This window comes from Pseudomonas gingeri, assembly GCF_013386165.1.
In the GTDB taxonomy this organism is placed as follows: Bacteria; Pseudomonadota; Gammaproteobacteria; order Pseudomonadales; family Pseudomonadaceae; genus Aquipseudomonas; species Aquipseudomonas gingeri_C.
The window spans coordinates 226180-282299 of the sequence record NZ_JACAOS010000016.1; the positions used below are offsets into that span (position 1 = coordinate 226180).

A 56120-nucleotide genomic window follows, 5' to 3' on the forward strand; every position below is an offset into this window, starting at 1 on the left:
GGTCCTGACCTGCCTGGGCCGCGGCGGTTTCCGCGCTCTGGAGGTAGGTCATGGCATTACGCAGCCGCCCGTGCACGATGATCAGCACTCGCTGCACGTCCGGCATCGGTCCCTGCCAGTCGCGGTTGAGCCCGACGCTCAGTTCGCCGGCCGAGAGTTTCAAGTGATTGGGGCTGACTTCCTTGACCCCATGGTCGGCGGCCTGGACCTGGCCGCCGATAACGCACATGCCCAACAACAATGACCCACACAGTATTTTGTTCATTCACAGACTCTTGGCGGCGAAGGTATCGCATTGGTTGAGTTGTCCCTGGGCGAAGCCGGTCTTGAACCAGCGCACCCGCTGGGCGGAGGTGCCGTGGGTGAACGAGTCCGGTACCACTCGCCCCTGGCCTTGCTGCTGGAGGCGATCATCACCGATTGCGCTGGCGGCATTCAAGGCCGCATCGATGTCGCCGGGCTCCAGCCAATTCAAGCGTTTCTGCGCATGATAGGCCCAGACGCCGGCCAGGCAGTCGGCCTGCAGTTCCTGGCGTACCAACAGCCCGCCGTCGCCTTCCATCTTTTGCCCTTGCTGGCGGGCGGCCTGCATCTTGGCCGACACGCCGAGCAAGGTCTGCACGTGATGACCGATCTCGTGGGCGATCACATAGGCCCGGGCAAAGTCCCCGGTGGCCTTGAAGCGCTGGGACATTTCGCGAAAGAAATCCAGGTCCAGGTAGACCCGTTGATCCGCGGGGCAGTAGAACGGTCCGGTGGCGGAAGAGGCCAAGCCGCAAGCAGAGTTGACCCGGCCGTTGAACAGCACCAGGGTCGGGTCCTGATATTGCCGTCCGGCCTGCTGGAAGAGTTGGTGCCAGGTGTCTTCGGTGTCGCCGAGAATGGCCCGGACGAAATCCGCCTGCTCATCGTTGGCCGGTGGCGCCTGGCGGCTTTGCGGGCTGACCGGCAGCGCCTGCTGTTGGCCCATCTGCTCGCTGAGCAGCCCGAGAATCTGCATCGGATCCTGCCCGGTCAGCAGGCCGATGCCGACGATCAGCACCACGGCCGTCAGACTCAAGCCCTTGCCGCCGAAACGCCTTCCGGGGCCGGCACCCGTGTCACTATCGCGCGCGTCTACTACGTTATCGCTGCGTCTACCTTTTCTCCAGAGCATGAGGCAATCCTCTTGTTGCTGTGCAGATCAGTGTTGCTGCTGCTGGGGATGGCCGCCAGTCCGGTCGTCAGGCCGGCGTGGTCCCGGAGGAGGGTGGGCGGCGATCCGCTCGCAAGGTTGACGACGGGCGGGACGCAGAGGCCTGGAGCCAGGCCTCCGGAGCGGACGGCTCAGTCGGCCAGGTTGGGGATCTTGCGCGGGGCCATGAAGTACAACCAGATCAGGGCCAGGAAGTACATCGCCGGGATCAGTGTGAACAACACGGCATAGTTGTTGTGGGTGGTGGTCAGGATATAGCCCACCAACTGGGTCATGAACATGCCGCCGATGGCCGCACACATGCCGCCGAAACCGAACACCGTGCTCATCATGTGCTTGGGGGTGTAGTCCATCACCAGGCTCCAGATGTTCGCGGTCCAGGCCTGATGCGCGCCGATGGCCAGGGAGATTGCGCCCACGGCGACCCAGAGGTGGCTGGAACCGGCCGCCATGACCACACCGATGATGCAGCAGGCGAACAGCAGCATCGAGAGCAAGCGGGCGCGGATCGGGTTGATCCCGCGACCGATCAGGAACGAGGAGAGGATACCGCCGCCGACGCTGCCGAAGTCGGCGGTCAGGTAGATGATGATCAGCGGGATGCCCATCTGCGTCACGCTGATGCCCAGGTTGTATTGCTGGTTGAGGAACGGCGGCAGCCAATACAGGTAGAACCAGAACACCGGGGCGGTTAGCGAGTAGGCCAGGGCAAACGCCCAGGTGCCGCGCATGCGCAGGATTCGCGAAAAGGGCACGGCGGGTTGTGGCGGTTCGACTTCCTTCTGGACATAGGCCAGTTCCGCTGCTTTCACCGAAGGATGGTCTTCCGGATTGAAGTATTTCAGGCCCCAGAACACCAGCCAGATGCCGCCCAGCGCCGACATGCACAGGAACGCCGCCTGCCAGCCCCAGACTTCCAGGATCAATGGCAGCAGCATGGGCGTGAACATCGCGCCGACGTTGGTCCCGGCATTGAAGATCCCGGTGGCCACGGCTCGTTCACCGGCAGGGAACCACAGGCGGGTGGTTTTCACACAGGCCGGGTAATTGGCGGCTTCGGTCAGGCCGAGAATGAACCGACAGACCATGAACCCCACCGCCGAGGTGGCGAGGCCGTGGGCACCGGTCGCCAGGCTCCACAACAGCACGGCGAAGAAGAACACCCGCTTCACGCCGATCTTGTCGATCAAGCGTCCTTGCAGGACGAAGCCGACGGCATAACCGACCTGGAACCAGAAGTTGATGTTGGCGTAGTCCATCGCCGTCCAGTTCATGGCCTTGGCCAGGATGGGCTGCATGACGCCCAGGGCGGCGCGGTCGATGTAGTTCAGGGTGGTGGCGAAAAACACCAGGGCCAGCATGCCCCAGCGGGTCGTGCCGACGGCCATGGCGCCGCGGATCTTGTCGGTGATACCGACGCGGGGGCTGCCCTGGGTGACAGGGGAGCTTTGTGAAGTCGAGAGCATGAGCGATTACCCGTTTTTTGGAATTGTCTGGGTGTGTTTCTGCAGCGTTCAAAGCAACGCCTTGGCCGGGACGATGGTGCGCAGTGGGCAAAAAACCGTCAATTCGTCGCAGGTCATTGTGGTCGATAATCGCACACAAAACTAACCAGTTCGTACACTTTGATTGATGTCTGGCTTTCCCGCCTCGATACTTTGATCGTTCCGTAGGAGCCGGCTTGCTGGCGATCCAGGCGACTCGGTTTGACAGAACCACCGCGTCGATGGCATCGCCAGCAAGCCGGCTCCTACAGGGAGGCTGTGCCGTATCTACAACAAAAAACCTCTGCCGGGAGTCCACGCTATGCAGCGTTCCATTGCCACCGTTTCCCTGAGCGGCACCTTGCCGGAAAAGCTTGAAGCCATTGCCGCCGCCGGGTTTGACGGGGTGGAGATCTTTGAAAACGATCTGCTGTATTACGACGGCAGCCCTCGGGAAATCCGCCAGATGTGCGCGGACCTGGGGATAGCGATCACTCTGTTCCAGCCTTTTCGCGACTTCGAGGGCTGCCGCCGCGACCGTCTGCCACGCAACCTGGAACGTGCCGAACGCAAGTTCGACCTGATGCAGGAACTGGGCACCGACCTGGTGCTGGTGTGCAGCAATGCGGCGGCCGACAGCGTCGGTGACCCACGGATCCTGGTGGATGACCTGCATCTGCTGGCCGAACGCGCGGGCGCCCGTGATCTGCGTATCGGTTATGAAGCCCTGGCCTGGGGCCGGCACGTCAATACCTACCAACAGGTCTGGGACATTGTCCGCGAGGCCGATCATCCGAACCTCGGGGTCTTGCTCGACAGCTTTCATACCCTGTCGCTCAAGGGCGATCCGAGCGCCATTGCACAGATTCCCGGCGACAAGATCTTCTTCGTGCAAATGGCCGACGCGCCGATCCTGGCCATGGATGTCCTGGAGTGGAGCCGGCATTTCCGCTGCTTCCCGGGGCAAGGTGAATTCGATCTGCCGGGGTTTCTCGCGCCCATCATCAAGAGTGGTTACACCGGGCCGCTGTCCCTGGAAATCTTCAACGACGGTTTCCGCGCCGCGCCACCTCGGGCCAATGCCGCCGATGGTTTGCGCTCGTTGCTGTACCTGGAAGAGAAAACCCGCGAGCGCCTGGCCCAGGAGGCTGAGCCTGTGGCTAATCTCGACAGCCTGTTCGCGCCGCCACCGGTCAGCGAAAACGATGGCATCGAGTTTCTCGAGTTCGCGGTGGACGAAAGCCTCGGCGCCAAACTGACCCACTGGCTGGAACGCCTGGGTTTTACCAAGGCCGGGCAGCACCGCTCGAAAAGCGTCAGTCTGTTGCGCCAGGGCGATATCAACCTGATCCTCAACTCCGAACCCTATTCCTTTGCCCACAGTTTCTTCGAGGCCCACGGCCCGTCCCTGTGCGCCACGGCGATCCGGGTCAACGACAGCGCCAGCGCCTTGGCCCGGGCGGTGGCCTACAAGGGCCAGCCCTATCGCGGGCTGGTCGGCCCCAACGAGCTGGAACTGGCGGCGGTGCGGGCGCCGGATGGCAGCCTGATCTACCTGGTGGACAAGGACGCCACGGGCCAGAAACTCTACGACACCGATTTCAACCTGCTACCGGTGACGCCTTCGCGCACCGGGCTCAAGCGCATCGACCACATGGCCATGGCGCTGCCCGCCGACAGCCTCGACAGCTGGGTGCTGTTCTACAAGAGCCTGCTGGATTTCGAAGCGGACGATGAAGTGGTGCTGCCGGACCCTTATGGTCTGGTGAAGAGCCGGGCGCTGCGCAGTCGCTGCAGTTCGATCCGTCTGCCGCTGAATATTTCCGAGAACCGCAATACGGCGATTTCCCATGCATTGTCGAGTTATCGCGGCTCAGGCGTGCATCATATTGCCTTTGACTGTGACGATATTTTTGCCGAGGTCAGCCGGGCGAAAGAGGCGGGCGTGCCGTTGCTGGATATCCCCCTCAACTACTACGACGATCTGGCCGCGCGCTTCGATTTTGACGATGAGTTCCTCAGCGAGCTGGCGTACTACAACGTGTTGTATGACCGTGATGCCCAGGGCGGGGAGTTGTTCCACGTCTATACCGAGCCGTTCGAGGGGCGCTTCTTCTTCGAGATCCTGCAACGCCGCAATGGCTATGCCGGGTATGGTGCCGCGAATGTCGCGGTGCGTCTGGCGGCAATGGCCAAATCCCGCAACGGTGGCGGGCGGCAGGCCCGGCTCTGACTGCCACTCCTGCCTTCCAGCAGGAGACGCTCGATTGCTCGCGAAAAAGTCGTTAACGATCACGCGACTTTGTTGAACGGCCGCCGCTAGGGCGGCGGATCGCGAGCAAGCTCGCTCCTACAGGTAATTGTGCTCATAATCGGTGGCATCTGCTGATAAGGCCGTGAGCCCAGAATAACTATGACTTCAGAACTATCCGCCCCGTCCGACGACACCCCGGTCGTCGTGCCGCGCAAGAGTCGCAAGAACAATCCCGAGAAGACCCGCGAGAACATCCTCCAGGAAGCGATCGTCGAGTTCGTCCAGCAGGGGCTCTCCGGGGCGAGGGTCGACGCGATTGCCGAACGGACCCACACCTCGAAGCGGATGATCTATTACTACTTCGGGAGCAAGGAACGGCTCTACGTCGAGGTGCTGGAGAAGCTCTACGGGGATATTCGCAGCACCGAAAGCCGCCTGCACCTGACGGAGCTGGAGCCACGGGAGGCGATTCGGCGGATGGTGGAATTCACCTTCGACCACCACGACCGCAATGTCGATTTCGTGCGGATCGTCAGCATCGAAAACATCCACAAGGGCGAGTACGTCAAGCAATCCCAGGCGATTCGTTCGCTGAACGTCACGATCCTCACCGCCCTGGGCGAAATCCTTGAGCGCGGCGCGCAGCAAGGGTTGTTCCGCAGCGGCCTGGACCCGCTGGACGTGCACCTGCTGGTGAGTTCGTTCTGCTTCTACCGGGTGTCGAACCGCCACACCATTGGCGAGATCTTCCAGGTCGACTTGCCCGACGAGCAGATCAAGGCACGTCATCGCGAGATGATCTGCGAGTCGGTGTTGCGCTACTTGCAGGCCTGACGGCATCTTCAGGCCCGGAACACTCACAGGGCTGAGCCTTATCCAGGATAAAGCTCAGCTCAATGAGTCTTATAGCCGCTGAAAATGCTCCAGCATCCGCTGCGAGTCCGGCGTGATGCCGCTGAACAGCTCGAACGCCTTCACCGCCTGGAACACCGCCATGGTTCCGCCATCCAGCGTGCGGCAACCCAGGGCCCGGGCGTTGCGCAACAGCTCGGTTTCCAGCGGGAAATAGACGATCTCCGCCACCCATACTTCGGCGCGCAGCAACGCCAGCGGGACCGGCATTCCGGGCAGCTTGGCCATGCCCATCGGGGTGGTGTTCACCAGGCCGTCCGCCTGGGCCATGGACGAGGATAACTCGTTCCCGGCCTTGGCCCGGCCGCCGGCAAAATGCTGATTGAGGTTGTCCGCCAGGCTCTGTGCCCGGGCGCTGTCGACATCAAAGATCGTCAACTGGCCGACGCCTTCACCGAGCAGCGCGTGGGCCACGGCCGCCCCCGCACCGCCGGCGCCCATCTGGACCACGTGCTCGACCGCGACACCCTTGAGGCCACGGCGAAATCCTTCGGCGAAACCCAGGCAATCGGTGTTGTGCCCGACGCGCTTGCCGTCCTTGAGCACCACCGTATTCACGGCGCCGATCCCCCGTGCTTCGGGGGACAGTTCATCGAGCAGTGGAATAATCGCCTGTTTGCACGGAAAGGTGATGTTCAAACCGGTGAACGCCATACGCTCGGCCGCCAGCAACAGCTCGGGCAGGGCGCTGATGTCCAGTTGCAGCGGGTCCAGGTCGATCAACCGGTACAGGTAACGCAGTCCCTGGGCATCCCCTTCGCACTCGTGCAGGGTCGGGGTGCGTGAAGCCTGGATGCCGGCGCCGATCAATCCGGCCAATACGGTTCTGCTGTGATTCTGCGACATCCTGCTTATCCCTTCAGTTTCTGGCTGAAATAGTCCAGCGCCAGGCGGTAACCGTGGCTGCCGAACCCGCACATCACCCCGGTGGCGATGGACGATACAAATGAGTGATGGCGAAACAGTTCGCGGGCGTGGACGTTGGACAGGTGCACTTCGATCACCGGCAACTCACTGGCCACCAGGGCATCGCGGATCGCCACCGAGGTGTGGGTCCAGGCGGCCGGGTTGATGACGATCCCGGCGCAACGGCCACGGGCCGCGTGAATCCAGTCCAGCAGTTCGCCTTCATGGTTGGTCTGGCGAAACTCCACGGTCAGGCCCAGCTCAGTGGCCGCCCGCCCGCACAGGGCAGAGAGGTCAGCCAGGGTCTCATGGCCATAGGTTGCCGGCTCGCGTGTGCCAAGCAGGTTCAGGTTCGGGCCGTTGAGTACCAGAACGATAGGCGGCATCGGGGGAATCTCCATTGTTATTGTTGGCTTGGACCGAGGGCAGTCGGGTCTGCGGAGATAAAATGTACTAACTGGTTAATCCAAGTCAAATGAACAGAACGCCTTGAGAAGAAATCCAGCGCTTTAGTGTTCGATCAGCGAACAGCTCCCGGGAGCTTTTTCGGTTGAATAGGTTTGAGGGCACGGCGTGCGAAGCGTTTCGATATCCCAGGGCAAGCGTCGACCAGTGATCGCCTGGCCCCTTGACGGGTTTCCATTCGAGGAGAATACTCGGGAAAAATTCATATAGATGACTGGATAACTACAAGAATGAATGCCCTTTCCAGCGACGAACGCCTGCCCCTCTATCAACGCCTGCGCGACGAACTGGCCCGACAGATTGCCAACAACCGCTGGCGCCCGGGCGAAGCGATTCCCACCGAGGCAGTGCTGGCTGGTGAGTACCAACTGTCCGTCGGCACGGTGCGCAAGGCCATCGACAAGCTGGTGGGAGAGGGCATCCTCGAACGCCATCAGGGCCGGGGTACCTTTATTCGCCGCCCACAGTTCCAGTCTTCGCTGTTTCGCTTTTTCCGCTTCCAGACTCCGGCCGGTGAGCGCCAGATGCCGGAGAGCCGGATCCTCAATATCGATTCCCTGCCTGCCCCCTCCGCTGTCAGCCAGGCCCTGGGGCTGGCGCCCGAGGCTGCGGTGATTCGCCTGGTGCGCCTGCGGTTGCTGGAAGGCGCGCCGTTGCTGGCCGAGGAAATCTGGCTGCCCAAGGCGCGTTTCCGGGCATTGCTGGATGTCGACCTGGATTGCCAGGGCCCGTTGCTCTATCCCATTTACGAGGAACTCTGCGGTCAGGTAGTGGCGTCGGCCGAGGAGACCCTCACTGCTGAAGCCGTGGGCGAGGTCCATGCCCGCCTGCTGCAGATCGAGACCGACAGTCCGGTAGTGGTGATCGAGCGGCTGGCCCGCAACTACGCCGGCCAGCCGCTGGAGTGGCGGCGCTCCCGTGGCCATGCCCGGCACTTCCGCTACAGCGTCGATATCCGTTGATTTGCCCCTGCACTCCGATCACCTATAAGGATAAGAAATCATGTTCAGCTGGTATCGCGACATCACCTCAAGGGAGCGCAAGACATTCTGGGCCTGCTTTGGCGGCTGGTCCCTGGACGCACTGGAAGTGCAAATGTTCGGCCTGGCGATCCCGGCCCTGATCGCCGCCTTTGCCCTGAGCAAGGGCGATGCCGGGTTGGTCAGTGGCGTGACCCTGATCACCTCGGCCCTCGGCGGCTGGCTCGGCGGTACGCTGTCCGACCGTTATGGCCGGGTGCGCACGCTGCAATGGATGATCCTCTGGTTCTCGTTGTTTACCTTCCTCTCGGCCTTTGTCAGCGACTTCAATCAGTTGCTGATCGTCAAGGCATTGCAAGGCTTCGGCATCGGTGGCGAATGGGCGGCGGGCGCGGTGCTGATGGCCGAGACCATTCAGGCGCGTTATCGCGGCAAGGTCATGGGCGCGGTGCAGAGTGCCTGGGCCATTGGCTGGGGCGTGGCGGTCGGGGTGTTCACCTTGATCTACACCTTCGTGCCCGAAGCCATGGCCTGGCGGGTGATGTTCCTGGTGGGCCTGTTGCCGGCGCTGCTGGTGATTTATGTCCGGCGCAGCGTGGTCGAGCCTGACAGCACACAGCGCCAGGCGAAGGCTGAGGGCCGTGGCCTGCTGGCTTCGATGGCCGCGATCTTTCGTCCCGAGTTGCTGCGAGTGACGCTGTTGGGCGGCATCCTCGGCCTTGGCGCCCATGGCGGTTATCACGCGGTGATGACCTGGTTGCCGACCTTTCTCAAGACCGAGCGCAACCTCTCGGTGTTGAGTTCCGGCGGTTATCTGGCGGTGATCATCGTTGCGTTCTGGTTCGGCTGTATCGTCAGCGGTTTGTTGCTGGACCGAATCGGTCGGCGCAAGAACATCATCCTCTTTGCCTTCTGCTGCGTGGTTACGGTGCAGTGTTATCTGTTCCTGCCGCTGAGCAATACCCAGATGCTGTTCCTTGGCTTTCCCCTGGGCTTCTTTGCCGCCGGTATTCCGGCCAGCCTCGGTTCGTTCTTCAATGAGTTGTACCCGGCGGATGTACGCGGTGCTGGCGTGGGTTTCTGCTACAACTTCGGCCGTGTGCTGTCGGCAGTGTTTCCGTTCATGGTCGGACATATGAGCGAGTCGATGTCCCTCGGCTCGGCCATCGGTATCGATGCGGGGATTGCCTACGGCGTGGCGGTATTGGCCGCGCTGGCCTTGCCGGAAACCAAGGGGCGCAACCTGCAGGATGCCTCGCCGCAGGCGCTGCCCGCCAAACGTCCGGATGCCCACCAATTATCCTGAAACCCCCGCAATCCCTGTAGGAGCCAGCTTGCTGGCGATAGCGATTTTCCAGGCAACGGAGAGGTTGCCCCTTAGATCGCATCGCCAGCAAGCTGGCTCCTACACGGGTTGTATTCAACCTTTTCCATAGATGAGTTCCATGTCCGACACTTGCCCATTGCCGATTCGCGGTATCGATGCCCACGCCCATGTTTTCGAACGTGGCCTGGGGCTTGCGACGGTGCGCCGTTATGCGCCGGACTACGACGCGACCCTGGCGACCTATCTGCAACACTTGCAGGAGAATGGCCTGAGCCACGGTGTGTTGGTGCAGCCGAGCTTCCTCGGCACCGATAACCGCTACCTGCTGGCGGCGTTGCAGCAAGCGCCCGAGCGCTTGCGTGGGGTGGTGGTGGTCGAGCGCGATATCGCCTTCAGCGAGCTTGCGCGGATGGCCGCGCTGGGTGTGGCGGGTGTGCGCCTGAACCTGATGGGGCAGCCGTTGCCGGATTTTGCCGAGGCGCCGTGGCAGGTGTTTTTCCAGCATCTGTGCCGCCTGGGTTGGCATGTCGAACTGCATCGCCAACTGGAAGATCTACCGGCCTTGATCGAACCGCTGCTGGCCTTGGGGTGCAAGGTGGTGGTCGATCATTTTGGTCGCCCTGACGCACGATCGGGCGCCGAGCAGCCGGCTTTTGCCCGTCTGCTCGAACTGGGTGCCAGCGGGCGTTTGTGGATCAAGGTGTCGGGTATTTATCGATTGGGCGGGACGGCGATGGAGAATCTGCATTTTGCCGAAAAGGCCCTGTCGCTGATGCTGCAAAGCCTGGGGCCGGGCCGTTTGCTCTGGGGCAGCGACTGGCCGCATACCCAGCATGAGCAGGAGGTCAGCTTCGGCTCCGAGATCGATCGTCTGCGCCAGCTGGCCTGTGCACCGCCGCTGCGCCAGCATCTGCTGTGCAATACGGCCGCCGAATTGTTCGGCTTCGTCAAAGACTGAGGCAGGCGGCAGATGCCGCCTGCGCCCGGGTTCAACGACGGGTCAGCAACACCCCGGATTCCATGTGATGGGTCCAGGGGAATTGATCGAACAGCGCGCAGCGTTCGATGCGGTGGGTATCGTGCAGTTGCTCGATATTCGCCGCCAGGGTCTCGGGGTTGCAGGAGATGTACAGGATATTGTCGAAACGCCGGGTCAACTCGCACGTGTCCGGGTCCATGCCGGCACGGGGCGGGTCGACGAACACGCTGCCGAACTCATAACTTTTCAGGTCGATGCCGTGCAGGCGACGGAACGGACGAACCTCGTTCAGCGCTGCGGTCAGTTCCTCGGCGGACAGACGTACCAAGGTGACCGTGTCGATCGCGTTCTCATCGAGGTTGCTCAGGGCGGCATTCACCGAGGTCTTGCTGATCTCGGTGGCCAGCACCTTGCGCACCCGGGTCGCCAGCGGCAGGGTGAAGTTGCCGTTGCCGCAATACAACTCCAGCAGGTCGTCCGAACGCTCGCCGAGGGCTTCATAGGCCCAGTTGAGCATCTTCTGGTTCACCGTGCCGTTGGGCTGGGTGAAGGCCCCTTCCGGTTGCCGGTAGCTGAAGGTGCGCCCGGCAATCTCGAATTTCTCCACCACGTAGTCGTGGCCGATCACCACCCGCTTGCCCTTGGAACGGCCGATAATGCTGACGCCCAGGTCGGCAGCCAGTTGCTCGGCGGCGATCTGCCAGTGCTCGTCCAGTGGGCGGTGATAACACAGGGTGATCATCGCGTCGCCCGCCAGGGTGGTCAGGAACTCCACCTGGAACAGCTTGTGGCTCAGGGGCGCGCTGGCTTGCCAGGCCGCCTTGAGCTTGGGCATCAACTCATTGATGCGCAGGCTGGCAATCGGGAAGTCTTCGATCAGGATCGGCGTGCGCTTGTCGTCCTGGGAAAACATCGCGTAGTGGCGTTCACCGGCTTCGCGCCACAGGCGGAACTCCGCCCGCAGGCGAAAGTGCTGCAAGGGCGAGTCGAAGACCCGCGGCTCGGGTGCATCGAACGGCGCCAGCAGGTCGCGCAAGCGCGCGACCTTGTCTTCGAGCTGAGCGGTGTAAGTGTTGGAATCAAAAGTCATGCGTTGAACCAGCCCAGCTTGATCACGAACAGTATCGACAGAATCACCAGCGCCGGGTTCAGTTCGCGGGCGCGACCGGACAGCAACTTGATCGCGGTCCAGGCAATGAAGCCGAACGCGATGCCATTGGCGATGGAATAGGTGAAGGGCATGGCCAGGGCGGTGACCACCACCGGTGCGGCTTCGGTGATGTCATCCCAGTTGATTTCCGCCAGGCCCGAGGCCATCAGCACGGCCACGAACAGCAGCGCCGGTGCGGTGGCGAACGCCGGAACGCTGCCGGCCAGTGGAGCGAAGAACAGCGCCAGCAGGAACAGGATGGCCACGACGACGGCGGTCAAACCGGTACGGCCGCCAGCACTGACGCCCGCCGCCGATTCAATGTAGCTGGTGGTGGTCGAGGTGCCCAGCAGCGAGCCGGCCATCGCGGCGGTGCTGTCGGCGATCAGCGCACGGCCCATTTTCGGCATGTGGCCGTCCTTGCCCATCAGCCCGGCGCGCTTGGCGACGCCGATCAGGGTACCGGAGTTGTCGAACAGGTCGACGAACAGGAAAGCGAAGATCACGCTGACCAGGCCGATGTCCAGGGCGCCCTTGATGTCCAGTTGCATAAAGGTCGGCGCCAGCGACGGCGGTGCCGAGACGATGCCGCCGAACGGGCTGAAGCCCATCAGGATCGAAACGATGGTCACGCCGAGGATGCCGATCAGCACCGCGCCACGGACTTTCAGGGCGTCCAGGGCGACGATGACGGCAAAGCCCAGGGTGGCGAGAATCGGTGCCGGCTGCTTGAGGTCACCGAGGCCGACCATGGTCGCCGGGTTGCTCACCACGATGCCGGCGTTGTGCAGGGCGATCAGTGCCAGGAACAGACCGATACCGGCGGCAATCGCCGAGCGTAGCGGCAGCGGGATACTGTTGATGATCCACTCGCGGATACGGAAGATCGACAGCAGGAAGAAGCACACCGCCGAGATGAACACCGCCCCCAGCGCGACTTGCCAGGTATGGCCCATGTGCAGGACCACGGTGTAGGTGAAGAAGGCGTTCAGGCCCATGCCCGGTGCCAGGGCGATCGGGTAGTTGGCGATCAGGCCCATGACCGTCGAGCCGATGGCCGCGGCCAGGCAGGTGGCGACAAACACCGCGCCCTTGTCCATGCCCGTTTCGCCGAGGATGCTCGGGTTGACGAACAGAATGTAGGCCATGGCCAGGAAGGTGGTAACGCCCGCGAGTATCTCGGTGCGGATATTGGTGTTGTGTGCCTTGAGTTGAAACAGCCTTTCCAGCATCTCTGCTCCCCCGTGGCGCACTCGGCGCCGTGAATGAATCGATCCCCAAACAGCCAAGCACAGACTCTAGCGGCCTGATGAGCTTCTGTCTGTGGAAAAAAAGCCGCGCATCATACCAGTGGTTTGCGTCGGTTGGCTGCGCGTTGCAAGCAGGATGCCAGGACATGGGTAAAAAAACTGTCCCGGCGCGGGGCATCGATGCCGTTGACGGGTGCATCAGGCATACTGCTGGCTCCATTCGGAGGGATTTATGAGCAGTCGAGTGAAGAGTCTGGTCCTGGGCATGGGCCTGGTGATGGCCAGTACGGTGCTGACGGCGTCTGCCGCGCCAGCCCAGGCGCTGATCGGTGTGGCCATCTACACGGTGGTGTCTCGGGGCTGTATCGAGGACGTGTCCGACGGTCGCAGGCAAACCCAATGTGCCCATAATGGGCCGATCACCGTGACGGTGGTGGAGTCGGGTTATGGCCATGGTCCGCTAGCCTTTCTCAACGGCGCACCGCTGCCATACGCCACGCGCAGTTCACTCTGCGAATTCCAACGGCCGTTCCTGGCTTGCACCACCGGCAAGGTGGTGGGTTACAAATTCAGCTATGTGTTTGAGCTGGACAGCCAGGAGGTCGGTACCTTCGTCGTCGCCGATCGTTCGCTGACGGCGCCGGTGCAGACCAAGGGCGCGGAAATTCAGATCGCCGTCCCTTAAGCGACTTTCGCCGGCCCGGCCACTTCCTCCGATTGGCCGGGGACTTCGTGCATGCGATCGCGTCGGGCCAGGGTCGGAAACAGTTTCATCCAGCTCCCGGTGATCACCAGGGTGCCGATGCCACCCATGACCACCGCGGGCACGGTGCCGAACCAGTGGGCCGTCAGCCCCGACTCGAACTCGCCGAGCTGGTTCGAGGCGCCGATAAACAACCCGTTCACGGCGCTGACCCGGCCGCGCATCTCGTCCGGGGTCTCCAGTTGCACGAAAGACGCGCGGATCACCATGCTGATCATGTCCGCCGCGCCCAGCACCACCAGCACCGCCAGGGAGAACCAGAACGAGGTCGACAGGCCGAAGGCTATGGTTGCCACGCCGAACACGCCGACGGCGGTGAACATGATCCGTCCGACCTTGCGCTCCACCGGGAAGCGCGCCAGCCACAGGGACATCAGCAACGCGCCCACCGCCGGGGCCGAGCGCAACAGGCCCAGGCCCCAGGCGCCGGTCAGCAGGATGTCCTTGGCGAACACCGGCAGCAGGGCCGTGGCACCGCCCAGCAGGACGGCGAACAGGTCCAGGGAAATCGCCCCGAGAATGTCCGGGCGACTGCGGATAAACCGAATCCCCGCCAACAGTGAGTGCAGGGTGGCTTTGCCTTTATTCAGGGCGGTCTGCCGCGCCGGCAGGTTGAGCATCAGCAAGCAGGCGATCACATACAGGGCCACGGTGGGCCCATAGACCCAGGTGCTGCCCAGGGCATAGAGCAGGCCACCGAGGGCCGGGGCGACGATGGTCGCCAGTTGCTGGGCCGACTGGGCCGCGGCCACGGCGCGGGGGAACAGCGCCGCCGGCACGATGGACGGCAACAACGCCTGGGTCGTAGGCATTTCGAAAGAGCGTGCCGCCCCCAGCAGGAACGCCAGGATAAAGATCATTTCCCGGGTGACATGGTGAGTCGCGCTGCCGATGGCCAGGCTCAGGGCGATCAAGGCCTGCAACGACTGGCACAGGGCCGCGACCTTGCGTCGGTCGTAGCGGTCGGCGACATGCCCGGTGTGCAGCATGAACAGCACCCGCGGAGCGAATTCCACCAACCCCACCAGACCGAGGTCGAGCACATTGCCGGTCAGTTGGTAGAGGTTCCAGCCGATAGCCACGGTGAGCATCTGGAAGCCGCTGGCGGTAAAGATCCGCGCCAGCCAGAAAGCCAGAAAAGGGCGGTGATGGCGCAACAACAGCGGTGTCTCTGTGGGCATCGGGGGCTCGCCTGGGCGGGGGATAAGGCAGACTATCATTCCCGTGTAACAAAAAGTTGCTGAGCTGCCTATGATTTTCCCGGATCAGTTGTCATCTGCGCCTGAGGCAACCTGTCACGCGGCAAAAGACCACACAACCCGGCCGTCGGAATGGGACTACTCTTTTAACGTTGATTGATTCAGATCACTTCCCTTTCGGGCGCTGATCTGGGTCTGGATCCCTGCGTTGCGATGGCGAGAAGAACGAATTCGAATTCGTCGTACTCCATATCCGTGGGGGCTGTAGGCGCGGACCGCTCGGTCGGCAGCCGGTATTACCTGACAGAGGAAGACTTATGTTCGGTTTGGAGGCGCTAGATCTCGCCCGAATGCAGTTCGCGTTTACCATTTCCTTCCATATCCTGTTCCCGGCCATCACCATCGGCCTGGCGAGTTACCTGGCGGTGCTCGAAGGGCTGTGGTTGAAGACGCGCAACGACACGTACCGCGATCTGTATCATTTCTGGTCGAAGATCTTTGCCGTCAACTTCGGTATGGGCGTGGTGTCCGGGTTGGTCATGGCCTATCAGTTCGGGACCAACTGGAGTCGCTTCTCGGACTTCGCCGGTGCCGTCACCGGGCCCTTGCTGACCTATGAAGTGCTCACCGCCTTCTTCCTCGAAGCGGGTTTCCTCGGGGTCATGCTGTTTGGCTGGAACAAGGTCGGGCGCAAGCTGCACTTCTTCGCCACGGTCATGGTGGCGATCGGCACGCTGATCTCGACCTTCTGGATTCTCTCCTCCAACAGCTGGATGCAGACGCCCCAGGGTTTCGAAATTGTCGATGGCCGGGTGATTCCGGTGGACTGGCTGGCGGTGATCTTCAACCCGTCCTTCCCGTTCCGCCTGATGCACATGGCCGTGGCCGCCTTTGTCGCGACAGCATTCTTCGTCGGCTCCTCGGCGGCCTGGCACCTGTTGCGCGGTCGCGATAACCCGGCGATCCGCACCATGCTGTCGATGGCCATGTGGATGGCGTTGATCGTGGCGCCGATCCAGGCGGTCATCGGCGACTTCCACGGCCTCAACACCCTCGAGCACCAGCCGGCGAAAATTGCCGCCATCGAAGGTCACTGGGAAAACATCGGCAACGAGCCGACCCCGCTGATCCTGTTCGGCTGGCCGGACATGAAGGCCGAGAAGACCCGCTTCGCCGTGGAGATTCCGTACCTGGGCAGCCTGATCCTGACCCACAGCCTGGACAAGCAGGTGCCGGCGCTCAAGGAGTTCCCACCTGAAGACCGGCCGAACTCGACCATTGTGTTCTGGTCGTTCCGGGTCATGGTCGGCCTGGGCTTCCTGATGATCTTCACCGGGTTGTGGAGCCTGTGGCTGCGCAAGCGTGAGCGTCTCTACAGCAATCGGCTGTTCCTGCATCTGGCGCTGTGGATGGGACCTTCGGGGCTGATCGCGATCCTGGCCGGCTGGTTCACCACGGAAATCGGTCGCCAGCCTTGGGTGGTCTACGGCCTGATGCGCACGGCGGATGCCTCGTCCGGACACAGCTTTCTGCAGATGAGCATCACCCTGACGCTGTTTATCGTGGTCTATTTCTCACTGTTCGGCGTGGGCATTGGCTACATGATGCGCCTGGTGCGCAAGGGGCCGAAGATCAACGAGGGCGCGGAAACGAGCCACGGTGGTCCGGGTCAGAAACGCACACCGGCCCGTCCGCTCTCCGCTGCCGATGAAGGCAGCGACGACGGCCACAGCCTGAACAAGGGGAACTGAATCATGGGTATTGATCTTCCGCTGATCTGGGCCGTGATCATCATCTTCGGCATCATGATGTACGTGGTCATGGATGGTTTCGACCTGGGGATTGGCATTCTCTTCCCCTTTATCAAGGGGGACCGTGACCGCGATGTGATGATGAACACCGTGGCCCCGGTCTGGGACGGCAACGAGACCTGGCTGGTGCTGGGCGGTGCGGCGCTGTTCGGCGCCTTCCCGCTGGCCTATTCGGTGGTGCTCTCGGCGTTGTACCTGCCGCTGATCTTCATGCTGGTGGGGTTGATCTTCCGCGGCGTGGCGTTCGAGTTCCGGTTCAAGGCCAAGGACCACAAGCGTCATATCTGGGACAAGTGCTTTATCGGTGGCTCACTGGCGGCGACCTTCTTCCAGGGGGTGGCGCTGGGCGCGTTCATCGACGGCATTCCGGTGGTCAACCGCCAGTTCGCCGGCGGTTCGCTGGACTGGCTGACCCCGTTCACCCTGTTCTGCGGCCTGGCGCTGGTGGTGGCCTATGCCTTGCTCGGCTGCACCTGGCTGATCATGAAGACCGAAGGCAAGTTGCAGGAGCAGATGCATGACCTGGCGCGGCCGTTGGCCTACGTGCTACTGGCCGTGATCGGGATCGTCAGTATCTGGACGCCGCTGGCCCACGGGGAAATCGCGGCGCGCTGGTTCACCCTGCCGAACCTGTTCTGGTTCCTGCCGGTGCCGATCCTGGTGCTGGTCACCTTATACGGGCTGATCCGGGCCGTGGCCCGCAATGCCCACTACACGCCGTTCCTGCTGACCCTGGTGTTGATCTTCCTCGGCTACAGCGGCCTGGGGATCAGCTTGTGGCCGAATATCGTGCCGCCGTCGATCTCGATCTGGGACGCCGCCGCGCCGCCGCAAAGCCAGGGTTTCATGCTGGTGGGGACGTTGTTCATCATCCCGTTCATCCTGGGCTACACCTTCTGGAGCTACTACGTGTTCCGCGGCAAGGTGACCCACGAGGACGGTTATCACTAGTGCGCCGCGCCCGCTCCCGGTGGGAGCGGGCTTGCTCGCGAGGGTCTTCCCGGGAAGGTCATCGCGCTTGAGAGACGAGGACTGGGGACATGACAGGCAAACCTTCTTTGCACGAGATCGAAGCGGCGGAAAAGAAACCGCTCTGGCAACGCCTCGGCTGGCTGGCGATCATCTGGGCCGGTAGCGTGTTGGCGCTGTTCGTGGTGGCCAGCTTGATGCGGATGTTCATGAGTGCGGCCGGGTTGACCACTCACTAGCGCCTGATCGTGTGGGCGCGGTTATTTGCGCGCCTTGAGGATCACGAACTTGGGCGTCGCCGCCACTTGTTCGACGCCACGGAACAACCGCGCCAGTTTGCTGTGATAGCCCAGATGACGGTTGCCGACGATGTATAGCGCGCCACCCACCACCAGGGCTTCACGGGCCTGCTGGAACATCCGCCAGGCGAGGAAATCGCCGACCACCTGTTGCTGGTGGAAGGGCGGGTTGCACAGCACCACGTCCAGCGATTGTGCTTCCTGTCCGGCCAGGCCGTCGCCTGCTCGTATCACCGCCTCGCGTTCACCCAGCGCCGCCTGCCAGTTTTCCCGCGCCGATTGCACGGCCATGAACGATTCGTCCACCAACGTGTACTGGGCCTGGGGATTTTGCAGGGCGCTGGCGATGGCCAGCACACCATTGCCGCAGCCCAGGTCCGCGACCCGGGCGTTGCCCAGGTTGCCGGGCAGATGGGGCAGGAACGCCCGGGTGCCGATATCCAGGCCTTCACGGCAGAACACATTGGCATGGTTGAGCAATTCGATGGCCGGAGCGTCGAGTCGGTAGCGCGTCGGGTAGGGCGATACCGCCGGCTCCCGTGCCTCGGGCGTGGCGATCAGCAGGCGGGCCTTTTTCACCGCAAGCGACGCCTGCACCGGGCCGATATAGCGTTCCAGCAGATCGCCGGCAGCCCGTGGCAGGTGCTTGATCATGGCGCTGGCGATCACCTGGGCGCCCGGGGCCAGTTGGCCTTGCAGGCGAATAAGCTGTTCTTCCAGCAGGGCGAGAGTCTTCGGCACCCGGATCAACACTCGGTCGAACGGCCCGGCCCAAGCCTCACTGGCGGGGACATGGTGCACTGCGTCGAAGGCCTGGCCGTTGCGCACCAGGTTCTTTTCCAGCGCCAGGGCGCCGAGGAACGAGTCGCCGCTGCTGGTCACCCGGACATGCCCGACCAGACTGGCGGCCAGTGCGCCGAAGCTGTCATTGAGCACCAGCACCCGGGTCTCGGCCGACACGTCCTGCTGCGCCAGGTGCGCGAGCAGGTACTCATCCGCGGCATCAAAGGCTTGCAGGGGCTCGTTCTGTTGTTCGGGCTGGCGGATCAGGTCGAGTTGGGCAAACGGGCTTTCTAGCAGGGGCATGAGCGGGCTCTGGAGCGTCGATGTTGCCTCGTCACAGGTTGGGACAGGACAAGCGGGAAAAGAAGATTGAAGGATTTTACGTGGGTTTGTCGCCGATTGCCTGTTTCTTCTGATTGGCAGATCCCTCTGCCGGACGCGGTCCTTGCTCGTTCAGAACAGCAGACCTGATTTGGCGGCACACAAGACGGCGGAGGCTTTGTTGTTGACGCCGAACTTCCTCATGATGGTGCTCATGTGAAAGCCCACGGTGCGTGTGGTCAGGTGCAGAATGTCGGCGATTTCGGAGGCGGTCTTGCCTTCAGCGGTCCACTTCATGATCTCGGCTTCGCGTGGCGACAGCGGGTAGCAGTTGTCCGACCGTTGGGTCGGCAGCAGCTTGTCTGCCAGCGCTGAATGCAGCCAGTTGCACAGCCAGAGCACTTGCCCGGCCTTGCTGTAGAACTCGTCGACGGTGATCGGGACCGAATTGCGCGCCAGACTCAAGGTACTGACGATTCCGCGAACGTCATGGACTGACTGTGAGCATCCTTGTCTCAACCCATGATCCTGCATGTCTCTCCAGAGTAGCGGTGTGGATTGAAAGACCTCCGGGGACCAGAGGATCGGGAATACCGAGCGATGACAGTGGAAAACCAACGGGTCGATCGTTTGGTAGTTGTTGCGTTGGTAACATCTGTTCCATTCGTTTGGATAGTTGTTGAAGTGTGTGCTGTTTGTTTGGTGGCTTCCGATTAGAGTGGTTATTCTAAATGATGCGTAGGTGAAGCCAATTTGCACGGCCAGATTGAAAACTGCGTTGAAGATTGCTTGTTCTTCTTTTTCACTCATGAGCTGATGCAGTTGAATATCCTGCCAGTTCTCCATTGAGGTGCCCTTCCGTGATTACGTGTAACGGTCGAAGGTGACGGAAATAGTGTAGGAAATATCTACATTGGGGGACGACATTTTTAGTCCTCCGGGCGATATTTTTATCGACTTTAAAAAGCCGTAGTTATCGCCTGTTGTACTGTAGTTGAAGGCGTTTTGCTATTGCTGCGACCGTTGCGTTCATGAAACAGGTTGGCGGGGAGAGTTCTTTGCGGGCGATGCAAAATTATTCATTTGGGAAGAGATATTAAATGCAGCGTGTAATTTTATATATAGATTATTGTTTTTAGTGGGCCATGTACGTAAGTCTTGAATATGTACAGTTTTTAGAAAAAACCTATACCACTACAAAGTACCGGTGTTTCTCCTGTGTCCTTTGCGCGACACTGAGGTTCACTGCCTTACGGAGAACGCCATGACAGCCAGCGCCGAGAAGTTCACCCGCCAGACCCTGCTTGGGGTCCAGCCCTTGACGCCCAGCCTGTTCACCTTGCGTGCCAACCGTGATGCCGGCTTCCGTTTCCGTGCCGGTCAGTTCGCCCGCCTTGGTGTGACCAAGTCCGACGGCAATGTGGTGTGGCGCGCTTATTCGATGGTGTCTTCGCCCTATGACGAGTTCCTCGAGTTCTTTTCCATTGTCGTGCCTGAGGGCGAGTTCACCAGCGAGCTGAGCCGCCTGCGCGAGGGCGACACCTTGCTGGTCGAAAAGCAGGCGTTCGGTTTTCTGACCCTGGACCGTTTCGTCGACGGACGTGACCTCTGGCTGCTGGCCACCGGCACCGGTGTCGCGCCGTTCCTGTCGATCCTGCAGGACTTCGAGGTCTGGGAGCGTTTCGAGCGGATTATCCTGGTCTACAGTGCCCGTGAGACGTCGGAGCTGGCCTATCGGGAACTGATCGCCGGCCTGGCCGGGCGCGATTACCTGGCCGAGCACGGTCATAAGCTGCAGTTCATTGCCACAGTGACCCGCGAGCAGTGTCCGGGTCTGTTGCACGGACGCATTACCCACTTGATCGATAGCGGTGAGCTTGAACGTGCGGCGGGTGTGGCGCTGTCACCCGAGCATTCGCGGGTGATGTTGTGCGGCAATCCGCAGATGATCGATGACACCCGGGCACTGCTCAAGCAGCGGGGCTTGCAGCTCAGTCTGAGCCGCCGTCCCGGGCAGGTGGCGGTGGAGAATTACTGGTAGCAGTCGGGCTTGCCGGCGATGGCGTCCGCAAGATTGCCATCGCCGGCAAGCCGGGCTCCTACAAGGGATCGCGTTGTGGCTGTCAGGGTTTGTTGGCCTGGGCCTTGAGCAGGTCGCGGATCTCGCCCAGCAGTTCTTCTTCCTTGGTCGGAACCGGCGGCAGGGTCGGGGCGACCGCTTCTTCGCGCTTGAGCCGGTTGATGGCCTTGACCCCCATGAAAATGGCGAAGGCGACGATCACGAAGTCGATGCAGGTCTGAATGAACTTGCCATAGGCCAGCACCACGGCCGGCACATTGCCGTCGGCGGCTTTCAGGGTGATGGCCAGGGCACCGAAGTCGACCCCGCCGATGAGCAGCCCGATCGGTGGCATCACCACATCGCCGACAAACGACGAAACGATCTTGCCGAAGGCCGCACCGATGATGATACCAACGGCCATGTCGACAACATTGCCCTTGACCGCGAAGGCCTTGAACTCACTGAGCACGCTCATAGGTTATTCCTTGTTACAGATGAGTGGAGTGAACGCAGTGTAATGGAGCCGCGCGCATCTTGCTGTATGCGCGCGGGCGGCTGCGCTTGCTCTAATCGACCGGCTGCCCGTGAAAAAGTTTGCAAAGTGCCACCAATCGCGCGAAATACGCGCCTTGGCGGGAGATGGCCCGTCTATTTTCTCAATCGACCCCTTCAGGCTTTTCTATTTAGAAAACCAGGTATCAGTCACTAGCCTCTGGTCAGCGCATCAGGATGCGCTCTACAAAAACCAGAGGAGTAGTCCGATATGAACATCATTCCAGCCCTTGGGATCGTTTCCTCAAGGCGCGTGCTGTGGGTCTTGAGCGCCAGCCTGTTATCCCTGTCCATCCAGGCCGCGACGCTGACCCGTGACAACGGTGCCGCGGTCGGCGATAACCAGAACTCGCAGACTGCTGGCGCCGCCGGGCCGGTGTTGCTGCAGGACGTGCAACTGATCCAGAAACTCCAGCGCTTCGACCGCGAGCGTATTCCGGAGCGCGTCGTGCATGCACGCGGCACCGGCGCCCACGGGACCTTTACCGTCACCGATGACCTGAGCGACCTGACCAAGGCCAAGGTGTTTGCCGCTGGCAGTGCCACGCCGGTGTTCGTGCGTTTCTCGGCAGTGGTGCACGGTAACCACTCGCCGGAAACCTTGCGCGACCCACGGGGATTTGCCACCAAGTTCTATACCAGCGAAGGCAACTGGGACCTGGTTGGCAACAACTTCCCGACCTTCTTCATTCGCGATGCCATCAAGTTCCCGGACATGGTGCATGCCTTCAAGCCCGATCCGCGGACCAATCTCGATGACGACTCGCGGCGCTTCGACTTCTTCTCCCATGTACCCGAAGCCACCCGTACCCTGACCGAGCTGTATTCGGACTCCGGCACGCCGGCCAGTTACCGGGAGATGGATGGCAATGGTGTGCATGCCTACAAACTGGTCAATGCCAAAGGCGAAGTGCACTACGTCAAGTTCCACTGGAAGAGCCTGCAAGGGTTGCGCAACCTTGACCCGAAAGCGGTGGTCGAAGTCCAGGGCAAGGATTACAGCCATATGACCCACGATCTGGTGGCGCATATCAACAAGGGTGAGTTTCCGAAGTGGGATCTTTATGTACAGGTGCTGACGCCACAGGACCTGAGCAAGTTCGATTTCGATCCGCTGGATGCCACCAAGATCTGGCCGGGCGTGCCTGAGCGCAAGGTCGGGCAGATGGTGTTGGATCGCAATCCGGCGAATGTCTTCCAGGAGACCGAGCAGGTGGCCATGGCCCCGGCCAACCTGGTGCCGGGTATCGAACCGTCCGAGGACCGCCTGTTGCAGGGCCGGGTCTTCTCCTATGCCGACACCCAGATGTATCGCCTGGGGCCGAACGCGCTGCAATTGCCGATCAACGCGCCGAAAGTCGCGATCAACAACGGCAATCAGGATGGCGCGATGAATAGCGGTCACAGCAGCACCGGGGTGAACTACCAGCCCAGCCGCCTGTTGCCCCGCGAGGAGCCGCCGGCGGCCCGCTACAGCCAGTTGGCCCTGTCGGGCAGCACCCAGCAGGCGAAGATCCAGCGCGAGCAGAACTTCAAGCAGGCCGGTGACTTGTACCGCTCCTACAGCAAGAAGGAAAAGCAGGACCTGATCGAGAACTTCGGCGGCTCCCTGGCGGACACCGACGACGAGAGCAAGCAGATCATGCTGTCGTTCCTCTACAAGGCCGATCCGGAATATGGCGCTGGGGTGACCAAGGTTGCCAAGGGCGATCTGGCGCGGGTCAAGGCGTTGGCGGCGAAGCTGTCGGATTGAGGCCAGTCACTCAAGCCAGGTCTTGAATACACCGCAAATCCTGTAGGAGCGAGCTTGCTCGCGATGAGGGCCTTGAACGTTGCAGCGTCAGTCAAGGCGCCATCGCCAGCAAGCCGGCTCCCACGGGTCGGCACTAGGAGTCTCACGATGCGTATTTATGCCTTCCTGCTTTTACTGGCCTGTGCCTTTGGCGCTTCCGCCCAGGAGTCGCCCGTTGCCACAGACCCGGCCGCGCTCCAGGCACAGCTCAAGGATTACTATTTCGATGCCGCCCGCCGTGGCGATGTCGAGATGCTCAACACCTTTATCGACGCCGGCTACAGCCTCGATACCCAGGACGAGCAGGGTTACACCGCGCTGATCCTGGCCGCCTATCACGGCCAGGGGCCGGCGGTGGAGCGTCTTCTGGCCGCCGGAGCCAATGCCTGCACCCAGGACAAACGCGGTAACACGGCGTTGATGGGCGCGATCTTCAAGGGCGAGGTGAGCATCGCCCGGCGCCTGCTCGCCACCGACTGCAACCCGGATCAACGCAACGGTGCAGGCCAGACCGCGGCCATGTATGCCGGGCTGTTCAAGCGCACCGGGCTGCTCGACGCCCTGGCGGCCAAAGGGGCCAACCTCAACGCCGAAGATCCGTTGGGCAATAGCGCGGCGCGTCTGGCGGACGGCGAAATCCGCACACCGGCGCCGCGCTGATCGCCGCCAGCTGAGCTATCATCGCGGTTTTGCGTGGGGGTTCAGATGGCCAAGGCCAAGCGCATGTACGGCTGCACCGAGTGCGGCGCGACCTTTCCCAAGTGGGCCGGCCAGTGTGGCGAATGCGGGGCCTGGAACACCCTGACCGAGACGCTGGTGGAAAGCGGCGGTGCCGCGGCGCCCAGCGGTCGCACCGGCTGGGCCGGGCAACAGGCGCAGATCAAGACCCTGGCCGAAGTCAGCGTCGAGGAAATCCCGCGCTTTTCAACCGCCTCCGGGGAACTCGACCGGGTGCTCGGCGGCGGCCTGGTGGACGGCTCGGTGGTGCTGATCGGCGGCGACCCTGGCATCGGCAAGTCGACCATTCTCCTGCAGACCCTGTGCAACCTCGCCGCGCGCATGCCGGCGCTGTATGTCACCGGCGAAGAGTCGCAACAGCAGGTCGCCATGCGCGCCCGCCGCCTGGGCCTGCCCCAGGACCAACTGCGGGTGATGACCGAAACCTGCATCGAAACCATCATTGCCACCGCCCGGGTGGAAAAGCCCAAGGTCATGGTGATCGACTCGATCCAGACCATTTTCACCGAGCAACTGCAATCAGCACCGGGTGGCGTGTCCCAGGTCCGCGAGAGCGCGGCGTTGCTGGTGCGTTATGCGAAGCAGAGCGGCACGGCGATTTTCCTGGTCGGTCATGTGACCAAGGAAGGCGCCCTGGCCGGACCGCGGGTACTCGAACACATGGTCGACACCGTGCTGTATTTCGAGGGTGAGTCGGATGGCCGCCTGCGCCTGCTGCGCGCGGTGAAGAATCGTTTTGGTGCAATCAATGAACTGGGCGTGTTCGGCATGACCGACCGCGGCCTGAAGGAAGTTTCCAATCCCTCGGCGATTTTTCTCACGCGGGCCCAGGAAGAAGTACCGGGCAGTGTGGTCATGGCCACCTGGGAAGGCACCCGGCCGATGTTGGTGGAAGTGCAGGCGCTGGTGGATGACAGTCACCTGGCCAACCCGCGCCGGGTCACCCTCGGCCTGGACCCGAATCGCCTGGCCATGCTGCTGGCGGTCCTGCACCGCCATGGCGGGATTCCGACCCACGACCAGGATGTGTTCCTCAACGTCGTCGGTGGGGTGAAAGTCCTCGAAACCGCCTCGGACCTGGCGTTGCTGGCGGCGATCATGTCCAGCCTGCGCAATCGCCCCCTGCCTCATGACCTGCTGGTGTTCGGCGAAGTCGGCCTGTCCGGTGAAGTGCGGCCGGTGCCCAGTGGTCAGGAACGTCTTAAAGAGGCCGCCAAGCACGGTTTCAAACGGGCCATCGTGCCCAAGGGCAATGCGCCGAAAGAGGCGCCGCCGGGGCTGGTGATCATCGCGGTGACGCGCTTGGAGCAGGCCCTGGATGCATTGTTCGAATAGTGATCGCTTCACCTATCAATTCACTTAATGAAGGGAGTCAAAGGATGAAAGGTTTCGGCTCGGCCGTGCTGGTATTGGGAGTGGCCGTGTGGTGCGGCGTGGCGGGCGCGACAACGCAGGTGCCCGTCGGTTATCGGGTGGCCCAGCAGTTGCCGGTCGATGACGGCCAGGTGCTGGAGATCCTGGAGGATGCGCGGATTACCCCTGACCTGCATCGCGCCCTGTGGGGCAATGGGTCGGATCCGGAAAACCTCGAAGACCAAGTGCTCGCGGCGGATGTCGAGAAGACCCCGTTCGTCGAGGCCCAGGTCCGCTTGCTGGCGCCGTCCGGTGAGGCGCTGGAGAACAAAAGCCTGGGTTATCCGCTGGCCAGCGTCGAGAAAGCGCCGTTGACGGGCATGCCGGCCCCGGCGTTTTTCCTGACCATCGACGAGACCGCGCCCATGGGCACTTACAGCGGTCCGGCGACCCAGGTATTGATGCCCTCGGTGGGCAAGCTCAATACCACGGTCTATCGGACGGCGGAGGGCAAGAGCGAAGCGTTGTTCCTGGCCCAGACCGGCAAGGCGGCCTGGCAGGTCGGTGCGCCGGCGGCGGATGGGAAGGCGCAGATCCAGCAGGTGTCATCGTCGCCGGCGAGTGAGGATGAAGAGTTTGTCACCACCTACCGCACCTATCGTTTCCAGGACGGCGCCTGGCAACTGTCGTCGCGGCAAGAGGCGGGTTATTGGGACACCGAGAGCGATTTTCCGCAGCGTTCGGCGTTTCCCTGATCCTTGATCTACAGCTCGATCAGGGCGCCCAGCTCCCGTTCCAGCTCTGCGGCGTCGGCCAGGTTCAGTTCGATCAGGCGGCGCAGGTGCTGGATCGACTCCAGGCCGATGTGCAGGCACTTGAAGCCCAGGTGATCTTTTTCCCGGTGGACCAGTTCGGCGTCCATTTCGACATGGGCGTTCGCCGCCAGGCGAATGTCGATACGGAACACGCCTTGGTTGCTGTCGTCCCAGGTGCCGGGCCGCTGCAGCAGCAGTCCCTTGAGCGAAAGATCGATCAGATGCGCCGACCAGACGGTGGAGCCCTGGCTGAGGGTGGTGTCGGCGTCGAAATCAATGCGTTTGAATTGGCGTCGATTGGAATGCGGGTCGCTCATGACGTGGCTCCTTGGCGGATCACCTGACTATAGCCGCCACAGCCAGCAGGAGCGAGCCTGTTGGCGATGGATAGCCGGATAACACACGGTTTCTGCTGTCCTGGGCTATCGTCGACGGTCATCGGACAGCCACCGCCGTGTCTACATGACGAGGACAATAAAAAGCCATTCTCGACCAATGGGGAGTATGGCCTTTAGCCCTGTTGGCGCTAAACTCAAGGTGGCTGTCTTTCTTGTCCTCTCTGGCTGGAATATAAAAATGAAAAATAATAATAGCCCGCTACGTCACTTACCCTGGCTGCTGCTGGCAATCGTTGGTGCGTGTGCCCTGGGCGTAGTGGCCTTGCGCCGCGGCGAGGCGATCAACGCCTTGTGGATCGTGGTCGCCGCTGTGGCGATCTATCTGGTTGCTTATCGTTACTACAGTTTGTTCATTGCCAATAATGTCATGCAGCTCGATGCCAATCGGGCCACGCCGGCGGTGCTCAACAACGACGGTCTGGACTATGTGCCGACCAACAAACACATTCTTTTCGGTCACCACTTCGCGGCCATTGCTGGCGCGGGGCCGCTGGTCGGGCCGGTGCTGGCGGCGCAGATGGGCTATCTGCCCGGTACTCTGTGGCTGATTGCCGGCGTGGTGTTGGCCGGCGCGGTGCAGGACTTTATCGTCCTGTTCCTCTCTACCCGCCGCAACGGCCGTTCCCTCGGTGACATGGTTCGCGAGGAAATGGGCCGCGTCCCGGGGACCATCGCCCTGTTCGGCTGCTTCCTGATCATGATCATCATCCTTGCGGTGCTGGCGCTGATCGTGGTCAAGGCCCTGGCCGAGAGCCCATGGGGCATTTTCACGGTGATGGCGACCATCCCGATCGCGATGTTCATGGGCATCTACATGCGCTACATCCGCCCGGGCCGCATCGGTGAAATCTCGATTGTCGGCGTGCTTCTGCTGCTTGGTTCGATCTGGCTCGGCGGGCAGATCGCCGCCGATCCGGTCTGGGCCAAGGCGTTCAGCTTCACGGGCGTACAGATCACCTGGATGTTGGTCGGTTACGGTTTTGTGGCGGCGGTATTGCCGGTGTGGCTGATCCTGGCACCTCGCGACTACCTGTCGACCTTCCTCAAGATCGGTACCATCATCGCCCTGGCGATCGGCATCCTGATCACCATGCCCGTGCTGAAAATGCCGGCGCTGACCCAGTTCGTCGACGGCACCGGCCCGGTCTGGAAAGGCGGCCTGTTCCCGTTCCTGTTCATCACCATCGCTTGCGGCGCGGTGTCGGGCTTCCATGCGCTGATCGCCTCCGGGACCACGCCCAAGCTGCTGGATAAGGAAACCAACGCCCGTTACATCGGTTACGGCGGCATGCTGATGGAGTCCTTCGTGGCCATTATGGCGATGGTCGCCGCCTCGGTGATCGAGCCGGGCGTGTACTTCGCCATGAACAGTCCGGCGGCCGTGGTCGGCGGTGATGTGGTGGCGGTGGCGCAAACCGTCAGCAGTTGGGGTTTCGCGATTACGCCTGAGGCCTTGCAGGCGGTGGCCAAGGATATTGGCGAAACCACCGTGCTGGCCCGTGCTGGCGGGGCGCCGACCCTGGCGGTCGGTATCGCGCAGATCCTCCACCATGTCCTGCCGGGTGAAAACACCATGGCGTTCTGGTACCACTTCGCGATCCTGTTCGAAGCGCTGTTTATCCTGACGGCCGTGGATGCCGGCACCCGTGCCGGGCGTTTCATGCTGCAGGACTTGCTCGGTTCCTTCGTTCCGGCACTCAAACGGACCGAATCCTGGACCGCCAACCTGATCGCCACCGCCGGTTGCGTGGCCATGTGGGGTTACCTGCTGTATCAAGGCGTGATCGATCCGCTGGGTGGCATCAACACCTTGTGGCCGCTGTTCGGTATCTCCAACCAGATGCTGGCCGGTATCGCGCTGATGCTCGGCACGGTCGTGCTGATCAAGATGAAGCGCCAGCGCTACATTTGGGTGACCTTGCTGCCCGCGGCCTGGCTGCTGATCTGCACCACCATGGCCGGCTTTATCAAGCTGTTCGACGCCAACCCGGCTATCGGTTTCCTTGCCCTGGCGAAGAAATACAGCGTAGCGTTGGACGCCGGGCAGGTGATCGCACCGGCCAAGGACATCAACCAGATGCAACACGTGATCTTCAACGCCTATACCAACGCGGCGTTGACGGCGCTGTTCCTGTTCGTGGTGTTCAGTGTGCTGTTCTATGCCATCAAGGTCGGTGTCGCGGCCTGGGGCAACAAGGAACGCACGGACAAAGAAACCCCGTTCCAGGCCGTGCCTGAAGCGTAAGAGAGGAATGCAAGCATGTTCAACGACCTGAGTCGTCTCGGTAAGTACCTCGGGCAGGCGGCGCGGCTGATGGTCGGCATGCCCGACTACGACACCTATGTCGAGCATATGCAGAACAAGCACCCGGACAAGCCGGTCATGACCTATGAGGCGTTCTTCCGGGAGCGCCAGGAGGCTCGTTACGGCGGCAAGGGCGGGCCGAAGTGCTGTTGAAACACCGTTTCAGCTAACGCCTCAGTCACTGTAGGAGCCAGCTTGCTGGCGATAGCGCTCTCAAGGACGCCATCGCCAGCAAGCTGGCTCCTACATTTGTTTTCAGTGCATGGGAGATTTTCGTTTGTCAGTTCCTATTCCCGTTACGGTCCTCAGTGGTTTTCTCGGTGCCGGCAAGACCACGCTGTTGCGCCATCTGCTCAAAGCCGAGCACGGCCTGAAAATCGCCGTGATCGAGAACGAGTTCAGCGACGCCGGGATCGACACGCAACTGCTGGGCGCCGAGCCGGTGCAAGTGATGACGCTGTCCAACGGCTGCGTCTGCTGCACCATTCACACCGACCTGACCAAGGCCCTGTACCTGCTGCTGGAGCGCCTGGACAGGGGTGAGATCGCCTTCGACCGGTTGGTGATCGAGTGCACCGGCCTGGCCGATCCGGCCCCGGTGGCGCAGACCTTTTTTATCGACGAGGAACTGCGCGAGCGTTATCTGCTCGACGGCATCATCACCCTGGTGGATGCCGCCCATGCCGAGCATCACCTGACCCAGGCCATCGCCCAGGCGCAGATCGGCTTTGCCGACCGGCTGTTGGTGAGCAAGCGCGACCTGGTGGATGAAGCGAGCTTTAACGCCTTGAGTGAGCGGCTGACGCGAATCAACCGTCGGGCGCCTATTCGCATCGTCGAGCACGGCAATATCGACCTGGCGGAACTGCTCGATGTGCGTGGTTTCAATCTCAATGCCGACCTGGGCGGCGGTTTGAGTCTGCGTCCGGTCAGCAAGGCCGCCTCCATCGACCGTATCTCCAGCCTGGTGTTGCGCACCGATCAGCCGCTGGATATCGACAAGCTCAGCGAGTTCATGAACGAACTGCTGGAAGACCACGGTAAACAGCTGTTGCGCTACAAAGGCGTACTGAACATTGCCGGAGAGCCGCGTCGAATGGTGTTCCAGGGGGTGCTCAAACTCTATGGTTTCGACTGGGACACCGAGTGGGAGGAGGGCACGGCGCGGGAGAGCGTGATCGTGTTTATCGCCGATGACCTGCCGGAAGAGAAGATTCGCGAAGGCTTTGCCAAGGTGGCAGCAGCCTGATGCGCGCTTGGTGGTAATGCAGTCCCCTTGTAGGAGCGAGCTTGCTCGCGATCCGTCGCTATAGCGGCGGCCATTCAACAATGATCGCGTTATCGTTAGCGATTTTTCGCGAGCAAGCTCACTCCTACAAGGGGCCCTAGGGCGAACTCAGGCACACTGCAATAGCGCAAGCCGATCCAGATACTCCGTCAATCGCTCGATGGCCGCTCCGGCATCGCCGTTCTCCACGGCATTGACGATGGCTTCACGTACTCGCCAATCCTCGATTCGCGTCGGATGCTGCGCCAGGGCCAATCCGCTCAGTGGCACCAGGCCGCTGAGAAAGTGCGCCAGGGGCGCGTTACCGGCCATTCTGGCCAACTCCAGATGAAACTCACCGGCCAGTCTCGTTGCCAGGCTCTGCCGGCCCGCTTCGGCGCCCTGGCGTTCGCGGGTCACCAGCGTGCGCAACGGTGCGAACGTGAGCCCGGCAGCCTTGGCACACACCAGTTCGATCACACTGATCTCGGCCAGCCGCCGGGCTTGCAGGGTCTGGCGTATCTGTTCGGCATCCGGCTCGGCGACCCGCGCCCGTTGGTTGGGGCGGGTGAGAATGAGCTGTTGCCGTGCCAGGCGGCTTATCACGCGGCGCACCTGGCTGCGGCCGGCGCCATAGAGACGGATCAGGGCTTCTTCACTCAAACCCTCGGCAAACTGTCGGTCGAGAATATCTTCGAACACCTGGGCGTAGAGTGTCTCGGCGCAAAAGGCCGGGCCTTGTGGCGGCATGCCGGTACGCCGGGCGAAGGGCAAGGGTGTGGCAACGCTGTTCATATCCGGTCTCCCCTTGGCGGGTGGGTTATTGCTCGGTACTGCCCAGATGGTCGTCCGGGATGGTGAGTTCGATGCCCATGCGCCGGCCTTCCTGGAGGATGTGCCGGCGCATTTCCGCGCTGGCCAGCGCGCTGTTCTTGTTGCGGATGGCGCGCACCACGGCTTCGTTTTCCTGCAGGCGTTCGGCCAGATGTTCCGGCGAGTTGCGCAGGACCTCGGCGCTCTGCTTGAGGGCGTTGCTGGTCTGCTGCACCACGTTCTGGAAAATCGGGTTGGAGGTCAGGGCGAACAGCTCTTCATGGAAGGCGATGTAGGCGTTCATTCCGGCTTCGCTGTCGTTAGCCTCCAGGGCTTCACGCATGTCCATCAGGGTCAGGCGCAACTGGCCGACCTCCTTGCTGCTGATGGACTGCGCCACCAGCCCGACGATAAACGGCTCCAGGGTGTAGCGCAGTTGCAGCACATCTTCGAGACTGGCGTCGGCCACGCCGCTGTGGGCGGCCGAGGTTTCGCTGGGGGCGGCGTCGAGCACCACCACCCCTTTGCCCGGCATCGAGCGCACCAGGCCAAGGGTTTCCAGCACGGTCACGGCTTCGCGCAGGCTTGGGCGGCTGATGCCCAGTTGTTCGGCCAGTTCACGCTGGCCCGGCAGCATCTCGCCGTGGCGCCACTGTCCACGGGCCAGGGCGGCACGGAGTTTCTCTACCACTGAATTGACGACGGTTGACGAGGTAATCACGGTTCACTCCAGATAAAACGGTCAGGCCAGGACCCGGGGCCGGCGAGGGTGTCGCCGCCTCGGGCGATACAAGCGCCCGTCCCTGGGCGCCGCGCATCAGAATTCCTGCTGATGAGCCGGTGGGGCGGGCTTTCTCGGCGTAAAGGCATAACCTTGCTGGCCTTCGAGGACTTTGTGGGCCCGTTGTAGATCAATGTCCTTTTCCCAGCGGGCGATGGCCACGGTCGCCACGCAGTTACCGACCAGGTTGGTCATGGCCCGACCGATGCCCATGAACCAGTCGACCGCCAGCACCAACACCAGCCCGACCACCGGGATCGCCGGAATGGCCGTCAGGGTGGCGGCGAGGATCACCAGGGCCGAGCCGGGAATACCGTGGGCGCCCTTGGAGGTGATCAACGACACCAGCAGGATGGTCAGCAGGTCGGTCAACGCCAGCGGTGTACCGGTGGCGTTGGCGATAAAGACGATGGCCAGGGTCAGGTAGATCGAGAAACCATCGAGGTTGAACGAGTACCCGGTCGGGATCACCAGGCCCACCGTCGAACTGCCTATCCCCAGGTGTTCGAGCTTGCGCATCACCTGCGGCAACACGGCATCCGAGGAGGCGGTGCCCATCACGATCAGCAGTTCTTCGCGCAGGTACTTGAGGAAGGGCAGGATCCGCAGGCCGGACAGGCGCATCACCAGGCCGAGGATCACCAGCACGAAGGTCAGGCAGGTCACGTAGAACAGGGCCACCAGGCTGCCCAGTTGGCGCAGCGATTCCAGGCCGTAGGTGCTGGTGGTGAAGGCGATGGCACCGAACACGCCGATTGGCGCCAGGCGCACGATCATGCCCATGATGCGGAAGATCACATGGCTGAGCTCATTGATCAGTCGGGAGATGCCCGACGCCGACTCACCCACCAGGTTCAGCGCGCTGCCAAACAGCACGGAGAACAGCAGCACCTGGAGAATATTGTTGTCGGCAAAGGCGCCGATCACCGAGTTGGGGATCAGGTCCATGAGGAACTGCGTGGTGCCGCGCATGTGCTGGCCGCGGTCGGCGAGGTCGCCCAGGGCCACCTTGGAGAGTTGCTCCAGATGAATATTGGCGCCGCTGCCGATGCCGGTGGAAAAGGCCAGGATCAGCCCGATCAACAGGGCGATAGTGGTCAGGACTTCGAAGTAGATCACCGATTTGAGGCCGATCCGTCCGACCTTCTTCAGGTCACCGGCACCGGAGATGCCGCTGACCACCACGCAGAAGACGATCAGCCCGATAAGCATCTTGATCAGCTTGATAAAGCCGTCGCCGAGGGGTTTGAGTTGGACGGAAAATTCGGGAAGGGCGAGTCCGCAGATGATGCCGAGCACCAGTCCAAGGACAACTTGAAGGAAAATCGAACGCGAGCACCATCTGAGCATGGGGAGGATCCTGGTCGGTGTTCCGTGATCTGTGCCTGTGGCCGCAGCGTCGGAACTTAATTGTTGTGGTCTTACCGGTATGTCCAGTGCGAGGTCAGTCTACGCCCGGTTTTTTCGGGATCACAAGTGGTTTTCGCAAAATTGGTTAGACCGGTCTGACCGGTGGTGCCGGTTCTGTAGGAGCTGGCTTGCCAGCGATGAGGTCCGCAAGGGCGACGCAAGCCTCAAGGCCGCCATCGCCGGCAAGCCGGCTCCCACAAAATGGTGTTCCGCCGCAAGAGAGATTGCTTTGCTACGGGGAGGGCAACTGGAGACGAATTTTCTCCAGGCGAAAAAAAGCCCGGTTTTTTCTGACCGGGCTCTTGGGGGACAGTAACTGACGTCGGTTGACGACAACGCAGAGGGCTAGAAGCAGCGAATCGTCTCAGCGTGCAGATATTTGCGGGCCATTTTCACTTCGGCGCCCTGGGCGCTGGCCGCGAGCATTTTTTCGTAGGTGACTTCAACGCCTTGTGGCGCCTGGGGCGAGGGCGTGAGGGCAAAGCAGTTGTACTCGTTATCCGGGGTGGTATCTGCGTGTACGGCGGTGTTGGACAGGATACCGAACACGGCCAGTGTTGCGCCTCGGATAATGGCTTTGATCATGGTTGAAATCTCGTTTTGAATGAGATTTCAGTATGTTGTGGGTCCATCGAGAGCAACATTGGCGAAAGCCGCTGCTGACGGAAAGACGTTTCTGCCTTTGTGTGTGAAAGCGGATGGGCCGCGGTAAAGACGTTGCTTTTTCATCCTGCAAAAACACCAATGCCCCGACAAGTCGGGGCATTGGTTTCAGCACACCGGCCTCAGCGTATTGGCTTCGGCCAGGTGGGTGCTTTCAGCGAACGGCTATCAGGCGCCGTAAACCGGCAGCTTCTTGCAGATGGCCTTGACCTTCTCGCGAACGGCGTCGATCACCGCTTCGTTGTTCAGGTCAGCCAGGATGTCGCAGATCCAGCCGGCCAGTTCGCGGCATTCGGTTTCCTTGAAGCCACGGGTGGTGACAGCCGGGGTACCGAAACGCAGACCGGAGGTCACGAACGGGGAGCGTGGGTCGTTCGGCACCGAGTTCTTGTTCACGGTGATGAACGCCTTGCCCAGCGCCGCGTCAGCGTCTTTGCCGGAGATGTCCTGCTTGATCAGCGAGAGCAGGAACAGGTGGTTCTTGGTACCGCCGGAAACCACGTCGAAACCGCGCTCGATGAACACTTCGGCCATGGCCTGGGCGTTCTTCACCACTTGTTCCTGGTAGGCCTTGAACTCAGGTTGCAGCGCTTCCTTGAAGCAGATCGCCTTGGCCGCGATCACGTGTTCCAGTGGGCCGCCCTGGGCGCCCGGGAAAACGGCGGAGTTCAGCTTCTTCTCGATCTCGGCGTTGGCGCGAGCGAGGATCAGGCCGCCACGTGGACCGCGCAGGGTCTTGTGGGTGGTGGTGGTGACCACGTCGGCGAACGGCACCGGGTTCGGGTAGACGCCAGCGGCGACCAGACCGGCCACGTGAGCCATGTCAACGAACAGGTAGGCACCGACTTTGTCAGCGATTTCGCGGAAACGTGGGAAGTCGAGGATCTGCGAGTAGGCAGAGAAACCGGCCACGATCATTTTCGGCTTGTGCTCGACCGCCAGGCGCTCGACTTCGTCGTAGTCGATCAGGCCGTTGGCGTCGATGCCGTACTGCACGGCGTTGTACAGCTTGCCGGAGGAGGAGACGCTGGCGCCGTGGGTCAGGTGACCGCCGTGGGCCAGGCTCATGCCCAGGATGGTGTCGCCCGCCGACAGCAGGGCCAGGTAAACGGCGCTGTTGGCCTGGGAGCCGGCGTGCGGCTGGACGTTGGCGTAATCGGCGCCGAACAGTTCCTTGGCACGGTCGATGGCCAGCTGTTCAACCACGTCGACGTATTCGCAGCCGCCGTAGTAACGCTTGCCCGGGTAACCTTCGGCGTATTTGTTGGTCAGGACCGAGCCCTGGGCTTCCATCACCGCGGGGCTGGTGTAGTTTTCCGAGGCGATCAGCTCGATGTGCTCTTCTTGGCGCTGAGCTTCTTGCTCCATGGCGGCAAAGAGATCGGCGTCGTACTTGGCAATAGTCAAATCACGGCTGAACATGGCGGTCCTCAAGGATCGGGGCAGAAAAGGAAAGCATTCTAACCCAATGGGTTTTATCTGGCATATGAAAGGGCATCATGTCGCAGGCAAGAAAGCTTCAAGCTGCCAGCGACAAGCCGCAAGCAGAGCGCGTACGGCTCGCAGCTTGTGGCTTGCAGCTCGCAGCTGCTTCAATCAAACATGAACAGCGCGTCATTGCTGAACTGCGCTTCAAAACGATTGGGCGCCATCGGTCGGCCGAACAGGTAACCCTGCACTTCGTCGCAACCGTGCTCGCGCAGGAAGTCGAGCTGCTCGTGGGTTTCGACGCCTTCGGCGATCACCGCCAGGTTCAGGCTGTGGGCCATGGCGATGATCGCCCGGGCGATCTGCGCGTCCTGTTCGCCGGACGGCAGGCCATCGACGAAGGTACGGTCGATCTTCAGCACGTCGATGGGGAACTGCTTGAGGTAGTTCAGCGAGGAGTAGCCGGTGCCGAAGTCGTCCACGGCGATGCTCAGCCCCAGGTTCTTGAGGCCGGCGAGGATCAGCATGGCTTCGCTGACTTCACGCATCAGGATACTTTCGGTCAGCTCCAGCTCCAGGCAGGCCGGCGACACACCGGTCTCCCTGAGAATGGTGGCGATCCGCGTGCCCAGCTGGCCGTCGGAAAACTGCCGCGCCGAAATGTTCACCGAGACCTTCGGCACGCGCACCTTGGCCAGATGCCAGGCCTTGAGCTGACGGCAGGCTTCGGCCAGTACCCAGTCACCGACATCCACCACCAGCCCGAGCTCTTCGAGTACCGGAATGAAATCCCCCGGCGGCACCAGCCCGCGCCGTGGATGGCGCCAGCGTAGCAGGGCTTCGGCACCGGTCAGGCGCTTGCCGTCGCCGCTGAACTGCGGTTGGTAATAGAGCACGAATTCGTTCTGCTCCAGGGCATGGCGCAGATCGCTCTCCAGCTCCAGTCGTTCCAGGGCGCTGGCGTTCATGTCGGCCTGGTAGAACTGGAAGTTGTTCTTGCCGCGTTCCTTGGCGTGGTACATCGCGGTGTCGGCGTTTTTCATCAGCTGGCTGAGCTCGCTGCCATCCTGCGGGCTCAGGGCGATGCCGATACTGGCGGTGACGAAGAACTCGCGGCCTTCGAGCACGAACGGTGTCACCAGGCTGGTGAGAATCTGCTCGGCCACGTTGATGGCCCGGTTCAGGGCCATTTCCCGGGTGACCCGCGGTTGCAGCAAGAGGGTGAACTCGTCGCCGCCCATGCGCGCCACGGTGTCGTCGTCGGCCACGCAGGCCAGCAGGCGAGTGGCCATTTCCTTGAGCATGCGGTCGCCGGCGGCGTGGCCCAGGGAGTCGTTGATCGGCTTGAAGCGGTCCAGGTCGAGGAACATCAGCACCACCCAGGACTTCTGCCGCTCGGCCTGTTGCAGCGCCGTGTGCAGGCGGTCCTGGAACAGGGTGCGGTTGGGCAGGTGGGTCAGGGCGTCGTAGTAGGCCAGGCGGTGAATCCGTTGTTCACTGGCCTTGCGCTCGCTGATGTCGGTGAAGAAGCACACGTAGCTGGCCAGGTCGCCTTCATCGTCGAGCACTGCGGTGATGCCGACCCAGGCCGGGTAGTGCTCGCCGTTACGGCGCTTGAGCCAGACTTCGCCTTCCCAGGTGTTGTGCTGCTCCAGTTGCTTGAGTACGTAACGCAGGTGGGCTTCCTGCTGGTCGTCGACGGTCAGCAGGTTCGGCAACTGGTCCAGCACGTCGGCCACGGCGTAGCCGCTGACCCGGCTGAACGCTTCGTTGGCCTGGACAATATAGCCGGCCGGGTCGGTGATCAGGATCGCCGAGGTCGAGTGCTCGAAAACCGTCGCCGCCATGCGCAGGTCTTTTTCCGCGCGGCGTTGCTGGCTGATGTCGCGACCGACACCGAGTATGCCCTCGAAGGCGCCGTGTTCGTCCCAGACCAGCACCAGGCGTAGCTCGATGGGGATTTTGCGGCCGTCGGCCTTCAGACAGTCGAACAGGAACATCTGGGTCTGGACCTGCTCGCGCAGTTCAGCCAGTTCCTCGGGTTTGTCCAGCGCCTTGCTGACCCGCTCCATCAACTGGTAGATGCCATTGAGCTGCTGCGGGTTGGCAATGGTCGACTGCCAGCCATTCTGGAACACCCAGTCGACTTCGTAGCCGAGCACGGCCAGGACCGAGGGGCTGACATAGTTCAGGCTCAGTTGGCCGTCGGTGGAGAAAATCACGTCGCTGATGCTTTCGGCGAGCATCCGATAGCGTTTCTCACTGTCACGCAGGGACTCACTGGCCTCGATCTGGTCGGTGACGTCCTTGGCCACGCCGATGATCCGTGTGACCTGGTCGTACTTGTCCCGGGCCAGGGCCTGCTCGCGGATCTCGAAGTGCCGCCACTGCTCGTTGCGATGGCGGAAGCGCAGTTGGCACTGGAGCAGTTGGCTGTAACCGGCATGGCGCTGCTGCTGGCGCAGGCGGTGGTAGTGCTCGGCGTCTTCGGGGTGCAGCAGGATTTCCCAGAAGTACTCGCCCATCTGGTGCAGTTCGGTCTTGTTGTAGCCGAGGGTCTGACCCAGGTGGTGGTTGCTGAAGATCATCCGCTGGCTGATCACATCCTGCACATACAGGTGATCCGGCACGGTACGCACCACGTCCGACCAGAAACCCTCGCGCTCGAGCAACGACAGTTCGATCAGCTTGCGGCTGGTGATATCGGTGATGCTGAGGATCACCGACGCATAGTCGCCGGGATCTTCCGGCAGGCGCATGACCAGCCACAGGTGCTGGTCCTGGCCTTGGCCGTCGCTCAGCTTGATCTCCAGTTCCAGCTGGCTCTGATGGTTGAGCAGCGCTTCGACCAGCGGGTAGCCGATACCGGCGGCATTGCTCGGGCAACCGTCGATCAGGCAGCTCCAGGCGCTTTCGCGGGAGTCGACATTGAGCAGGCGCAGGGCGACCAGGTTGACCTCGGTGACCCGCAACTCCTGCATCAACAGCCGGCGGTGCTCGGGGTCATGGGCGATCCAGTGCTTGAGCGACTCGCTGTCCAGCAGGCGATGCTGTTCGAGGAAACCCGGCAGCCCGGACAGGTCGAGGACGCACAGCGCCACGCCAGTGCCCTCGAAAATATCCTGGTAACGCCGGCGTCCTTCATTGACCTGCAACTGGCGCCGCCGCATGTTGATCAGCGCCAGCACCGGCAGCAGCGACAACCCCAGTCCCAGCAGGCACTTGCCGATCAGGGCCGGGAGCAGGTCTTCGATCACCTTGCGCGGATCGAACAGGCCGCGCAGTTGCCAGTCGCTGTTGGACAGCGGTGCCACCAGCACGCTGTTGGCTTCTTCGTCGGCATTCAGCGGCGTGGGCTTGGGGGCGATGTCATCGTCACGACTGATCACCAGGTGATTGTTGCGGTTCTCGATCAGCCAGCTGGCCCCCGGCTCCTGGTTGCCCTGGCGGGTGAGGTCCTGGAACAGCCGAGGCGACAGGCGCAGGACCCAATAGCCATTGCTCTCGCCGCTGGCCTGCTGCAACAGCAGGTGAACGGCCGAGCCGTGATCGTCATTGGTGAAGTAGTAGGCCTGTTTGCGGTTGCTGTGCTTGACCTGTTCGGCGAGGAAGGCGGCGTCATGGCTGTCGGTGGCGCTGTCGCTGATCAGGACACCCTTGTCGTCGAGCAGGGCGATGCTTTGCAGGTCCGGCATCGACACGCGTACCCGGTTGACCAGGGCCAGCAGCTCTTCACGGTTGTTGGGTTTGTCGAAGATCGGTAGTAAATTGAGGGCGATCTGCGCATTGAGCGCCATGTTCAGGCTGACGCGCTCGGCCATGTCGGCGCTCGAGTCGATACTGTTCTGGCGCTGCAACTGGCGGGTTTGCTGGAACTGATCGATCAGTTGCCAAAACAGCAGGACGAGCAGGAACAGGACCAGCGTGGCCAGTATGCCTTTGAGTGTCCCGCGCAGGGGTGGAGCCGATACGGGATTGGCTGCGCGCGCGGGCGATGGCGGATTGGCTTTGGTCAAACTGTGATCCTGCGGTTGGGCTGGATTGGCGCGACATGCACTATAAGCCGGACGCCCGAAGGGCGGCTAGCATGCCTTGAGTTGTGGCAAAGTGCCAGTCCTGTTCGACCGAGCGGTTTGCCCTGTCTGCCGCATTCAGGTAGTTTTACCGGTTACGCGCCAGCAATTCACGCTCCCTACTAAAGGGTATCGACCGGTGCGGCCATGGATTGAACTCTTGGCTGGCACACGGGGCCTGTTCACTGCGGGTACCGCTCGCGCCTTTATTCATCCGTCACTGACGCTAGGTTCTCCATGGCTCAATACGTCTTCACCATGCATCGGCTGAGCAAAGTTGTTCCGCCGAAGCGGGAAATCCTGAAAAATATCTCCCTGTCGTTTTTCCCGGGCGCCAAGATCGGCGTGCTCGGTCTGAACGGTTCGGGTAAATCCACTCTGCTGAAAATCATGGCGGGTGTCGACACCGAGTTTGACGGTGAAGCCCGGCCGATGCCCGAGTTGAATATCGGCTACCTGCCCCAGGAACCGCAACTCGATCCGAGCAAGACCGTGCGTGAAGTGGTCGAGGAAGCCGTCAGCGTGATCAAGAACGCCCAGGCGCGCCTGGACGAAGTCTACGCCGCCTACGCCGATCCTGACGCCGATTTCGACAAGCTGGCGGCCGAACAGGCCAAGCTCGAAGCGATCCTGCAGGCCAGCGATGGCCACAACCTGGAACGCCAGTTGGAAGTCGCCGCCGATGCGCTGCGCCTGCCGGCCTGGGACGCCAAGGTCGAACACCTGTCCGGTGGTGAAAAGCGCCGTGTGGCTCTGTGCCGCCTGCTGCTGTCGGCTCCGGATATGCTCCTGCTCGACGAACCGACCAACCACCTGGACGCCGATTCTGTCGCCTGGCTGGAGCATTTCCTGCACGACTTCCCGGGTACCGTGGTTGCGATCACGCACGACCGTTACTTCCTGGACAACGTCGCCGGCTGGATTCTCGAACTCGACCGCGGTGCCGGTATCCCGTACGAAGGCAACTACTCGGGCTGGCTGGAAGCCAAGTCCGATCGTCTGGCCGCTGAATCCAAGCAGCAGTCGGCCCATGAAAAGGCCATGAAGGAAGAGCTGGAGTGGGTGCGCAAAGGCGCCAAGGCTCGTCAGTCGAAATCCAAGGCCCGTCTGCAACGCTTCGAAGAAATGCAGTCGCAGGAATTCCAGAAGCGCAGCGAGACCAACGAGATCTACATCCCGGCCGGTCCACGTCTGGGCGACAAGGTCATCGAATTCAAGAACGTCAGCAAGGGCTACGGCGACCGCGTGTTGATCGACAACCTGTCGTTCAGCATGCCCAAGGGTGCGATTGTCGGCGTGATCGGTGGTAACGGTGCCGGTAAGTCGACCCTGTTCCGCATGTTGATGGGCAAGGAAACCCCGGACTCCGGCAGCATCGAAGTCGGTGAAACCGTGCAACTGGCTTGCGTGGATCAGAGCCGCGACGACCTCGACGGCAGCAAGACGGTGTTCCAGCAGATTTCCGACGGTTCCGACCAGATCCGTATCGGCAACTACGAGATTCCGTCGCGTACTTATGTCGGTCGCTTCAACTTCAAGGGTGGCGACCAGCAGAAGTTCGTCAAGGACCTGTCCGGTGGTGAGCGCGGTCGCCTGCACCTGGCATTGACCTTGAAAGAGGGCGGCAACGTCCTGCTGCTCGACGAACCGTCCAACGACCTCGACGTCGAAACCCTGCGTTCCCTGGAAGAAGCCCTGCTGGACTTCCCGGGCGCTGCCATTGTGATCTCCCACGATCGGTGGTTCCTGGACCGGGTGGCTACGCACATCCTGGCCTATGAAGACGATTCGCAAGCGGTGTTCTTCGAAGGCAACTACACCGAGTACGAAGCTGATCGCAAGAAGCGCCTCGGCGATGCCGCGGCCCAGCCGCACCGTGTACGGCACAAGAAACTGGCCTGATCGGGTCGGTGGTTGAAAAACGGAGCCCCGAGGGCTCCGTTTTTTTTGAGCCCGGTAGGTCGCGCTAGGCCGGTTTTATACGCACGATCTCGATCACTTGATCCCCCGCCGGTCGTTTCCACAGCACTTCATCGCCCAGGCGTGCACCCAGCAATGCCCGGCCCAGGGGCGAGCCCCAATTGACCAGACCCTGGGCGGCATCCGCCTCGTCCTCGCCGACCAGCTGCACCTGCTGCTCTTCATCCTGTTCGTTGGCGAAGACCACGCGACTGCCGATCTGCACCACCTCGGTGGATGTCGCCGGAGCGGCGAGCTGGGCGCTGGAGAGGCGTTGATTGAAGTAACGCAGGTCACGCTCGATATCGGCCTGGCGTTGTTTGTCGGCGGCGTCACCCAAGGCGCTTTGCTGGCTGTATTCGGCTTGCAGCGCCGCGACACGGCCGTGCAATTGCGCCAGCCCCTGTGGGGTGACGTAGTTGGGCTGGGTACTGACCTGGCGCTCCACCGGCTGCTCGGCCTGGGCGGCGGCGTTGTCCTCATTGACGAAGGCGCGGCTCATGCTTGTCTCCCGTGCATGGGTATCCGGCCATGCTCGCAGGGTTTGGGCTGCCCGGTATATCCGTAAGCGACCTGTGGTGGTGGGGCTTGCGCGCTACCGATGGTTCAAGGCGCGAGGATTGTGTGGTGATGAGTGGTTTATGAGACCGGGTGGTAAATTTTTCGGCGGCGTTTCGTTCTTTTCGTTGTAGGGTAATGCGACGCCGAGCGCTCTGCGCCGCGTGTTTCAGCCCCATGCAAGCGCGTGGGGGCAATTGCAGTCAAAAAAGCGAGTGTTGTGTATGAGTTGTTTCAAAACCCATGGCGTGGGTGTCGGCTTGACCTTGTCCGCCTGTATCGCCGTGGGTGAGCCATTGCCTGAGAGCTCCCTGTTGGGTCGTTATGGGGTGACGCCTGAGCAGTTGCCAGCGGCGGCGGACGCACCCAAGGCGGAGCAAACGCCTCCCAGCCTGTTTCAGCTCAAGCCCGAGGCGCCTCTGGTCAGCCTGCGCTTCAGCGAACAGGTACCGCCGGAAAGCGTGGGGAATATCACGATCGACAATATGGCCAGGCGTGACCACGAGCGTTGCCTGCGTTTGCAGGGCGAGTTGCTGAAGCGCGAAGCCGCGTGGCCGAACGCGAAGTGCGAATAGCACCGATGACCGCCTTGCAACACGGTCCCCTGTAGGAGCGAGCTTGCTCGCGATGGCATCCGCAAGGGCAGCGCAAGGCTCAGGGGCCTCATCGCGAGCAAGCTCGCTCCTACAGGGGGCGGTGGCTCAATAGTGGTACCACTTCACTTCCAGCATCACCTCATTTTCCGGCGTTGCCAGCTTGCTGAATTCGCGTTGCGCGCTCAAGCGCAGGCCCAGGTTGCGCGACAGTTCCCATTGCTGGTTGAGGCTCAGGCTGCGGCGTACCTCACCGTTGGTGAAGTAATCGCCCTTGGCCTCCAGGCTCAGGTTGCCCAGCGGGTTTTTCCACAACAGACCGGTGTCGAACCCCGCCGCCGGCGAGACAACCGCCGCGAAGTCGGCATTGTGCTCGACCCGCAGCGTGCCCAGGGCAAACCCCAGCATGTCGTCGCCCAGTTGCCAGGTGCCGCCCGCGCCGCCGTTGATATGGCTGACCAGGGTCTGGTCGTCGTGCCGGCCCGGCACTCGCTCCAGGCCGCCGCTGACTTGCCACGACCACGGCTGCAACAGGGCATTACGCGGTGTCAGCGAGCGGATGGTCGCCAGGTCCAGTTGCTGCAACTGCCAGTGATTACCTTCGTACTGGCGCAGTTTCATTTGCAGGATTTCGATCTGCGCGCCCAGGGGAAAACCCTCGGCGTTGTCGTTGAGGTCGTGATAGGCCATGCGTAAGCCGTACTCGCCAAATGTCCGGCTGCCTCGGGTACCGATCCCTGCTTGCCAGGTGCGCGATTCATGGCCGTTTTCCGGCAGGCCCGGACGTTCGACCTGAAGGTCCGGCGGCGGGTTCTGGTTGATCGCCCGCAGCAGTTCGAAGCTGCGCTGGGCTTGCACCGGATCACGCTCCTGGCCATTGGCCCGGTAACGCTCGAGCCGATAGGCGGCGTCGATGACCAGCGCCTGGCGATCCTTGGCCAGTTGTTTGAAACCCGTCGATTGCAACTGCTGTGCATCGGTACTGACTTTCAGCACCCATTTCTGTTCCTCGGGATTCAGCGGTTTGGCCCGCTCCAGCAGTTCGCGCTCGCGGGACGGCCGGTAGTCGATTTTTTCCACCAGCCCGGCGTCCTTGACGGCCTTGACGGTGTCGGTGGGAATGGCGGTCAGCGGAAATTGTTCGGTCAGGCGCAGGCTTGGACGTGCCACCTGCAACAGCTCCAGCAGGCGGTAGGAGCAGTTTTCATCGAAGAAAAAGTAGTCGAACTGGATCTGCTTCAACTCCCAGACGTGCTCAACCATGCGCTGGGTTTCTTCCGGTGTCAGGTTCAGCCGGTATTCCCACAGGTCGCGGTTTTCCAGGCTGCGGTATTCGGCCAGCTTCTGCTGGTAGGGCACCAGGGCGAACAACCCCGGGTAGCCGCCCGCCAGGCCTTTCCAGGCATAGAGGATGCTGTTGTCGGAACCTTCGATATAGGCGCCGAAGTTGATCGCGTAACTGAGCAGGGCGGTCTGGTCGCGCTGCGCGTCGGCCTGGTCGATGCGCAGCAAGGTGTGGCCGAACATCGACGAGGGGCTGTTCAGGTAGGCCGCCGGGAAGATCATCACCGTGCTGTTGGGCGCGACGTCCTTGAACCACTGCTTGAACTCCGTGCAATCGGGGGCGGGCAGGTCTGTCAGTTGCAGCTGCGCCTTGAGCCAGCGCGTGCGGGCCGGGTAGACGCACTGGGCGTGCTGGTTGCCGAGGCTGGCCGGGGCGTAGAGGGCATCGAGGGTGGCCTGCAGTTCCGCGTCAGGATGATGAGCGCCGTCGGCGGCGAGGAAATACTTTTTGTCGCTGACAAAACTGCGCCAGCCGCCGAGCTTGGCCGATTCGTAATGGCCGAGGGAAATCCAGAACGGATCCTGGGCCAACTGCTGCAAACGCTGGGTGTCGAGGTGCGGTGCGGCGTACAGCGGGGCGCAGGCACAGAGCGCCAGGTAGGCAAGGCGTTTGAGCATGGTGGGCAACTGTTGTCAGACGAAAAAGAGGCAGCGTACACAAGGCCCGCCCCCGAAAGGAGCGGGCGGGTCGGGCTCAAGCCTGGGTCGCGTACTTGGCCAGGCGCGGATCGCTTTTCAGGACCGCAAGGGTGTTGGTATGCACATCGTCGGCGGTCACGTCAGCTTTGCTGAAGATCTGCTGGAAGTGCTCGTGGGTGACGGCGGCGAAATGCTCGCGGTCTTCCGGGGCCACGCCGAGGACGACGGCGTAGGTGGTCAGGGCTTCGCCCTGGCCCTTGGCCATGTCTTCGGAGAGTTCGTTCATCATGCCGTTCATGGCGATCCAGGAGCGGCCGCCATAGGTCAGTGAGTCACGGGTCGAGCAGCCATTGGTACCCGAAGTCATACCGAAGGTGGCGTTGCCGGAGGTGCCGTTGGTGGTGGAGGCCAGAATGTGGGCGGGAGTGCCGCGCTGGCCCTTGAACAGCATGTTACCCCAGCCGCAATCCGGCCCGCCTGGCGCCTGGGCCATGGCGTGGAGGGAGACAACCGTGAAGAGAGTACCCAGAAGAATCCGTTTCATAGCTTTGTTCTCTTTGTGTGCGTGCCAATGACAAGGGGAGCTGGCCTGGTTCAGGGCCAGTAGGCTGGTTATCGGTCCAGCCTCGCACGTTGGAGTTTAGGCAGGTTCCAAGGGTTCCATTGTTTTTTACGCAGATGAATAGGCGAGAGGGTTTGTAGTCCCTGTCTGAGGACTTTTGCCACGCGGTAGCGATTCAGCCATCGCTTGCCTTGCCAGTCAGGCATGGCGAGCGCCAGAATGCTTTCATCTGCCCTGCCTGATGTAAGGAAGCCCGATGCCTGATTCTGTTGCTGCCAGCTTGCGACTAGCGCCCGAAGCGCTGACCCGTCCTTTTTCCGCTGAACAGTTCAGCTTCTCTACCACCAATGATCTGGAGCCTTTTCGCGGGGTGCTTGGCCAGGAACGCGCCGTTGAAGCCTTGCAATTCGGCGTGGCGATGCCGCGTCCCGGTTACAACGTGTTTGTCATGGGCGAGCCCGGCACCGGGCGTTTTTCGTTCGTCAAACGTTATCTGAAAGCCGAAGGAAAACGCCTACAAACCCCGTCCGACTGGGTTTATGTCAATAATTTCGACGAACCTCGCGAGCCGCGGGCGCTGGAGCTGCCATCGGGCGAAGCGGGCGCGTTTATTGCCGATATCAATGGCTTGATCGACAACCTGTTGGCGACCTTTCCTGCGGTATTCGAGCACCCGTCCTACCAGCAGAAGAAGAGCGCCATCGACCGCGCTTTCAACCAGCGTTACGACCGCGCCCTCGATGTGATCGAGCGCCTGGCGCTGGAAAAGGAAGTCGCGCTGTATCGCGACAGCACCAATATCGCCTTTACCCCCATGAGCGAAGGCAAGGCCCTGGACGAGGCGGAATTCGCCCAGTTGCCGGAAGCCGAGCGGGAGCGTTTCCATACCGATATCGCCGACCTGGAGGAGCGCCTCAACGAGGAACTCGCCAGTCTGCCGCAATGGAAGCGCGAGTCGAGCAATCAGCTGCGCCAGTTGAACGAAGAAACCATCACCCTGGCCCTGCAACCTTTACTGGCACCGCTGTCGGAAAAATATGCGGAGAACGCGGCGGTTTGCGGTTACCTGCAAGCCGTGCAGGTCTATCTGCTGAAAACCGTGGTCGAGCAGTTGGTCGACGACAGCAAGACCGACGCCGTGGCCCGCAAGCTGCTGGAAGAGCAATACTGCCCGAGCCTGGTGGTGGGTCAGCCGGTCAATGGCGGTGCGCCGGTGGTGTTCGAGCCGCACCCGACTTATGACAACCTGTTCGGCCGCATCGAATATGGCACCGACCAGGGCGCGCTGTTCACCACCTATCGGCAGTTGCGCCCCGGTGCCTTGCATCGGGCCAACGGCGGCTTCCTGATTCTCGAAGCCGAGAAAATGCTCAGCGAGCCCTTTGTCTGGGATGCGCTCAAGCGTGCCCTGCAATCACGCAAGCTGAAGATGGAATCGCCGCTGGGGGAAATGGGTCGCCTGGCCACCGTGACCCTGACGCCGCAAATGATTCCGTTGCAGGTCAAGGTCATCATCATCGGTGCCCGCCAGTTGTACTACACGCTGCAGGACCTGGACCCGGACTTCCAGGAGATGTTCCGCGTGCTGGTGGACTTCGACGAAGACATTCCGATGGTCGACGAGAGCCTGGAGCAGTTCGCCCAGTTGCTCAAGACCCGCACCTCGGAAGAGGGCATGGCGCCGCTGACCGCCGATGCGGTGGCACGCCTGGCGACCTACAGCGCCCGCCTGGCCGAACACCAGGGGCGTTTGTCGGCGCGGATCGGCGATCTGTTCCAACTGGTCAGCGAGGCGGATTTCATTCGCCACCTGGCCAACGATGACAAGACCGATGCCGGACACATCGAACGGGCGCTCAAGGCCAAGGCCACCCGCACCGGACGGGTCTCGGCGCGGATTCTCGACGACATGCTGGCGGGGATCATCCTGATCGACACCGCCGGCGCCGCCGTGGGCAAGTGCAACGGGCTGACGGTGCTGGAGGTCGGCGATTCGGCTTTCGGTGTGCCGGCGCGGATTTCCGCCACGGTGTATCCGGGCGGCAGCGGCATCGTCGACATCGAGCGCGAGGTCAACCTCGGCCAACCGATCCACTCCAAGGGTGTGATGATCCTCACCGGTTACCTGGGCAGCCGGTATGCCCAGGAGTTCCCGCTGGCGATTTCCGCGAGCATCGCCCTGGAGCAATCCTACGGCTATGTCGACGGTGACAGCGCGTCCCTGGGCGAGGCTTGCACGCTGATTTCGGCGTTGTCGAAAACCCCGCTCAAGCAGTGTTTTGCCATCACCGGCTCGATCAACCAGTTCGGCGAGGTGCAGGCGGTCGGTGGGGTCAACGAGAAGATCGAAGGCTTCTTCCGGCTCTGCGAGGCCCGTGGCCTGACCGGTGAGCAGGGGGCGATCATTCCCCAGGCCAACGTCGCCACCCTGATGCTCGATGAGCGGGTGTTGCAGGCGGTCCGCGCCGGGCAGTTCCACGTGTATGCGGTGCGCCAGGCCGATGAGGCGCTGAGCCTGCTGGTGGGCGAACCGGCCGGTGAGCCGGATGCCGATGGCCAGTTCCCGGAAGGCAGCGTCAATGCGCGGGTGGTGGAGCGCCTGCGGGTGATTGCCGAAATGATCAGCGAGGATGACCTCAAGGAGGCTGAGAAAGAGGCGGCCGAGCAGGCGCTGGCGGAGGTCAAACCGTCCTGAGGCTTTAAGGATAACGGGAGTCAAGGCTTTGGCGCATGCCGGCCTGACGCCCGTTGGTCCTGCAAATGCTTGCTGCCTGTGGTTTTATTCTATTCTCTGGGCAAGGACCTCCACTGTAGTCACTGGACCGATGCAACCTCCCCCCGGAGGCTGAAGACAGGATCTACCGAGGGTCGCCGCCATGCCGCGCAACCTTTGTCTCACCCGCCAATGCCTGGGTCTCGTGACCCGTATCGAATGCAGTATTCGCCCGATTGCCGGCGATAACGGAATGTGGACCCTCCTGTTCGCCGCCGGAATGGCCGGTGAACAACCCTCGGCCATCAAGGCCCAGGGTCCGTTCCATGGTCCGGTCGTGGCCGAAACCATCCTTGAGTCGATTGTCGAAAGCCTGACCTTGCATGGCTATCAGCTGGCCGAGGACCCGCAGATCTGGTGCCTGCATTTGCAGGCCCAGCTACGGGAGATCAACGGTACGCGCGGTCGCGGCCTGGAGCACTAGGCGCCAGCCCCGAGAGGGTTATTCGGCAGGGCCTGAAACCTGGGCCTTGTCGAGCTTGACCTCGAAACCGTACTCGACGGTGTTCAAGGCCGTGCGCTGGTAGCTTTCCAGCTGGGTCGGCTGCCCGTAGAAGTAATGCACGTCGTAGAGCGACGGCGAGTCGGCCTTGTCGCTATGACTGGTGGCGAGGATTTCCTTGAGGTAGTTCCCACTGTCGTCCTTGGCGTAGAAGCGCCAGGCCTCGGCAGGGAAGCGCTTCTGATCGACAATCAGCGCATTGCCCTTGAGCTCCAGGCCGGTCGGCAACTGGTGGGCGTCGAGGGTGTTTTTCTGGATGTCGGCGAGGAACAACGGCATCGAGCCGACGGCATAAGCCGGCGTTTCCGGGAACAGGTTCAGGTCGTAGGTGATGCTGCCGTCCAGCGGGTTGACCTCGAAGGCCTCGGTGGGCAGTTCCAGGGGCTCGCCGCGCTTGCCTTGTTCGTTTTCGCTGAAGAAGGTCACCGGGCTTTCGCCGGGGGCGGTAGGCGCGCCGAGCAATTCATCGTTGAAGGTCTTGGGGTGGTCGAACTCGATATTCGCCGCGCTGGCATCCTCAACCGACTGGCTGATGATCACGCTTTTTTTCAGCTTTTCGGCATCCAGATTGGCATCTTTGAGATAGTTCGCCGCCTGGTCGTCGTAGACCACCACCGGCATGGGCAGCGGCTGGACATCCTTGCTGGTGGTGTTGTCGAACTCGCGCACCGGCAGGTCCAGTTCCTTGCGGTTGACCGTGGCACCGGAAAAGTCCATCACGCTGATTTCCAGCTTGTCGATCATGCCGTTGAAGTAGACCCGGGTGTAATGGCTGGTCTGCTTCGCCTCGAAGGCTTTTTGCTCATCATCGAGTTTCTTCTCGAAGGCGTCGCTCCAGGTCTTCTGTTTGAGCATTTCGTCCAGTTGCTGCTGGTAAAAGGCAATCTGTGCGGTGTTTTCGTTGATGGCCCCGGCCCGGGAGAGAAATTGCCCGGTACTGTCCTTGGCCTGGACGATCAGAGGGTTGAGCGGGGTGTCGCCGACCTGGGGCGCCTGCACGGTATTACCGTTCAGTTCGATTTCGACGTTGTTCTTGTCCAGGGATACCAGGGTCAGGCTGATGTTGTCGCTGCTTTGCAGTTTGCCGACGTCCTGGCGGGTCAGGTTGAAGGTCACCACCTTGCGCGGGGCGATCACTTCGACCTTGCCGTGCAGGGTCAGGGGCTGCGGCTGTTTTTTCGGGTCGACTTCCAGGCCTTCGACGTACGGGTAGGTGATCGTCAGGTCGTCGGGGTTGGTCATGTTCGAACTGGAGGGGCTCAGCTGGATCCCGGGATCGGTTTCCGACCATTCAGGCTGGAAGGGGATCACCTGTTTGTTGCTCAGGGTCACCGACTGCCATTCAAGGGCGTGGGGAAACGGGAACTCGGTGGGGTAACTGAAGCTGAATGGAAAGATCGGTTGCAGGTCGGTCAGGTAGTCGGAACTGGAGGTCTTGCGCAGCACGAAGAGGCCGTTGATATAGGTGTCGGCCAGGGCCTGCGGGCTGGCGTAGTGCTTGAGCAGCGCCAGGGCATCGTCGCTGTACTCGGTCTCGATGGGCTTGTTGTGCAGGCGCAGGCGCGCCCGTTCGAGCAACAGCAGCGAACCGCCAAGGTCGGCCACGGCATTCTTGAGCTTGGGGTCCTGCAGGGTGTCGAGGGTTTTTTCGAACTGCGCGGTCCTGTCCTCAAGGCTGGTGTGTTGTTGCTTGTCTTTGGGGGAACAGCCGCTCATCAGCAGAGCCACCGATAGCCCGAGGCAACCCAGGGGAAGTCGCAAATCCATTGTTCAGTTTTCCTGTACACAGTGCACACGCGATGTCGTTGATGCCGACACTAGCAGAAAATCGCCGTGGCGCAGCTGTCCCGATGTTGAACAAGCGCCCGCGGAGGGCTTTTTCCCTCGGGTTTTGGCGCTGGTATACTCGCGGCCATTTTCAGTTGGTATGAGATCCATGGAACGTTTTATCGAAAATACGATGTATGCCTCGCGCTGGTTGCTGGCACCGATCTACCTCGGCCTGTCCCTGGGCCTGCTGGCCCTGGCGTTGAAATTCTTCCAGGAAGTGTTTCACGTTATCCCCAACGTCTTCGCCATGGCCGAGGCCGATCTGATCCTGGTGCTGCTGTCGCTGATCGACATGGCGCTGGTAGGCGGCTTGCTGGTGATGGTGATGATTTCCGGCTACGAGAACTTCGTGTCGCAGATGGACATCGATGACGGCAAGGAAAAGCTCAGCTGGCTGGGCAAGATGGACTCCACCTCGCTGAAGATGAAGGTGGCGGCGTCGATCGTGGCGATCTCTTCGATCCACTTGCTGCGGGTGTTCATGGACGCCAAGAACATCGATCCGGTGCACCTGCAATGGTATGTGATCATCCACATGACCTTTGTCGTGTCGGCCTTTGCGATGGGCTACCTGGACAAGCTGACCAAGCACTGACCCTGGTCTGCCGGGTGTGCTAGTCTGCGGGCCCTTTTTTGGTTCTGGCTGCGTGGGGTAATGCCTTGTTGATCGGGTGTTCTCTATCGCGGCCCACAGCGGAGCAGTGTTATGTCCGAAGTAAATCTGTCCACCGACGAAACCCGCGTCAGCTACGGTATCGGCCGTCAGCTGGGTGACCAGCTGCGCGACAACCCGCCACCGGGCGTGAGCCTCGACGCGATCCTGGCCGGCCTGACCGACGCCTTCCACGGCCAACCAAGCCGCGTGGGCCAGGAAGAGCTGTCCGCCAGCTTCAAGGTGATCCGCGAAGTCATGCAGGCTGAAGCCGCTGCCAAGGCTGAAGCCGCGGCCGGTGCTGGTCTGGAATTCCTGGCGGAAAACGCCAAGCGCGAAGGCATCACTACCCTGGCTTCCGGCCTGCAGTTCGAAGTACTGACCCAGGGTGAAGGCGCCAAGCCATCCCGTGAGGACAGCGTGCGTACCCATTACCACGGCACCCTGATCGACGGCACCGTGTTCGACAGCTCCTACGAGCGCGGCCAGCCAGCCGAATTCCCGGTCGGCGGCGTGATTGCCGGCTGGACCGAAGCGCTGCAACTGATGAATGCCGGTAGCAAATGGCGTCTGTACGTGCCGAGCGAACTGGCTTACGGCGCCCAGGGCGTCGGTGGCATTCCGCCGCACAGCGTACTGGTGTTCGACGTCGAGTTGCTCGACGTTCTGTAATTAGATCGGTAGGAGCCGGCTTGCTGGCGATGGCGTCCGGATAGACGCCGTTGGGCTCAAGAGCCTCATCGCTGGCAAGCCAGCTCCTGCAGTCGACCGCGTCGATCGTCGTTGCGCGTTGGCGGGCAAGACGGCATCGACAGGTTCGATGGCGTACCTCACACCTGCAGTTTGCTGTTCAGGTCTTCCGTCGGGCGCAATGCCCGGGCGTAGCAGAACAGAAACAGGTTACGCACCAGTTCCTTGAGCACCAGCGGCTCGCTGGAACTCAAGCCGCTGACGTCCAGGTCGCCCTGGTCCTGTAGCTCGCTCAACGCTTCTTCTTCCAGTACCGCACAGACTTCCCCGGTTTCCCGATGCAGGATTCGCAGGTAAGGGTGTGGGCGGTCCAGCCAGGCATCGATCAAATAAGTCATGGTCTCATCTCCTTGATGGGTTTCAATGAGAATAATTCTTATTCAAAGAATAGCAAGTGCCTATTGGCTGAATGGTTGGATTTTTTGTAGGGGATTTGTCTGGGGTCAAGGAAGGCGAGGGGTTGTGGTGTCTGTAGGAGCCGGCTTGCTTTGAGCCATGCGGCGATCTTGCGGGCGCCATCGCCGGCAAGCCGGCTCCTACAGTTGTTGTGGCGTCTGGTTGCTTAGACTTTCCTGACGAACTCGGACTTGAGCTTCATCGGGCCGATGCCGTCGATCTTGCAGTCGATATCATGGTCGCCATCGCACAGGCGGATATTCTTGACCTTGGTGCCGACCTTGACCACCAGGGACGTGCCCTTGACCTTCAGGTCCTTGATCACGGTGATGGTGTCGCCGTCTTGCAGAACGTTGCCCACGGAGTCTTTTTTCACGGTGTCATCGTGGGTGGCTTCGGCTTCGCCGGTGGCGGACCACTCATGGGCGCATTCCGGGCAGACCAGCTGGGTGCCGTCTTCATAGGTGAATTCGGAATTGCATTTCGGGCAGGGTGGCAACGTGCTCACTAAGGCTCCTCAAGTTCAGGAAGGCTAAAAAGCGCACATTGTATAGGGTTTTTGCCGGAGAGGGGTGTGGCGACGGCTGCGGCTTGATGCGCAACCCTGTAGGAGCCGGCTTGCCGGCGATAGCGACCGTGAGATCGCCGCATGGCTCAAGGGCCTCATCGCCGGCAAGCCGGCTCCTACAGTTACGTGCGATGCATCTTAGTGCGTGCGAGCGACCGCGAACTCGCTGAGTTCCACCAGTGCATCGCGGTATTCGCTGGCCGGCAGGGCTTCCAGGCAGGCAATGGCGCGTGCCACGTAGTCGCGGGCCAGTTGCGCGGTGTAGTCCAGGGAGCCGGAAGCCTGTACGGCTTCGCGAATGCTTTCCAGGTCTTCGATGCCGCCTTTCTGGATCGCCTGGCGCACCAGTGCCGCCTGTTCCGGCGTACCTTCACGCATGGTGTAGATCAACGGCAGGGTCGGCTTGCCTTCAGCCAGGTCGTCGCCGACATTCTTGCCCAGGGTCTCGGCGTCGCCTTTGTAGTCCAGCAGGTCGTCGACCAATTGGAATGCAACGCCCAGGTGGTCGCCGAAAGTGCGCAGTGCTTCGGTCTGCTCCGGCGTGGCCTGGCACAGGGCCGCGGCACTGTGGGTCGAGGCTTCGAAGAGCATCGCGGTCTTGCCGCGGATGACTTCCATGTAGGTTTCTTCAGTAGTGCTGGCGTCGCGTACCTTGGACAACTGCAACACTTCGCCTTCGGCGATGATGCGGGTGGCTTGTGAAAGAATCTTCATCACCGGCATCGAGCCCAGCTCGACCATCATTTCGAAGGAGCGCGAGTACAGGAAGTCGCCCACCAGCACGCTCGGGGCATTGCCCCACATGGCGTTGGCGGTGGAGCGGCCACGGCGCATGCCGGACATGTCGACCACGTCGTCATGCAGCAGGGTGGCGGTGTGCAGGAACTCGATGGTGGCGGCCAGCAGGCGCAGGTCATCGCCTTCACGGCCCAGGGCCTTGCCACACAGCAGCACCAATAAAGGACGCAGGCGTTTGCCCCCGGCCGAGGTGATGTAATCGCCGATTTTCGAGACCAGCGGCACCCGCGAAGTCAGCTGCTTCTTGATGATGCCATCGACGGCGCTAAAATCGTCCGCCACCGCGCGGTAGAAAGCTTGGGGTTGCATCAGCGGGAGTCGCTCCAGAAGGGTTGCGCGGCATGCTAGGGCGGGGGGTCTACGCTGTCAAGGCACGCGGTCTGCACGCTTGCAATGGCCTGGCGGCTTGCGTACAATCGCGCACCCTGAACTTCCTGGGCAGCACCTGCCTTACGCAATTGCATCTGGGCCGTTCCAGCCCCATGCAGCCATGCCAGCCAATACCTTTACCTATAAAGCGCTGGGTGAGCAGGATTATCGGAGAAATACCATGTCTTACGCAGTAATCGTTACCGGCGGCAAGCAGTACAAAGTCGCTCCAGGTGAATACCTGAAGATCGAGAAACTGGAAATCGCCACTGGCGAATCCGTTACTTTTGATCGCGTTCTGTTGGTCGCCAATGGCGATGACGTGAACATTGGCGCTCCAGTTGTTGCTGGCGCTACCGTTGTGGCTGAAGTGATCTCCCAAGGTCGTCACGATAAAGTCCGCATCATCAAGTTCCGTCGTCGTAAGCACCACATGAAGCGTATGGGCCACCGTCAGTGGTACACCGAGATCAAAATCACCGGTATTCAGGCTTAATTTCAGCCTAATCCCCTTTTTGGAGAATTGAACTCATGGCACACAAAAAAGCTGGTGGTAGTACCCGTAACGGTCGCGACTCAGAAGCCAAACGCCTTGGCGTGAAGATGTATGGCGGCCAGGTTATCATCCCGGGCAACATCATCGTGCGTCAGCGCGGCACCCAATTCCACGCCGGTTACGGTGTTGGCATGGGTAAAGATCACACCCTGTTCGCGAAAGTGGCTGGCGTGATCAAGTTTGAAGTAAAGGGCGCGTTCAACCGCCGTTACGTAAGCATCGTCGCGGCTTAATCGCGAGAATGCTGGAGAAGCCCCGTCTTGCGACGGGGCTTTTTCGTTTGTGGGGTGAGTCTCTTGCAAAGCTGTTTGTATGGGCTGCTGGCGCTGGATTTTTCGGTCGTTGATTGAGGTCGCCGCGCTCATCTTTGCAAGAGTCTTATACTTGTTTGTAGTTTTTCGGCTCGTCCCGGTGGCGAGAGGCGTGTGTTATGAAGTTCGTTGATGAAGTATCGATTCGCGTAAAAGCTGGCGACGGCGGCAACGGTTGCATGAGTTTCCGTCGGGAAAAATTCATCGAAAACGGTGGCCCCAACGGGGGTGACGGTGGTGATGGCGGTTCGATCTATATGGTCGCCGACGAAAACCTCAACACCCTGGTGGACTACCGCTATACCCGGCATTTCGATGCCGAGCGCGGTTCCAACGGCGGCAGCACCGACTGCACCGGCAAGAAAGGCGATGATCTGGAGCTGCGCGTGCCGGTCGGCACCACGGTGATCGATTCCGCCACCCAGGAAATCATCGGTGATCTGGTCAAGGCCGGTCAGCGCTTGCTGGTCGTCCATGGCGGCTGGCATGGTCTGGGCAACAGTCGTTTCAAATCCAGCACCAACCGTGCGCCGCGTCAGACTACGCCGGGCAAGCCGGGCGAGCAGCGCGACCTCAAGCTGGAAATGAAGGTGTTGGCGGATGTCGGCCTGCTGGGCTTGCCGAACGCCGGTAAAAGTACCTTTATCCGTTCGGTCTCGGCCGCCAAGCCGAAAGTGGCGGATTATCCGTTCACCACGCTGGTGCCGAACCTGGGCGTGGTCAGTGTCGATCGTTGGAAGAGCTTCGTCATCGCCGACATTCCGGGCTTGATCGAAGGGGCTTCGGGTGGTGCCGGCCTGGGCATTCGCTTCCTCAAGCACTTGGCGCGTACGCGTCTGCTGCTGCACCTCGTCGACATGGCGCCGCTGGATGACAGCAGCGCGCCGGATGCGGCTGAAGTGATCGTCAGCGAGCTGACCAAGTTCAGTCCGTCCCTGGCTGAGCGTGATCGCTGGCTGGTGCTGAACAAGTGCGACCAGATCCTCGAGGAAGAGCACGAGCAGCGGGTCAAGGATGTGGTCGAGCGTCTGCAGTGGACCGGTCCGGTCTATGTGATCTCGGCGATTGCCAAGGAAGGGACCGAGCGCCTGACCCGCGACATCATGCGTTACCTGGAAGATCGTCTTGATCGCCTGGCCAACGACCCGGCTTACGCCGACGAGCTGCGCGATCTCGATCAGCGCATCGAAGATGAAGCGCGTGCCCAGTTGCAGGCCCTGGATGACCAGCGTGCCCTGCGCCGCAGCGGCGTCAAGAGCGTCCATGACATCGGTGACGATGACTGGGACGAAGAAGATGTCGATGACGAAGATGGCCCGGAAATCATCTACGTGCGCGACTGATGTTGTCGTGTGCTGTAGGGATTGGCCGCTGCTCGAGGGTGAGCGGACGGTCTATCTGATGAGTGGCGGTGTTATCATCGCCATCAGCCTGTTCCGCCTGGCGCCGCTCATTCGAGCGGC

The 56120-nt window shown here is 61.6% G+C and carries 52 protein-coding genes (2 of these 52 only partly in view); 27 read left to right on the forward strand and 25 right to left on the reverse strand.

Annotation, left to right across the window (positions count from 1 at the left end; all coding sequences use genetic code 11):
- The 3 genes from HX866_RS17375 to HX866_RS17385 form a co-directional block, all read right to left on the reverse strand.
- Positions 1 to 265, reverse strand: partial view of an alpha/beta hydrolase gene (locus tag HX866_RS17375; protein WP_177125449.1) — the start only. It extends 725 nt beyond the left edge of the window; 265 of the gene's 990 nt are visible here — the first part of the coding sequence; the start codon lies at positions 263 to 265; the stop codon falls past the left edge of the window.
- A complete protein-coding gene (gene ypfJ, locus HX866_RS17380; RefSeq protein ID WP_177140154.1) occupies positions 266 to 1156 on the reverse strand; it encodes a KPN_02809 family neutral zinc metallopeptidase in 891 nt (296 codons plus the stop codon).
- Between the two features lie 170 nt (positions 1157 to 1326).
- Positions 1327 to 2583: an MFS transporter gene (locus HX866_RS17385; protein WP_371319268.1), complete on the reverse strand. Its 1257-nt coding sequence runs from the start codon at positions 2581 to 2583 to the stop codon at positions 1327 to 1329.
- A 418-nt stretch (positions 2584 to 3001) separates the two neighbouring features.
- On the opposite strand from HX866_RS17385, the gene quiC reads away from it, so the two are divergent.
- A complete protein-coding gene (gene quiC / locus HX866_RS17390; protein WP_177140156.1) occupies positions 3002 to 4912 on the forward strand; it encodes a 3-dehydroshikimate dehydratase QuiC in 1911 nt (636 codons plus the stop codon).
- Between the two features lie 174 nt (positions 4913 to 5086).
- Positions 5087 to 5767, forward strand: a complete 681-nt coding sequence (locus HX866_RS17395; RefSeq protein ID WP_177103920.1) for a TetR family transcriptional regulator — start codon at positions 5087 to 5089, stop codon at positions 5765 to 5767.
- A 69-nt stretch (positions 5768 to 5836) separates the two neighbouring features.
- Here the strand turns inward: HX866_RS17395 and HX866_RS17400 are convergent, their stop codons facing one another.
- On the reverse strand, positions 5837 to 6691 hold the full coding sequence (locus HX866_RS17400; protein ID WP_177140157.1) for a shikimate dehydrogenase: 855 nt from the start codon (positions 6689 to 6691) through the stop codon (positions 5837 to 5839).
- A 5-nt stretch (positions 6692 to 6696) separates the two neighbouring features.
- A complete protein-coding gene (aroQ, locus tag HX866_RS17405; RefSeq protein ID WP_177095940.1) occupies positions 6697 to 7137 on the reverse strand; it encodes a type II 3-dehydroquinate dehydratase in 441 nt (146 codons plus the stop codon).
- Between the two features lie 309 nt (positions 7138 to 7446).
- On the opposite strand from aroQ, the gene HX866_RS17410 reads away from it, so the two are divergent.
- The 3 genes from HX866_RS17410 to HX866_RS17420 all read left to right on the forward strand — a co-directional run bounded on the left by HX866_RS17410 (position 7447) and on the right by HX866_RS17420 (position 10481).
- Positions 7447 to 8178, forward strand: coding sequence for a GntR family transcriptional regulator (locus HX866_RS17410; RefSeq protein ID WP_177095942.1), 732 nt, complete (start codon positions 7447 to 7449; stop codon positions 8176 to 8178).
- A gap of 40 nt (positions 8179 to 8218) precedes the next feature.
- Positions 8219 to 9502 carry an MFS transporter gene (locus HX866_RS17415; RefSeq protein WP_177140158.1) on the forward strand — a complete coding sequence of 428 codons (1284 nt, stop codon included), beginning with the start codon at positions 8219 to 8221 and terminating at the stop codon, positions 9500 to 9502.
- 139 nt (positions 9503 to 9641) lie between these two features.
- Positions 9642 to 10481 carry an amidohydrolase family protein gene (locus tag HX866_RS17420; RefSeq protein ID WP_177140159.1) on the forward strand — a complete coding sequence of 280 codons (840 nt, stop codon included), beginning with the start codon at positions 9642 to 9644 and terminating at the stop codon, positions 10479 to 10481.
- A 31-nt stretch (positions 10482 to 10512) separates the two neighbouring features.
- Here the strand turns inward: HX866_RS17420 and trmA are convergent, their stop codons facing one another.
- A complete protein-coding gene (gene trmA, locus HX866_RS17425) occupies positions 10513 to 11592 on the reverse strand; it encodes a tRNA (uridine(54)-C5)-methyltransferase TrmA (protein ID WP_177125104.1) in 1080 nt (359 codons plus the stop codon).
- Positions 11589 to 12884 carry an NCS2 family permease gene (locus HX866_RS17430; RefSeq protein WP_177095950.1) on the reverse strand — a complete coding sequence of 432 codons (1296 nt, stop codon included), beginning with the start codon at positions 12882 to 12884 and terminating at the stop codon, positions 11589 to 11591. The genes trmA and HX866_RS17430 overlap by 4 nt, the downstream gene beginning before the upstream one ends.
- Before the next feature lie 250 nt (positions 12885 to 13134).
- Here HX866_RS17430 and HX866_RS17435 point away from each other — a divergent pair, with 250 nt between their 5' ends.
- Positions 13135 to 13587, forward strand: coding sequence for a DUF4879 domain-containing protein (locus HX866_RS17435; RefSeq protein ID WP_177095952.1), 453 nt, complete (start codon positions 13135 to 13137; stop codon positions 13585 to 13587).
- Here the strand turns inward: HX866_RS17435 and HX866_RS17440 are convergent.
- Positions 13584 to 14846, reverse strand: a complete 1263-nt coding sequence (locus tag HX866_RS17440) for an MFS transporter (RefSeq protein ID WP_177095954.1) — start codon at positions 14844 to 14846, stop codon at positions 13584 to 13586. The two genes, HX866_RS17435 and HX866_RS17440, sit on opposite strands and share 4 nt — an antisense overlap.
- 335 nt (positions 14847 to 15181) lie before the next feature.
- On the opposite strand from HX866_RS17440, the gene HX866_RS17445 reads away from it, so the two are divergent.
- The 3 genes from HX866_RS17445 to HX866_RS17455 all read left to right on the forward strand — a co-directional run bounded on the left by HX866_RS17445 (position 15182) and on the right by HX866_RS17455 (position 17883).
- Positions 15182 to 16615, forward strand: coding sequence for a cytochrome ubiquinol oxidase subunit I (locus HX866_RS17445; RefSeq protein WP_177095956.1), 1434 nt, complete (start codon positions 15182 to 15184; stop codon positions 16613 to 16615).
- Positions 16616 to 16618: 3 nt separating this feature from the next.
- On the forward strand, positions 16619 to 17626 hold the full coding sequence (gene cydB / locus HX866_RS17450; RefSeq protein ID WP_177095958.1) for a cytochrome d ubiquinol oxidase subunit II: 1008 nt from the start codon (positions 16619 to 16621) through the stop codon (positions 17624 to 17626).
- A gap of 89 nt (positions 17627 to 17715) precedes the next feature.
- The gene (locus HX866_RS17455; protein ID WP_177095962.1) at positions 17716 to 17883 is read left to right on the forward strand and encodes a DUF2474 domain-containing protein; all 168 of its coding nucleotides are present in this window, start codon (positions 17716 to 17718) and stop codon (positions 17881 to 17883) included.
- A gap of 21 nt (positions 17884 to 17904) precedes the next feature.
- Here HX866_RS17455 and HX866_RS17460 read toward each other — a convergent pair whose 3' ends face one another.
- Together HX866_RS17460 and HX866_RS17465 are read right to left on the reverse strand one after the other, a co-directional pair.
- Positions 17905 to 19029 (reverse strand): methyltransferase, encoded by a 1125-nt coding sequence (locus HX866_RS17460; RefSeq protein WP_177095964.1) that lies wholly within the window; start codon positions 19027 to 19029, stop codon positions 17905 to 17907.
- A gap of 150 nt (positions 19030 to 19179) precedes the next feature.
- Positions 19180 to 19893: a helix-turn-helix transcriptional regulator gene (locus HX866_RS17465; RefSeq protein ID WP_177095968.1), complete on the reverse strand. Its 714-nt coding sequence runs from the start codon at positions 19891 to 19893 to the stop codon at positions 19180 to 19182.
- Between the two features lie 418 nt (positions 19894 to 20311).
- Between HX866_RS17465 and HX866_RS17470 the strand changes: the two genes are divergently transcribed.
- On the forward strand, positions 20312 to 21088 hold the full coding sequence (locus HX866_RS17470) for a ferredoxin--NADP reductase (protein ID WP_177095970.1): 777 nt from the start codon (positions 20312 to 20314) through the stop codon (positions 21086 to 21088).
- Between the two features lie 82 nt (positions 21089 to 21170).
- Here the strand turns inward: HX866_RS17470 and mscL are convergent, their stop codons facing one another.
- The gene (mscL, locus tag HX866_RS17475) at positions 21171 to 21584 is read right to left on the reverse strand and encodes a large-conductance mechanosensitive channel protein MscL (RefSeq protein WP_177095972.1); all 414 of its coding nucleotides are present in this window, start codon (positions 21582 to 21584) and stop codon (positions 21171 to 21173) included.
- A 288-nt stretch (positions 21585 to 21872) separates the two neighbouring features.
- Between mscL and katB the strand changes: the two genes are divergently transcribed.
- The 4 genes from katB to HX866_RS17495 all read left to right on the forward strand — a co-directional run bounded on the left by katB (position 21873) and on the right by HX866_RS17495 (position 26299).
- Positions 21873 to 23414, forward strand: coding sequence for a catalase KatB (katB, locus tag HX866_RS17480; protein WP_177140160.1), 1542 nt, complete (start codon positions 21873 to 21875; stop codon positions 23412 to 23414).
- Positions 23415 to 23561: 147 nt separating this feature from the next.
- Entirely contained in the window at positions 23562 to 24113 is a 552-nt protein-coding gene (locus HX866_RS17485; RefSeq protein WP_177095976.1) for an ankyrin repeat domain-containing protein, read from the forward strand.
- Positions 24114 to 24158: 45 nt separating this feature from the next.
- A complete protein-coding gene (gene radA / locus HX866_RS17490) occupies positions 24159 to 25526 on the forward strand; it encodes a DNA repair protein RadA (RefSeq protein WP_177095978.1) in 1368 nt (455 codons plus the stop codon).
- Between the two features lie 44 nt (positions 25527 to 25570).
- Positions 25571 to 26299: a hypothetical protein gene (locus HX866_RS17495; RefSeq protein WP_177103417.1), complete on the forward strand. Its 729-nt coding sequence runs from the start codon at positions 25571 to 25573 to the stop codon at positions 26297 to 26299.
- Positions 26300 to 26307: 8 nt separating this feature from the next.
- Here the strand turns inward: HX866_RS17495 and HX866_RS17500 are convergent, their stop codons facing one another.
- Complete coding sequence (locus HX866_RS17500; protein ID WP_177140161.1) at positions 26308 to 26676, reverse strand: PilZ domain-containing protein; 369 nt, start codon at positions 26674 to 26676, stop codon at positions 26308 to 26310.
- 259 nt (positions 26677 to 26935) lie between these two features.
- Here HX866_RS17500 and HX866_RS17505 point away from each other — a divergent pair, with 259 nt between their 5' ends.
- The 3 genes from HX866_RS17505 (at position 26936) to yjiA (ending at position 30311) form a co-directional block, all read left to right on the forward strand.
- On the forward strand, positions 26936 to 29002 hold the full coding sequence (locus HX866_RS17505) for a carbon starvation CstA family protein (protein ID WP_177095984.1): 2067 nt from the start codon (positions 26936 to 26938) through the stop codon (positions 29000 to 29002).
- Positions 29003 to 29017: 15 nt separating this feature from the next.
- On the forward strand, positions 29018 to 29215 hold the full coding sequence (locus HX866_RS17510; RefSeq protein WP_017123431.1) for a YbdD/YjiX family protein: 198 nt from the start codon (positions 29018 to 29020) through the stop codon (positions 29213 to 29215).
- Between the two features lie 109 nt (positions 29216 to 29324).
- Positions 29325 to 30311, forward strand: a complete 987-nt coding sequence (gene yjiA / locus HX866_RS17515; RefSeq protein WP_177095986.1) for a GTPase — start codon at positions 29325 to 29327, stop codon at positions 30309 to 30311.
- 147 nt (positions 30312 to 30458) lie between these two features.
- On the opposite strand, the gene HX866_RS17520 is transcribed toward yjiA, so the two are convergent.
- The 6 genes from HX866_RS17520 to HX866_RS17545 all read right to left on the reverse strand — a co-directional run bounded on the left by HX866_RS17520 (position 30459) and on the right by HX866_RS17545 (position 39440).
- On the reverse strand, positions 30459 to 31124 hold the full coding sequence (locus HX866_RS17520) for a GntR family transcriptional regulator (RefSeq protein ID WP_177125109.1): 666 nt from the start codon (positions 31122 to 31124) through the stop codon (positions 30459 to 30461).
- A 25-nt stretch (positions 31125 to 31149) separates the two neighbouring features.
- Positions 31150 to 31863 carry a FadR/GntR family transcriptional regulator gene (locus HX866_RS17525; protein WP_121134918.1) on the reverse strand — a complete coding sequence of 238 codons (714 nt, stop codon included), beginning with the start codon at positions 31861 to 31863 and terminating at the stop codon, positions 31150 to 31152.
- Positions 31864 to 31959: 96 nt separating this feature from the next.
- A complete protein-coding gene (locus HX866_RS17530; RefSeq protein ID WP_177103421.1) occupies positions 31960 to 33273 on the reverse strand; it encodes a C4-dicarboxylate transporter DctA in 1314 nt (437 codons plus the stop codon).
- 405 nt (positions 33274 to 33678) lie between these two features.
- The gene (locus HX866_RS17535; protein WP_177095992.1) at positions 33679 to 33918 is read right to left on the reverse strand and encodes a hypothetical protein; all 240 of its coding nucleotides are present in this window, start codon (positions 33916 to 33918) and stop codon (positions 33679 to 33681) included.
- Between the two features lie 246 nt (positions 33919 to 34164).
- Positions 34165 to 35418 carry a serine hydroxymethyltransferase gene (gene glyA / locus HX866_RS17540; protein ID WP_177103423.1) on the reverse strand — a complete coding sequence of 418 codons (1254 nt, stop codon included), beginning with the start codon at positions 35416 to 35418 and terminating at the stop codon, positions 34165 to 34167.
- A gap of 170 nt (positions 35419 to 35588) precedes the next feature.
- The gene (locus tag HX866_RS17545) at positions 35589 to 39440 is read right to left on the reverse strand and encodes a sensor domain-containing protein (RefSeq protein WP_177103425.1); all 3852 of its coding nucleotides are present in this window, start codon (positions 39438 to 39440) and stop codon (positions 35589 to 35591) included.
- A 294-nt stretch (positions 39441 to 39734) separates the two neighbouring features.
- On the opposite strand from HX866_RS17545, the gene ettA reads away from it, so the two are divergent.
- A complete protein-coding gene (ettA, locus tag HX866_RS17550) occupies positions 39735 to 41399 on the forward strand; it encodes an energy-dependent translational throttle protein EttA (RefSeq protein WP_177103427.1) in 1665 nt (554 codons plus the stop codon).
- Positions 41400 to 41463: 64 nt separating this feature from the next.
- Here ettA and HX866_RS17555 read toward each other — a convergent pair whose 3' ends face one another.
- On the reverse strand, positions 41464 to 41958 hold the full coding sequence (locus HX866_RS17555) for a GreA/GreB family elongation factor (protein WP_177140162.1): 495 nt from the start codon (positions 41956 to 41958) through the stop codon (positions 41464 to 41466).
- Between the two features lie 280 nt (positions 41959 to 42238).
- Here HX866_RS17555 and HX866_RS17560 point away from each other — a divergent pair, with 280 nt between their 5' ends.
- Complete coding sequence (locus tag HX866_RS17560; protein WP_177096001.1) at positions 42239 to 42589, forward strand: hypothetical protein; 351 nt, start codon at positions 42239 to 42241, stop codon at positions 42587 to 42589.
- Between the two features lie 126 nt (positions 42590 to 42715).
- On the opposite strand, the gene HX866_RS17565 is transcribed toward HX866_RS17560, so the two are convergent.
- Both HX866_RS17565 and HX866_RS17570 read right to left on the reverse strand, forming a co-directional pair.
- Positions 42716 to 44569, reverse strand: coding sequence for an Lnb N-terminal periplasmic domain-containing protein (locus HX866_RS17565; protein ID WP_177096003.1), 1854 nt, complete (start codon positions 44567 to 44569; stop codon positions 42716 to 42718).
- A 76-nt stretch (positions 44570 to 44645) separates the two neighbouring features.
- On the reverse strand, positions 44646 to 45134 hold the full coding sequence (locus tag HX866_RS17570; protein WP_121134906.1) for a DUF3015 domain-containing protein: 489 nt from the start codon (positions 45132 to 45134) through the stop codon (positions 44646 to 44648).
- 274 nt (positions 45135 to 45408) lie between these two features.
- On the opposite strand from HX866_RS17570, the gene HX866_RS17575 reads away from it, so the two are divergent.
- Both HX866_RS17575 and HX866_RS17580 read left to right on the forward strand, forming a co-directional pair.
- Positions 45409 to 47847, forward strand: coding sequence for a Lon protease family protein (locus HX866_RS17575; RefSeq protein ID WP_177096005.1), 2439 nt, complete (start codon positions 45409 to 45411; stop codon positions 47845 to 47847).
- Positions 47848 to 48028: 181 nt separating this feature from the next.
- Positions 48029 to 48349, forward strand: coding sequence for a PA4575 family protein (locus HX866_RS17580; protein ID WP_177096007.1), 321 nt, complete (start codon positions 48029 to 48031; stop codon positions 48347 to 48349).
- An 18-nt stretch (positions 48350 to 48367) separates the two neighbouring features.
- Here the strand turns inward: HX866_RS17580 and HX866_RS17585 are convergent, their stop codons facing one another.
- On the reverse strand, positions 48368 to 50194 hold the full coding sequence (locus HX866_RS17585) for a hypothetical protein (RefSeq protein ID WP_177140163.1): 1827 nt from the start codon (positions 50192 to 50194) through the stop codon (positions 48368 to 48370).
- A gap of 169 nt (positions 50195 to 50363) precedes the next feature.
- Here HX866_RS17585 and HX866_RS17590 point away from each other — a divergent pair, with 169 nt between their 5' ends.
- Complete coding sequence (locus HX866_RS17590) at positions 50364 to 50852, forward strand: TIGR00645 family protein (protein WP_177096012.1); 489 nt, start codon at positions 50364 to 50366, stop codon at positions 50850 to 50852.
- 111 nt (positions 50853 to 50963) lie between these two features.
- Complete coding sequence (locus HX866_RS17595) at positions 50964 to 51581, forward strand: FKBP-type peptidyl-prolyl cis-trans isomerase (protein ID WP_177096014.1); 618 nt, start codon at positions 50964 to 50966, stop codon at positions 51579 to 51581.
- 158 nt (positions 51582 to 51739) lie between these two features.
- On the opposite strand, the gene HX866_RS17600 is transcribed toward HX866_RS17595, so the two are convergent.
- The 3 genes from HX866_RS17600 to HX866_RS17610 form a co-directional block, all read right to left on the reverse strand.
- The gene (locus HX866_RS17600) at positions 51740 to 51997 is read right to left on the reverse strand and encodes a PA4570 family protein (RefSeq protein ID WP_177096016.1); all 258 of its coding nucleotides are present in this window, start codon (positions 51995 to 51997) and stop codon (positions 51740 to 51742) included.
- Positions 51998 to 52221: 224 nt separating this feature from the next.
- Entirely contained in the window at positions 52222 to 52563 is a 342-nt protein-coding gene (locus HX866_RS17605) for a zinc ribbon domain-containing protein YjdM (protein ID WP_177096018.1), read from the reverse strand.
- Between the two features lie 198 nt (positions 52564 to 52761).
- Positions 52762 to 53730 carry a polyprenyl synthetase family protein gene (locus HX866_RS17610; RefSeq protein ID WP_100941439.1) on the reverse strand — a complete coding sequence of 323 codons (969 nt, stop codon included), beginning with the start codon at positions 53728 to 53730 and terminating at the stop codon, positions 52762 to 52764.
- Positions 53731 to 53971: 241 nt separating this feature from the next.
- Between HX866_RS17610 and rplU the strand changes: the two genes are divergently transcribed.
- The 4 genes from rplU to HX866_RS17630 form a co-directional block, all read left to right on the forward strand.
- Complete coding sequence (gene rplU, locus HX866_RS17615; RefSeq protein ID WP_003176051.1) at positions 53972 to 54286, forward strand: 50S ribosomal protein L21; 315 nt, start codon at positions 53972 to 53974, stop codon at positions 54284 to 54286.
- Between the two features lie 35 nt (positions 54287 to 54321).
- The gene (gene rpmA, locus HX866_RS17620) at positions 54322 to 54579 is read left to right on the forward strand and encodes a 50S ribosomal protein L27 (protein ID WP_177096019.1); all 258 of its coding nucleotides are present in this window, start codon (positions 54322 to 54324) and stop codon (positions 54577 to 54579) included.
- Positions 54580 to 54776: 197 nt separating this feature from the next.
- On the forward strand, positions 54777 to 56000 hold the full coding sequence (gene cgtA, locus HX866_RS17625; RefSeq protein WP_177096021.1) for an Obg family GTPase CgtA: 1224 nt from the start codon (positions 54777 to 54779) through the stop codon (positions 55998 to 56000).
- A 58-nt stretch (positions 56001 to 56058) separates the two neighbouring features.
- Positions 56059 to 56120, forward strand: partial view of a hypothetical protein gene (locus HX866_RS17630; protein ID WP_177125115.1) — the start only. The gene runs 79 nt beyond the window's last position; the window shows 62 of its 141 coding nt (coding positions 1-62); its start codon is at positions 56059 to 56061; its stop codon lies beyond the right edge, outside the window.

Excerpts from the sequence above, each read along its gene's own strand:
- ypfJ (WP_177140154.1), bottom strand. The coding sequence starts at position 1,156 with ATGCTCTGGAGAAAAGGTAGACGCAGCGATAACGTAGTAGACGCGCGC.
- HX866_RS17385 (WP_371319268.1), bottom strand. The coding sequence starts at position 2,583 with ATGGCCGTCGGCACGACCCGCTGGGGCATGCTGGCCCTGGTGTTTTTC.
- quiC (WP_177140156.1), top strand. The coding sequence starts at position 3,002 with ATGCAGCGTTCCATTGCCACCGTTTCCCTGAGCGGCACCTTGCCGGAA.
- HX866_RS17400 (WP_177140157.1), bottom strand. The coding sequence starts at position 6,691 with ATGTCGCAGAATCACAGCAGAACCGTATTGGCCGGATTGATCGGCGCC.
- aroQ (WP_177095940.1), bottom strand. The coding sequence starts at position 7,137 with ATGCCGCCTATCGTTCTGGTACTCAACGGCCCGAACCTGAACCTGCTT.
- HX866_RS17410 (WP_177095942.1), top strand. The coding sequence starts at position 7,447 with ATGAATGCCCTTTCCAGCGACGAACGCCTGCCCCTCTATCAACGCCTG.
- HX866_RS17415 (WP_177140158.1), top strand. The coding sequence starts at position 8,219 with ATGTTCAGCTGGTATCGCGACATCACCTCAAGGGAGCGCAAGACATTC.
- HX866_RS17420 (WP_177140159.1), top strand. The coding sequence starts at position 9,642 with ATGTCCGACACTTGCCCATTGCCGATTCGCGGTATCGATGCCCACGCC.
- trmA (WP_177125104.1), bottom strand. The coding sequence starts at position 11,592 with ATGACTTTTGATTCCAACACTTACACCGCTCAGCTCGAAGACAAGGTC.
- HX866_RS17430 (WP_177095950.1), bottom strand. The coding sequence starts at position 12,884 with ATGCTGGAAAGGCTGTTTCAACTCAAGGCACACAACACCAATATCCGC.
- HX866_RS17435 (WP_177095952.1), top strand. The coding sequence starts at position 13,135 with ATGAGCAGTCGAGTGAAGAGTCTGGTCCTGGGCATGGGCCTGGTGATG.
- HX866_RS17440 (WP_177095954.1), bottom strand. The coding sequence starts at position 14,846 with ATGCCCACAGAGACACCGCTGTTGTTGCGCCATCACCGCCCTTTTCTG.
- HX866_RS17445 (WP_177095956.1), top strand. The coding sequence starts at position 15,182 with ATGTTCGGTTTGGAGGCGCTAGATCTCGCCCGAATGCAGTTCGCGTTT.
- cydB (WP_177095958.1), top strand. The coding sequence starts at position 16,619 with ATGGGTATTGATCTTCCGCTGATCTGGGCCGTGATCATCATCTTCGGC.
- HX866_RS17455 (WP_177095962.1), top strand. The coding sequence starts at position 17,716 with ATGACAGGCAAACCTTCTTTGCACGAGATCGAAGCGGCGGAAAAGAAA.
- HX866_RS17460 (WP_177095964.1), bottom strand. The coding sequence starts at position 19,029 with ATGCCCCTGCTAGAAAGCCCGTTTGCCCAACTCGACCTGATCCGCCAG.
- HX866_RS17465 (WP_177095968.1), bottom strand. The coding sequence starts at position 19,893 with ATGGAGAACTGGCAGGATATTCAACTGCATCAGCTCATGAGTGAAAAA.
- HX866_RS17470 (WP_177095970.1), top strand. The coding sequence starts at position 20,312 with ATGACAGCCAGCGCCGAGAAGTTCACCCGCCAGACCCTGCTTGGGGTC.
- mscL (WP_177095972.1), bottom strand. The coding sequence starts at position 21,584 with ATGAGCGTGCTCAGTGAGTTCAAGGCCTTCGCGGTCAAGGGCAATGTT.
- katB (WP_177140160.1), top strand. The coding sequence starts at position 21,873 with ATGAACATCATTCCAGCCCTTGGGATCGTTTCCTCAAGGCGCGTGCTG.
- HX866_RS17485 (WP_177095976.1), top strand. The coding sequence starts at position 23,562 with ATGCGTATTTATGCCTTCCTGCTTTTACTGGCCTGTGCCTTTGGCGCT.
- radA (WP_177095978.1), top strand. The coding sequence starts at position 24,159 with ATGGCCAAGGCCAAGCGCATGTACGGCTGCACCGAGTGCGGCGCGACC.
- HX866_RS17495 (WP_177103417.1), top strand. The coding sequence starts at position 25,571 with ATGAAAGGTTTCGGCTCGGCCGTGCTGGTATTGGGAGTGGCCGTGTGG.
- HX866_RS17500 (WP_177140161.1), bottom strand. The coding sequence starts at position 26,676 with ATGAGCGACCCGCATTCCAATCGACGCCAATTCAAACGCATTGATTTC.
- HX866_RS17505 (WP_177095984.1), top strand. The coding sequence starts at position 26,936 with ATGAAAAATAATAATAGCCCGCTACGTCACTTACCCTGGCTGCTGCTG.
- HX866_RS17510 (WP_017123431.1), top strand. The coding sequence starts at position 29,018 with ATGTTCAACGACCTGAGTCGTCTCGGTAAGTACCTCGGGCAGGCGGCG.
- yjiA (WP_177095986.1), top strand. The coding sequence starts at position 29,325 with ATGGGAGATTTTCGTTTGTCAGTTCCTATTCCCGTTACGGTCCTCAGT.
- HX866_RS17520 (WP_177125109.1), bottom strand. The coding sequence starts at position 31,124 with ATGAACAGCGTTGCCACACCCTTGCCCTTCGCCCGGCGTACCGGCATG.
- HX866_RS17530 (WP_177103421.1), bottom strand. The coding sequence starts at position 33,273 with ATGCTCAGATGGTGCTCGCGTTCGATTTTCCTTCAAGTTGTCCTTGGA.
- HX866_RS17535 (WP_177095992.1), bottom strand. The coding sequence starts at position 33,918 with ATGATCAAAGCCATTATCCGAGGCGCAACACTGGCCGTGTTCGGTATC.
- glyA (WP_177103423.1), bottom strand. The coding sequence starts at position 35,418 with ATGTTCAGCCGTGATTTGACTATTGCCAAGTACGACGCCGATCTCTTT.
- ettA (WP_177103427.1), top strand. The coding sequence starts at position 39,735 with ATGGCTCAATACGTCTTCACCATGCATCGGCTGAGCAAAGTTGTTCCG.
- HX866_RS17555 (WP_177140162.1), bottom strand. The coding sequence starts at position 41,958 with ATGAGCCGCGCCTTCGTCAATGAGGACAACGCCGCCGCCCAGGCCGAG.
- HX866_RS17560 (WP_177096001.1), top strand. The coding sequence starts at position 42,239 with ATGAGTTGTTTCAAAACCCATGGCGTGGGTGTCGGCTTGACCTTGTCC.
- HX866_RS17565 (WP_177096003.1), bottom strand. The coding sequence starts at position 44,569 with ATGCTCAAACGCCTTGCCTACCTGGCGCTCTGTGCCTGCGCCCCGCTG.
- HX866_RS17570 (WP_121134906.1), bottom strand. The coding sequence starts at position 45,134 with ATGAAACGGATTCTTCTGGGTACTCTCTTCACGGTTGTCTCCCTCCAC.
- HX866_RS17575 (WP_177096005.1), top strand. The coding sequence starts at position 45,409 with ATGCCTGATTCTGTTGCTGCCAGCTTGCGACTAGCGCCCGAAGCGCTG.
- HX866_RS17580 (WP_177096007.1), top strand. The coding sequence starts at position 48,029 with ATGCCGCGCAACCTTTGTCTCACCCGCCAATGCCTGGGTCTCGTGACC.
- HX866_RS17585 (WP_177140163.1), bottom strand. The coding sequence starts at position 50,194 with ATGGATTTGCGACTTCCCCTGGGTTGCCTCGGGCTATCGGTGGCTCTG.
- HX866_RS17590 (WP_177096012.1), top strand. The coding sequence starts at position 50,364 with ATGGAACGTTTTATCGAAAATACGATGTATGCCTCGCGCTGGTTGCTG.
- HX866_RS17595 (WP_177096014.1), top strand. The coding sequence starts at position 50,964 with ATGTCCGAAGTAAATCTGTCCACCGACGAAACCCGCGTCAGCTACGGT.
- HX866_RS17600 (WP_177096016.1), bottom strand. The coding sequence starts at position 51,997 with ATGACTTATTTGATCGATGCCTGGCTGGACCGCCCACACCCTTACCTG.
- HX866_RS17610 (WP_100941439.1), bottom strand. The coding sequence starts at position 53,730 with ATGCAACCCCAAGCTTTCTACCGCGCGGTGGCGGACGATTTTAGCGCC.
- rplU (WP_003176051.1), top strand. The coding sequence starts at position 53,972 with ATGTCTTACGCAGTAATCGTTACCGGCGGCAAGCAGTACAAAGTCGCT.
- rpmA (WP_177096019.1), top strand. The coding sequence starts at position 54,322 with ATGGCACACAAAAAAGCTGGTGGTAGTACCCGTAACGGTCGCGACTCA.
- cgtA (WP_177096021.1), top strand. The coding sequence starts at position 54,777 with ATGAAGTTCGTTGATGAAGTATCGATTCGCGTAAAAGCTGGCGACGGC.